Genomic DNA, 44,802 nt, shown 5'->3' on the forward strand with positions numbered 1-44,802 from the left:
CCAGACTGGACCCCCGCCTTCGCGGGGGAACAAAGAAGCGAGCGAGAGACTCCTAGCTCGACCGCCGAGCCGGTCGCTGGCCTCGACGAGAAGGACGTCACGCCCAGCGTCGTGCAGTGTCCTCGCCGCGGCAATACCGGCCGCACCGCCGCCGATGACGACGGTGCGCACGACTTACGCCGCCAGCAGGCGCTTCTCGCCGGCGATCCGCATCATCGCCTTTTGCAGCTTCTCGAACGCACGGACCTCGATCTGTCGGACGCGCTCGCGTGACACGCCGTAGACCTGCGACAATTCCTCGAGCGTCTTGGGGTCGTCCGTAAGACGACGCTCGGTGAGGATATGCTGCTCACGCTCGTTCAGGTCGTCCATTGCCGATACCAGCATCGAATGGCGAACGTCCGCCTCCTGCGCATCGGCGACGATCTTGTCCTGCAATGGCGCATCGTCCTGCAGCCAATCCTGCCACTGGCCCTCGCCGTCCTCGCGCATCGGCACGTTGAGCGACGTATCGCCGCCCATAGCCATGCGGCGGTTCATGCTGACGACGTCGGTTTCGGCGACACCCAGATCGGTCGCGATCTTGGTGACGTGTTCGGGACGCAGATCGCCGTCCTCGAACGCATCGAGACGGCTCTTCATCCGGCGCAGGTTGAAGAACAGCTTCTTCTGCGCGGCGGTGGTGCCCATCTTCACAAGGCTCCACGAGCGCAGGATATATTCCTGGATCGACGCGCGGATCCACCACATCGCATAGGTGGCGAGCCGGAAGCCGCGCTCGGGTTCGAACTTCTTCACGCCCTGCATAAGCCCGATATTGCCTTCGGAGATCAGCTCCGACGTCGGCAGGCCATAGCCGCGATACCCCATCGCGATCTTCGCCACGAGGCGGAGATGCGAGGTCACCAGCTGCGCCGCGGCCTCGGTGTCGCCATGCTCCTGGAAGCGCTTGGCCAGCATGTATTCCTGCTCGGGTTTCAGCAGCGGGAATTTTTTGATCTCGGCGAGATAGCGATTGAGGCCCGCCTCGCTGCCGAGCGCAGGAATCGTCGCTGGAACGTTGGAGCGGGCTGCCATGGTCGTAATCCCTTTCTGCTGACCCCGATTGCCGCACTGCGGCCCCCGGTTGCCGCGTTGCGGCATAGTGTCGATTATCTATACGTGAAGCTGAGTGAACAGTTCCTGCATGTCTGCGGGCATTTCGCTTTCGAATGCCAAAGCGACGCTTTTCACCGGATGGATGAACCCCAGATGCGCCGCGTGCAAGGCTTGCCGGCGGAAACCGAGCGTTTCGAGCAGCGACTTCTGAGCTTGCTTTGTTCTACCATAGACCGGGTCCCCCAACAAGGCGTGGCCGATCGACGCCATGTGCACACGCACCTGATGCGTCCTTCCGGTCTCAAGTCGGCATTCGATCAACGCAGCGCCGCGGAGCGTCTCGATCGTAGAGAAATGCGTTACTGCGCGCTTGCCGCCCTCGACGATCGCGATCTTCTTGCGGTTCTGGGGGCTTCGCGCGAGCGGTGCGTTGACGGTGCCGCTAGGCGGGCGCGGGATGCCGCCGACGATCGCCTTGTAGCGGCGGTCGATGCTGTGGTCGTGGAACTGCTTCGCCAAGCCTTCGTGCGCGCGGTCGGTCTTGGCGGCGATCATCAGCCCCGACGTGTCTTTGTCGATGCGGTGGACGATTCCCGGCCGTGCAACGCCGCCGATGCCCGACAGATTGCCAGCACAGTGGTGAAGCAGCGCGTTGACCAGCGTCCCGTCGAAATTACCCGCGGCGGGGTGGACGACGAGGCCGGCCGGCTTGTCGATCACGATCAGGTCGTCGTCCTCATAGGCGACGACAAGCGGGATATCCTGCGCTTCGTTGTGCAGCGGGGTCGGCGGTGGGATCGCGACCGCGAACACCTGGCCGGTCGCGGTCTTCTTCGCCGAATCGCGCCATTCTCGGCCGTTGAGCGTCACTTGCCCCGCGGCGATGAGCGCCTTCAGCCGCTCGCGCGACATGTCGGGCAGCACTTCGGCGAGCGCACGGTCGAGCCTCCAGCCATCCGTGGCCGGCGTGATCGATGCTTCGACGATGGAAACCCCCCGGTCCATGTCGTAGCGATGTGGCGATGAGCGTGACGATTTCAAGCGAAGTGCTGACACAACTTATCGCCGCAGCGGACGCATCGCCGGATGCCGAGATCTGCGGGCTGTTGTTCGGGGCTACGGGGTCGATCGAAGCGGCGGAGGCGTGCGCGAACGTTGCGGCGAACCCGGCGCGGGCGTTCGAGATCGATCCGAAGGCGTTGTTCGCAGCGCATCGGCGCGGGCGAGGCGGGGCGATGGCGGTGATCGGACACTATCATTCGCACCCGTCTAATTCGCCTATCCCGTCTCCGCGCGATGCGGCGCAGGCGCTGGGGGATGGCGCGATCTGGGTCATCCTTGGCGGGGGTTTGGCACGGGCTTGGCGATCGGTCGAGGTCGGGGAGTTCGTCGAGGAGGCGATCGATCCTATCGGATAGCCGTCCGAGCCTTCCCCCCTCCCTGGAAGGGGGGGCTGGGGATGGGTTGGCCGATTTTATCCACGACGCCGTAAACATGCGGAAACCGACCCACCCCCAACCCCTCCCTTCCAGGAAGGGGGGAAGAAGGATCCTCAACCCTTCCCATCCGAGCAGGGGAAGAAGTCAGAGTCGCTCGCCCGAACCATAAGAAGCGCCAAACTAAAGAGATGTGGCATTGCGCACTCGCCGCACCACCGCCACAAGACGCTCCAGAATTAGGGGAATTTCATGACGGTCAGCCCGGTCGATTTCGCGAGCCTGCTGTGTTCGCGCCTGTGCCACGACCTGCTGTCGCCGGTGGGGGCGCTCAATAACGGGCTGGAGCTGCTCGCCGACGAGACCGATCCGGCGATGCGCGAGCGGGTCATGCAGTTGCTCGCCGATAGCGCGCGTGCGTCCGCCAGCAAGCTGAAGTTCTTCCGACTGGCCTTCGGGGCGGCCGGCGGGTTCGGCGAGCTGGTCGACACGCATGAGGCCCGCAACGCGATCGAGGGGCTGGTCGCGGAGAACAAGCGGATCAATTTCGTCTGGGCGGTCGAGGCCTCGGCGATGCCCAAGTCCGCGGTGAAAGTGCTGCTCAACCTTGTGCTGGTGGCGACCGAATCGCTGGTCCGCGGCGGCACGATGGAGGTCGGCGGCGAGGAGAATGACGGGCAGCTGGAGATCGTCGTGAAAATCGAGGGCGCGCGGATCGTGCTGGACCCCGAAATCCGTCGCACGCTGGTCGAAGGCGAGGGCGCGCATACCGTCACGCCGCGCGCCGCCGCTGCGTACCTGATCAACACGGTCGTGGCGGAGGCGGGCGGCACGGTGATCGTGTCCGAGCCGACCGAGGGGATCATGATCTTCGGCGCGGTCTTCAACGCGCGGTAAGGAGCAAGTTCGATCCTCCCCCGCTATGGGGAGGACTGAGAAGACGGGCTAACGCGCCCTTAACCTCCGCCATGCATGACAGGCCTCGAACGCGGGGCCCGCATGGACGATCTGTTACAGGAATTCATTGCCGAGACGCGCGAAACGCTGGAGGCGATCTCCGGCGAGATCGTCGCGTGGGAAGCCGCACCCGCGGACAGCGGACGCCTCGATGCGATCTTTCGCTTCGTCCATACCGTCAAGGGAAGCTGCGGGTTTCTCGACCTGCCGCGCCTTGCCCGGCTGAGCCACGCGGCTGAGGACGTCCTGGCGGCGGTCCGCGACGGCAAGCGCACCCCCGATACAGCGCTCGTCAACGCGGTGCTCGGCATCGTCGACCGGATCGGCGAGATCGTCGAGGCGATCGACAGCGGCTCGCCGCTCGACGATTCGGGTGAGGATCTGCTGATCGCCGCGCTCGCGCCCGACGCGCAGCCCCGCGCACAGGCACCGACCACCCCGCATAGTCGCGCCGCCAGCCGCAGCGTACGCCTGAACGTCGACCTGCTCGATCACATGATGAGCGGCATGTCCGAGATGGTGCTCGCGCGCAACGAGCTGGCTCGGCGACTGCGCGACTGCGACGTCGACCCGAAGGTCGAGGCGGCGCTCGAACGCCTGTCGCTGACCGTCGCCGACATGCGCGACACCGTCACGCGGACGCGCATGCAGAAGGTCGACGCGCTGTTCTCGGCGCTGCCGCGGATGGTGCGCGATACCAGTGCCGAACTCGGCAAGAGCGTCGATCTCGCGATCGAGGGCGCCGATGTCGAGCTCGACCGCGAGATGATCGAGCTAATGCGCGATCCGCTCGTCCACATCATCCGCAATTCGATCGATCACGGCATCGAAGGACCGGCAGAGCGCCGCGCGCTCGGCAAGCCCAAGAACGGCCGGCTGGTCGTCTCCGCCCGCCAGTCCGGCAATCAGATCCTGATCGAGGTCACCGACGACGGCAAGGGCATCGACGTCGCGCGGATCGTCACAAAGGCCGCGGAAAAGGGGCTCCTCAGCCTCCCCGAACTCGCGGCGATGAGCGAGGCGGCCAAGCTCGACCTGATCTTCGCTCCCGGCTTGTCGAGCCGCGATGCGGTGACCGCGATCTCGGGGCGCGGCGTCGGCATGGATGTGGTGCGCGCCAATATCGAGCAGATCGGCGGCCGGATCGTGCTGACCAACGATCCGGGGCGCGGGCTTCGGATCGTCATTCACGTGCCGCTGACACTGTCGATTCTGTCGACGATCATCGTCGGCGTCGGCACGCAGCGGTTTGCGCTTCCACGCCAGGCGATCGAGGAAATCGTAATGGTCCGCGGCGACGCCGTGCGAATCGACACGATCGGCGACGCGGCCGCCGTCACGGTGCGCGGCCGGCGGATGCCGCTGGTATCGCTCGGCCAGCTGTTCAAGCTGAACGACGACGCGCCGCCGACGCTGGTGATCGTGTCGACGCGCGAGGGGGATTACGCGCTCGGCGTCGATACCGTGCTGGATACCGAGGAACTGGTGGTGAAGCCCGCCTCGCCTGCGGTGATGGCAACCGGCGTCTATGCGGGCAAGACCTTGCCCGACAACGGCCTGCCGATGCTGCTGCTCGATGCGTCGGGGATCGCCGCGGTCGCGGGGTTGCGCTTTACGCCGGTGGCCGCCGCGTCGACCGAAGCCGAAGCGGTCGTTCCGGGCGTCCCCGCTCTGCTGTTCGACGATCTCGACGGTTGCCGTCGTGCGATCGCGCTGGCGGTGATCGACCGAGTCGAGCCGGTGCCGGTGGACGCGATCCGCTGGTCGGGCGGGGCGATGCGGCTGTCGATCGGCGATGCGATCATCCCGCTCCACGCGGTCGCTGCGTTCGGCACGCGCACCGAGGTCGCGGTGCTGCGCCTGACCGACGGCGAAAGCGAGATGGCCTATGCGATCGCTGAGGCGATCGAGATCGTCGCGCTGCCTGCCGAGAAGGCACCTGCACGCGGCACCGGGCCGATCGCCGGCGTGGTCTCGATCTCCGGCGAGCAGATTGAACTGGTCGATCCGCATGCGCTGTTTGCGGGCCAGCCGGTCATGCTCGCATCGCTGCCGGTGTGCCTGTTGCAGGTCGACGGGTCGGGCTGGATGGAGACGTTCCTGAAGCCTGCGCTCGAAGCCTCGGGGTATCGTTGCGTCACCACGCTGGCGGCCGGCGAGACCGCAGCCGTGGCGCTGGCGATGGAGGATACGCCGCTCGGCGAGACGTTGGCGCCGGTAGTGACGCTGCGCCGGACGCGCACTGCCGAGGGTGAGGATGACGCGAGCATCTATCGTTACGACCGGCCGGCGTTGATCGCTGCGCTGGCGGCACGGAGGGCGCTGTGAGCGAACTGTTCCTCGTGGCGCATATCGCAGGACGCGGCGTCGCGATCGCCGCCGCTCAGGTCGATTCAGTGGTTGATATCGGCGAGGTCGTCGCGGTGCCTCGCGCAGATGCGTTCGTGCGCGGTCTCGCGGCGCTGCGCAGTCGCGTGGTGACGGTGATCGACACCGGTACGGCACTCGGCCTGAAGCCGACGCCCGACGCCGTCCGTCGCGCCGTCATCACCGTGGTCGAGGGGCATCATTATGCGATCCTGGTCGATTCGATCGAGGACGTCGCGCCGTTCGCGCGGTTGCCGCTGTCGTCGGGACTGGCGTTGCACCGCGGCTGGGCGACGGCCGGGACCGGCATCGTCGAGCGCGATGGCGAACCACTGCTGATCCTCGATCTCGCCGCAGTTATTCCCGCGACTATACCCGCCGCCTGAAATTTTACGTTGCTTAACCCGGCGCTTACGCTTTCCCGCGTAGACCGGTCTCACGATTTTCCCGGAAGGCTTTCCATGAAGACCTGTCTCGTCGTCGATGATTCAAAGGTGATCCGCAAGGTCGCGCGCCACATCCTGGAGACGCTCGATTTCACCGTCACCGAAGCCTGTGACGGTCGTGAAGCGCTGGCGTCATGCATGGCGTCGATCCCGGACGTGATCCTGCTCGACTGGAACATGCCGGTCATGAGCGGCATGGATTTCCTGCGCGCGCTGCGTGAGGCCGACGTACCGCGCCGCCCCAAGGTGGTGTTCTGCACGACCGAAAACGGCATGGCCTATATCCGCGCGGCGATCGAGGCCGGGGCCGACGAATACGTCATGAAGCCGTTCGACCGCGAAACGCTGGAATCGAAGCTCCAGATCGTCGGCATGGCCTGATCCGGGCAAGACGGTGGCGAACCGACCCCTCTCTGTCCCGCGCCCGGCGGACCGCGACAGCGCGGACACGGCCCGCGTGCTGCTCGTCGACGATTCGGTCGTCGCGCGCGCGGTGATCGCGCGGACGATCGATGCGAGCGATCGGTTCTCCGTGGTCGGTGCGGTCGGCAGCGCGGCGGCCGCACTGGAGTTTCTCGGCCGCACGACGGTCGAGTTCATCCTGCTCGATATCGAGATGCCGGGGATCGACGGGCTGACAGCCTTGCCCGCGCTGGTCGCGGCCGGGAAGGGGGCCAAGGTTCTGATCGTCTCGTCGAGCGCGGACGAGGGCGGCCCGAAGGCCATGCAGGCGCTCGCTCTCGGTGCGGCGGAGACGTTGATCAAGCCCTCCGCCGGCGAGCTTTCCGGGCGGTTCGGCGGCGCGCTGGTCTCCAAGCTCGAAAGGCTGTGCGAGGATTCGATACACGCGCCGCCGGTCGCACTCGTCCGGTCGACCCCGACCACCACAAGGTCTTTCACAGCCTCTCCAGCGGCACCGCGCTCCGTCTCGCCAAGCGAAGATTACGACATCGTCGCGATCGGCGCCTCGACCGGCGGTATCCACGCGATCAGCCAGATGTTCCGTGCGATTCCCGCCGGGTTCCGCCTGCCGATCGTCATCACCCAGCATCTGCCGGCGTCGTTCATGCCCTATTTCGCGGCGCAGATCGCGTTGCTCGCCGGCCGCCCCTGCGAAGTCGCGACCGACCGGCTGCGGATTCGTCCGGGCCGGATCATTGTCGCGCCGGGCGATGCGCATCTCAAATGCGTCAAGCTGCGGGACGGCGGCGCCGCCTTCCGTCTGACGCACGAGCCCGCCGGTAGCGGCTGCATGCCGTCGGTCGACCCGATGCTCGCCTCGATCGCGGACGTGTACGGCGCGCGCGTGCTGGCGATCGTGCTCAGCGGGATGGGCCGCGATGGCGCGGAGGGCGCGCAACGGGTGCACGACGCCGGCGGTTGCGTCGTCGCGCAGGACCGTGACAGCTCGGTGGTCTGGGGCATGCCCGGCGCGGTCGCGTCATCGGGAGTCGCCGACGCGGTACTCCCGCCGTCTGCGATCGGTACGCTGATCGCATCGCGACGTCGACCATGACGCCCAGCTCTTCGGCATGCCCGCCCGCCTCGCAGACCGCGATCAACGTGCTGACCGCGCTGCTCGAGGCGCGCACCGGGCAACAGATCGCGGCCTATCGCTCCTGGCGGCTCGACACCGCACTCAAGCCTTTGCTCCGCGACCGCAATCTCGACACGCTCGACCAACTCGTGACGCAGTTGTTGGAAGGCAATGATCGGCTGATCGGCGACCGGATCGTCGACGCGCTGGTCAACCAGGAAACCTCGTTCTTCCGCGACGCGCAGGTCTTCGAGATGCTCGCCGAGGCCGTCGCAGCGGCCGAAGCTGGGGGGCGTCGCGCCCGTATCTGGTGCGCCGGCTGCTCGACCGGGCAGGAGCCCTTGTCGCTCGCCATGCTGTTCGCCGATCGTCACGAAACGACTGGTGCGCCGGTGCCGGAGATCGTCGCCACCGACGTCTCGGACGCGGCGATCGCGCGCGCGCGCGCCGGCCGCTTCTCGCAATTCGAGATCCAGCGCGGCCTGCCGGTGCGGCGGATGGTGCGCTGGTTCGACACGACCGGCAGCGACTGGATCGCCAAGCCCGACCTGCTCAAGCGCGTCGTCTTTCGCCGCATGAACCTGATGGCCGACCCGGCGCCGGCCGGCCGGTTCGACGTCGTGCTCTGTCGCAACGTGCTGCTCTATTTGTCGGCGACCACCAAGGAGCAGGTGTTCCCCAAGATCGCCGCCGCGCTGAACCCCGGCGGCGTATTCGTCATGGGCGCGGGCGAGACCGTCATCGGCCAGACCCGCCTGTTCGAGCCGAGCAAACGCTTCCGCGGCTTCTACGAAACGCCGCGCTGACGGACGGCCAAGTCGACTAGCCGATCCCCAGGTCCGCCGGGCCGAACGCGTCGGGGAGCAATTCCGATATCGCGTAGGTTCGGATCGCATCGCCCTCCGCCGCACCACAATGCACTGGAAGATCGCGCTTCCCCATCTGCGCGGCTTCGTTGATGACCTGGCGGCAGCGCCCGCACGGGCTCACCGGCGAGCTGCCGGTCGCGCGCCCCTCGGCGTCCATCGCCCCGCCGATCACGCCGATCGCGACGATATCGCGCAGCCGTCCCGCGGCACTTGCGGCAGCGATCGCGACCGTCTCGGCGCACAGCGACAGGCCGTAGCTCGCATTCTCGAAGTTGGCGCCGGTGATGACGCTGCCGTCGTCGAGCAGGACCGCCGCCCCGACCGCGAACCGCGAATAGGGCGCATGGGCATTGCGTGCGGCCTCGCGGGCTGCGGCTACGAGTGCGATTGCGTGTTCAGTCATGATGTCACCACGTCCCAGTTCACCGGTCCCTCGATCCCGTCGATGCGCCGAAAATCGCTTGCCCGCCACATCCGCCACGGCCGCGCGGTATAGTCGGGTTTGATCACGTTCGACACCGCCCATAACGGTCGCGGCACCGCACCGGACAGCGCGTATTGCGTGTCGACGTCCTTGCTGATCCGCAACATCACGGGTTGCGCAGTGTGCGTCTCGACCATCGTCACGAACTGCGAGACATCGGCGATCAGCGTCGCGCGATCCGGTCGCGCGGTGCAGTCGTCGTGAAAGGCGATATCGAGCGCGGTCGGCAGCGCATCGGACGTGCGCGGCACGAACGTGTTGAACGCATTCGCCTGCTCGTCCGCACGCTGGCACAGCGAATAGACATGGACCGCGCCGCGTCGCAGGCCGGCCTCGGGCAACGCGGCCCAATTGGCCTCGAACCCAGGATCGCGGCGGTCGGTGCCGGACGTGGCGACGATATAGGCGAAGTCGGCGCCGCTCGCGCGGACGGTGCCCCATTCGACCGGGCCGGCATTTTCGCTCAGGTCGATGCCCTGCAACGGATAGCGTTTCACGTCGGGATGCCAGCCGGTCGCGGCGGTCCAGCCGCAGATGCCGACAAAGCCGGCCGCGGCCAGCGCGCCGGCGAATTTCAGAAGTCCGTAAGCCATGTGTCTTCTAGTTGCGGATGTGGAGGACGCAGATCAGCGTGAACAGCCGCCGCGCGGTGTCGAAATCGACCTCGATCTTGCCGTCGAGGCGTTCTTTCAGCAGCTCTGCCGCCTCGTTGTGGATGCCGCGGCGCGCCATGTCCACCGTCTCGATCTGCGCTGGCGAAGATTGCCGGATCGCTTGGTAATAGCTGTCGCAAATCGCGAAATAATCGCGGATCGGCCGGCGAAAGCGCCCGAGCGCGAGCACCAGCGTCTCCAGATGCGTGTCGTCCTCGCGGTGGATATGGATGCCGAGGCGTCCTTCCTCCGACTGGAGCTTGATCCGGTAGGGGCCGGCATAGCCATCGGCATAGGCACGCTGCGGGGCGAAGTGATTGCCCTCGATCAGGTCGAAGATCGCGATCCGCCGCTCCTGCTCGACGTCGGGCGAGCGCCAGCCGAGACTGGTCTCGTCGAGTTGCACATCGATGATCCGCGGGTCGGCCATACCGGTTCGATAGCGGGGGTCGTATCGCCTGTCACTTGGTCTGAGCGTCGCAGAAGCCAAGAGCACAACGCGCTCCCCTCCCTGAAAGGGAGGGGCAGGGGGTGGGTAGGCCAGCTTTCGCCGCAACCGTTCCACGATCCGGAACCCGACCCACCCCCAACCCCCTCCCTTTCAGGGAGGGGGGAAGCAGAGGGGAGAGGAACGGACGACTTATCCCCATCATTCCACCGCACGCTGCTTGGACGCGCGCGCGTCCATCGCGTAGGTGCAGGCAATGGCAACTCTCGCATTCCCCGTCTCCGCTGTGGCCGAGCCGCAGCAGCTTCCCCGCAACGTCGAGGCGGAAGCCGCGATGCTCGGTGCGATGATGATCGACAACCGGCTCGCGGACGATCTCGTCGACAAGCTCGAACCGGGACACTTCTTCGAACCCGTCCACGGCCGGATCTTCGCGGCGATCAAGACGCTGCGCGGCAACGACATGCTGGTGACGCCAGTGACGCTGCGGCCGATGTTCGATGCCGACGAAGGCATGCGCGAACTTGGCGGGCCCGCGTATCTCGCCGGACTCACGGGCAGCGGCGCCGGCCTGATCGGCGCGCGCCAGTTCGCGCAGCAAATCTACGACCTCGCCATGCTCCGCGCGCTCGTATCTGTCGGACGGACGCTGGTTGACCGTGCGATGGATACCTCGGAAGAGGTCAATCCGCGCGCGCAGATCGAACTCGCCGAGGAGGAGCTGTTCAAGGTCGCGGCGGATGGGGGCTCCGAGAACACGGTGAAGTCGTTCGCGCAGGCGACCACCGCGGCGGTCAAGATGGCCGAGCGCGCGCTGAACTCGGGCGGCAACCTGTCGGGCGTCACCACCGGCATCGATTCGATCAACGCGAAGATCGGCGGCATGCATCACAGCGATCTCATGATCCTCGCCGGGCGTCCGGGCATGGGCAAGACCTCGCTCGCGACCAACATCGCGTTCAACGCTGCGCGGCGCTGGATGCGCGACATGGCCGACGGCATCGCGCCCAAGGATTCGGTCGGTGCGAAGGTCGCGTTCTTCTCGCTGGAAATGTCCGCGGATCAGCTCGCGACGCGTATTCTCGCCGAGCAGTCGCAGATCAGCTCCGAATCGCTCCGCATGGGTAAGATCAGCCGCACAGAGTTCGCGCAGCTCGCGGCCGCGGCGGCCGAGCTGGAGAATTTGCCGTTGTTCATCGACGATACCGGCGGTCTGTCGATCGGCGCGCTGCATACGCGCGTGCGCCGGTTGCAGCGTCGGCACAACAACGAGATCGGGCTGGTGGTGGTCGATTACCTCCAGCTGCTGTCGGGATCGGGCAAGAGCAAGGACGGCAACCGAGTCCAGGAAATCTCCGAGATTTCGCGCGGGCTGAAGACCTTGGCGAAGGACCTCAACGTGCCCGTACTCGCGCTGTCGCAGCTGTCGCGTGCAGTGGAATCGCGCGAGGACAAGACGCCGATGCTGTCGGATCTTCGCGAGTCCGGCTCGATCGAGCAGGACGCCGACATGGTCTGGTTCGTGTACCGCGAGGACTATTACGTCGCGTCGAAGGAGCCCAAGCGGCCGGCGGAAGGCGACAGCGCGAAGATCTTCGAGGATCACGCGTCGTGGGCGGCGGAGATGGAGCGGGTGTACGGTCTGGCGGAATTGATCATCGCCAAACAGCGCCACGGCGCGACCGGCAAGGTTCGGATGAAGTTCGATCCGACGATCACGAAGTTCTCGGATCTAGCGGAGTATTGATCCTACGAGGTCCCTCTCCCCTCCGGGGAGAGGGAAGGGGCCCGCGGCGCTTGCCGTGGGAAGGGAGAGGGGAGTGAGGCTCGGGACGTCGCATCCCAACTCCCCTCTCCCTTCCGTCGCCAAGTGGCTCCTCCCTCCCTCTCCCCGTAGGGGCGAGGGAAAGGGGTCAAATCATCGGGTCGTAGTCAGTCGGCGCGTGGATGCCACATTCGACCTTGTCGAAACTGCGCCACCGACCAGCGCGCGGGTCTTCGCCGGGGGCGACTTTGGTCGTGCACGGCGCACAGCCGATCGAGAGATAGCCCTGAGCCTCCAACGGATGCCGCGGCAACTCGTGCTCGGCGAAATACGCGTCGAGCTTCGACTTGTCCCAATCTGCCAGCGGGTTGATCTTCAACCGCCCCTCGTCCTCCTCGAACCGGGGGAGAGCGGTACGAGTCCCCGACTGGAACCCCTTCCGCCCCGAAATCCAAGCATCGAACGGCGCCAACGCCCGCCGCAACGGCTCGACTTTGCGCAGATCGCAGCAGCCGTCGGGATCGTAGGACCAACGCAGGCCCGTCTTGTCCTTGATCGCTAGCAATCGCGGATCGGGACGGAACACCCGGAGATCGGTAAAGCCCAGTCTCTCCGCCAGTTCGTCACGATACGCCAAGGTCTCGCCGAACATCTTCTGCGTATTCGTAAACACCACCGGCACGTCGACATCGACCTGCGCGACCATGTGCAGCAGCACTGCCGACTCCGCGCCAAACGACGACACCGCCGCGATCCGCCCACGCAACTCGCCGACCAGCAGTTCGAACAGCATCTCCTGTGCGGAGACGCCTTCGAACCGCTCCTGCATCGCCATCGCATCGGCGCGCGTGAACGCCGGCGTGACGTCGATCATGTCGAGCTTGCGCGCGGGCTCACCCATGGCGCAGCTTCCACACCGGCACCGCGCCGTCCGCCGCCTTCTGGTACGGCGTGTCGTAGCGCTCCAGGCTCGCGCGCAGCACGTCGATGTCGATCGGCGCCTGGGGTGCGAAGCTGTCGAACCCGCAGCGCCGCATCAGCGGAATCTGATCGACCAGCACGTCGCCCTGCGCGCGCAGTTCGCCGGTATAGCCCGCCTCGCGCAGGATCCGCGCGGACGAATAGCCACGTCCGTCGCGATAGCCGGGAAAGCTCACCTCGATCAGCGCAAGCTGGTCGATCTGCGGCAACAGCGCGCGTGCGTCGTCGCCCGCTTCCAGGCGCACGGCCGCGGCGTTGCTCTGGCCGATGAACGAATCAAGCGTCACCGCGGGCTCGTCATGTGGCTCGTCATCGCGGAAGCGGAGTAGCGTCTGGTCTGGATACTCAACCATAGATCGCTTCCTTGAACGTCTCGAAGCCGACGCGGCGGTAGGTGTCGAGGAAGCGCTCGCCGGGATCGCGGACCTGAAGATACCGGTCGGTGACGCGCTCGATCGCGTCGACCACGCCGTCCTCGGAGAAACCGGGCCCGGTGATCTTCGCGAGGCTCACATCCTCAGCGCCCGAGCCGCCGAGCGAGAGCTGGTAATTCTCGGTGCCCTTCTTGTCGACGCCGAGAATGCCGATGTGGCCCGCGTGATGATGCCCGCAGGCGTTGATGCAGCCGCTGATCTTGAGCTTCAGTTCGCCCAGGTCGCGCTGGCGATCGAGGCTGCCGAAGCGGGTCGCGATCTTCTGTGCGAGCGGGATCGAGCGCGCATTGGCGAGGCTGCAATAATCGAGGCCGGGGCAGGCAATGATATCGCTGATCAGGTCGAGATTGGCCTCAGCGAGCCCGGCGTCGTTCAGCGCCAACCACACCGCTTGCAGGTCGGCAATGCGAACATGCGGCAAGACGATGTTCTGCGCATGCGTGACGCGCAGTTCGTCGAAGCTGTAGCGCGTGCCGAGATCGGCCATCACGTCGATCTGGTCCGCCGACGCGTCGCCCGGGATGCCGCCGATTGGCTTCAGGCTGATGTTGACGATCGCGTAGCCCGGCTGCTTGTGGGCTTTAACGTTCTGATCGAGCCAGACCGCGAAGTCGGGATCGCTGCGGTCGATGTCGGTCGAGGCGTTCGGATCGAAGTCGGGCGCGCCGAAGTGGCTCGTAATACGCTCCAGTTCGGCCCGCGGAGGATCGAGGCCGAGGCCCTTCACCGCGGCGAATTCCTCCTCGACCTGGCGGCGATATTCGTCGGGGCCGATCTCGTGCAGCAGGATCTTGATCCGCGCCTTGTAGATGTTGTCGCGCCGGCCGTAGCGATTGTAGACGCGCAGGCACGCCTCGAGGTAGCTCATCAGGTCGTCGGCGGGGACGAAATCGCGGATTTCGTGGCTGATCATCGGCGTGCGGCCCATGCCGCCGCCGACGAAGATCTTCGCGCCAAGTTCGCCGTCGCGGACGTGCAGCTCGATGCCGATATCGTGCAGCCGCATCGCCGCGCGATCCTCGTCCGCCGCGATCACGCAGATCTTGAATTTCCGCGGGAGGTACGTGAATTCCGGGTGGAACGTCGACCATTGGCGAATCAGCTCGGCCCAGGGGCGCGGGTCGGCGACCTCGTCCGCTGCGGCGCCGGCGAACTGGTCGGAGCTGATGTTGCGGATGCAGTTGCCGCTGGTCTGGATGGCGTGCATCTCGACCGTCGCCAACTCCTGGAGGATGTCCGGGGTCTGGTCGAGCTGGATCCAGTTGAACTGGATGTTCTGCCGCGTGGTAAAGTGCCCGTAGCCGCGGTCATACTTGCGCGCGATATGCCCGAGCATCCGCATCTGCCGGCCGTCGAGCGTCCCGTACGGCACCGCGACGCGTAGCATGTACGCATGCAGCTGGAGATACAGGCCGTTCATCAGCCGGAGCGGTTTGAACTGGTCCTCGGTCAGCTCGCCCGAGAGGCGGCGGCGGACCTGATCGCGGAATTCGTCGACGCGCTGGTCGACGATCGCCTGGTCATATTCGTCATATTTATACATATCAGATTACCCAGCTGCCGGCGTTCGGGTCGGCGGGTTTGAGAGTCAGGTCGGGCCGCATCGTCGGGCCGAGCGCGCGGATGCGGTCCTTGATGTGGGCGGGACGGGGGCCTTCGTCGGTTTGCGTCGCCTCGATCAAATAGGGCACGTTGACCCGGCGTGCGCCTTCCTCAGCCTGGAGGATGGATTCACCCGCAACGCCGACGTCGACCGCGTCCTCGATATGGCGCGACCAGCCGTTGCCGGTCCACCAGACGACGTCGCCGGTGGGAAGGTCGTTTCCGGTCAACAGCTTCATGCGGCGGCGTCCTCTGCTACGCGGGCCCAGCGGGCGAGTTTGTCTTCGGCGTCGGACAGTTCGACGACCTCGCCGACGACGATGATCGCGGGGCTTTTCACCGCCTCACGCGCCACCATGGCGCCGAGATCGGCGAGTAGCGTCCGGATCGCTCGGCTGCCCTGCAACGTGCCGCGTTCGAGCACGGCGACGGGCATGTCGGGCGCGACGCCGTCGGCCATCAGCTTGTCGGCAATGTCGGTCGCGGTGGCGATGCCCATGTAGATCACAAGCGTGCGGCCTTGGCCGGCGAGCCCCGACCAGTCCTGCTCGGTCAAACCCTTGCACTGGCCCGCGACGAAGCTGACTGCGCTCGAATGATCGCGGTGCGTCAGCGGCAGCATCGCTTCCGCCGCGCAACCGAGTGCGGCCGAGACGCCAGGGATCACTTCGACGGGGAGACCCGCAGCGCGAACCGCCTCGACCTCCTCGCCGCCGCGGCCGAACACGAACGGATCGCCACCCTTGAGCCGGATGACGATGGCGCCGGTCTTCACGTGCGCAATGATCAGCGCGTTGATTGCCTCCTGCGGCAGCGTGTGACGCGCGCGCTGCTTGGCGACCGAGATACGCTGCGCGGAGGGTGGCGCGATATCGAGCACGCGCGGATCGATCAGCCCGTCATGCACGACGACGTCAGCGGTCTTCAGCGCCTCAACCGCGCGGACGGTCAGGAGACCGGGATCGCCCGGGCCCGCCCCGACGAGGATGACGCGCCCGCGGGCGGTGGGGTCTAGGAGACTTGCCATGCGACCGGAGATGGGCGGATGGGCGCCGTGCTGCAACCGAATGATGCTTTGGCAGCAGGTAGGATTGCTTTTGCGGTGCGCGAGGTCAGCCGACCAACCCAACGATCCTCCCCCGCCAGGGGGAGGTGGCGCGCAGCGACGGAGGGGGAGGACACGGAGCATAGGTCGTCGCTTACCTCCCCCTCCGTCTGGCAAGTGCCAGCCACCTCCCCCTGGCGTGGGAGGATCAGATCGGAGGCGATCAGCCGTCGGCCAGACCGATCCCGATGCTCGCGCGCGCGCTCTCGGATTCACTGCTGACTACCGGGTAGGCGCAGTAATCGGCGGCATAATAAGCACTCGGCCGGTGGTTGCCCGACCAGCCGATGCCGCCGAACGGTGCGCCCGACGAAGCACCATTTGTCGGCTTGTTCCAGTTGACGATGCCCGCCCGGATGTTCGCCCAGAAGCGGTCGTACAGCGCAGGCGTCTGGCTGATCAACGACGCGGACAGGCCGTATCGCGTGGCGTTCGCCTCTGCGATCGCGGCGTCGAAATCGTCGACGCGGACGACCTGGAGGATCGGGCCGAACAGTTCGACATCGGGACGGTCGGCGACATCGGTGACGTCGATCAGCGCGGGCTTGAGGAACGGCAGGTCCGCGACCGGACGTTCGAGATGACGGATCGGGCGACCGCCGCGCGTGAGCAGTTCGAGGAAGCTCTCGGTCAGTTGTTCCGCGGCTTCGTTGTCGATCACCGGTCCCATGAACGGCGCGGGGTTGGCATGCGGTTCGCCGACGATGATCCGCCCGACCATTTTGTCGAGCGTGGCGATCAGCGGGTCGTAGAGCTTGGTGTCGACGATCAGCCGACGTGCGGCCGTGCAGCGCTGGCCGGCGGTGGTGAAGGCGGACTGGATGATCAGGACGGCGGCGGTGTGCAGATCGGGCGCGTCCCATACGACGATCGGGTTGTTGCCGCCCATCTCCAGCGCAAGGATCTTTTCGGGTTTTTCGGCAAATGCCCGGTTGAGCGCGAGGCCGGTGCTGGCCGAGCCGGTGAATAGCAGGCCGCCGATATCGGGATGCGCGGCGAGGGCCTTGCCTTCGTTCGGGCCGCCGATGACGAGGCGGATGCACTCGGCCGGCACGCCCGCGGCGCGGAAGCATTCGACGAGGAACGCGCCGACGGCAGGGGTCTTTTCCGACGGCTTGAAGACGACGGCGTTGCCGGCGATCAGCGCCGGGACGATGTGGCCGTTGGGCAGGTGTGCCGGGAAATTATACGGCCCGAGCACCGCGAGCACGCCGTGCGGCTTGTGGCGGACGGCGATCCGCGAGCCCATCGTCGCTTCCAGGCGGCGCTGCGCGGTGCGATCGGCATAGGCGCTGACCGAGATGTCGACCTTGGCGATGACCGTCTCGACCTCGCCGCGCGCTTCCCAGATCGGCTTGCCGGTCTCGCGCGCGATCAGGTCGGTGAAGGCGTCGTTGCGCTGGCGGACGATGTTGGCAAAGCGCCGCATCGTCTCGATCCGGAAGGCGAGCGGTTTCGATGCCCAGCTCGACCAGCCGGCGCGGGCGCAGGCGACTTCGGCATCGACGTCGCCGATCGGATGGCGCCAGAGGACCGCACCGGTGGCGGGCTCGTAGGAGATGATCTCGTCGGACATGCGTCACTCTTGCCTTGATTCGCGGCGGGTTTCCACTGGGGGATGTGCCGCGCTGCTTCCCCCCTTCCCTGGAAGGGAGGGGGCGGGGGTGGGGCGGGTTCCATGGGTTCAGACGTTTGCGGCTCAAACCGGCCGACCCACCCCCAGCCCCTCCCTTCCAGGGAGGGGAGCATTTATTCGGCTAGCGCTTCGCCCATTTCGCGGATCGTGGCGATCTTGGCGTTGAGCAGCGACCATTCGTCGTGCTCGGCGATCGCCGCCCAGATTGCTTCCACTTCGTCGATCAGCATGCTGCACGGTTCGCCCGACCAATAGGGATGCGAGCGGTCTTTTCGCGGTTCGTACGACGCGAGTGCCGCGCGGACCTGGTCCCATTGCGCGTCGTACGTGTCCGGCAGGTTTCCGCCGAACACATCGAAGAAGAACCGGTCGATGCCGACGCCCGAGGTGCGCAGGGCGCGTTCGGTGGCCTGGACGAGGTCGCGGTCGGCGTCGGGGTCGCGCGGACGGACGCCGAGCCGCCAGAGGATCGCCTGCGTGACTTCGGGTTGATAGCGCGGGCCGAACTGGTCGAGCGCGGCGACGAGCGGGTCGCTGTCGGCGATCTGGCGAAGCGCGACCGCGAGTTGCATCACGTCCCAGTGGATCGCCTCGGGCTGGCGGCCGAACGCATACAGCCCCTGATGGTCGAAATAGGCGGCGGTGAAGGCCGGATCCCAGGTCGGCGCGAACCGCCACGGGCCGTAATCGAAGCTATCGCCGGTGACGTTGATGTTGTCGGAATTGAGGACGCCGTGGACGAACCCTGCCGCCATGTAGCGCGCCGCGAGCCGCGCGGTGCGACCGACGACGAGGTCGAGCAGGCGGACCGGGTCGTCGCTGTCCTCTTCGTACAGGTTGCGCAGCGTATAGCCGACGAGCTTGCGCAAGCCCGCCTCGTTGCGCTCGTAGGCGAGGCGCTGGAAGCTGCCGATGCGGACATGGCTGTGATTGAGCCGGACCAGGACGGCGGAACGGGTCGGACTGGGCTCGTCGCCGCGCTGGAGTTCCTCGCCGGTCTCGATCAGCGACAGCGTGCGCGAGGTGGGGACGTTCAGCGCCTCGAGCATTTCGGTGGCGAGGATTTCGCGGACACCGCCCTTCAGCGTTAGGCGGCCGTCGCCGGCGCGGCTCCACGGGGTCTGGCCCGAGCCCTTGGTGCCGAGGTCCATCAGGCGGCCACGATCGTCGCGCATCTGCGCGAAGGTAAAGCCGCGGCCGTCACCGAGATCGGGATTGTAGTTGCGGAACTGATGGCCGTGATAGCGTAGCGCGAAGGGCTGGGGGAGCGTGCCGGGCAAAGGCTCGAACCGGCCGAAATGGCGGGTCCATTCGTCATCGGTCAGCGTGTCGACGCCGATCTGCGCGGCGGCGCGGTCGTTGCGGAAGCGGAGCCGGGTCTCGGGGAAGTTGGCGGGGGCGACGGGATCGAAGAAGCCGTCCCCCAGCGTTAGCAGTTCGGCTTCGGGGCGATACACTTGCGGGCGGGTGGGCATGCGGCGATATGGTGGCCGCTACCCGAAGGACGCAACCATGGCCGCTTACGAAAACCTCTATTGGTGGTCCAACGACGGGCTGAGACTACACGCGAGGGACTATCCAGGGGGCAAGGAAGGTCAGCCGCCGATCCTCTGCATGCCCGGCCTGACGCGAAACGCGCGCGATTTCGACGCGCTGGCGGCGCGGCTCGCGGGGCGGTGGCGGCTGATCGCGGTGGATTTCCGCGGGCGCGGCGAGAGCGCGTACGCGAAGGATCCGATGTCGTACGTGCCCTTGACGTATGTGCAGGACGTCGAGGCGTTGCTGACCGAGCTGGGTATCGACCGGTATATCGCGTTCGGGACGTCGCTCGGTGGGATCGTGACGATGCTGATGGCGGGGCCTTCGCGCGGCCGGATGATGGCGGCGCTGCTCAACGATGTAGGGCCGGAGATCGATGCGCAGGGGCTGTCGCGGATTCGCGGCTATGTCGGCAAGGCGAGCGTCTTCCCGACCTGGATGCACGCCGCGCGGTGCGTCTCCGAGAACAACGCCGACGTCTATCCCGATTGGCAGATTGAGGATTGGCTGGCGATGGCGAAGCGGCTGTACCGCCTGAACAGTTCTGGGCGGATCGTGCTCGATTACGACCTGAAGATCGCCGAGCCGTTCCGCGTGCCGGGCAACGAGGCGGGGCCGGATATGTGGCAGGCGCTGGGCTCGCTTCGCGACGTACCGACCTTGATCGTGCGCGGTGGGCGATCGGACTTGTTGTCGGCGGCGACGGCGGAACGGATGGCGGCGTCGCTCGATCGCGCCGAGCTCGTGACCGTGCCGGGCGTCGGTCATGCGCCGACGCTGAGCGAGCCGATGCTGCACGATTCGATCGACGGGTTGCTGGCGCGCGCGCTTGAGGGGGCCGCGATCCGCGCTTAGGGGAGAGCGGGGCCGCATACCGCTGGCCGATAATCTGCTGATAATCCGGGATACTTGATGACCGAACTCTCCGACGCCCACACGACCGTCCGCCCGCTGAAGGGCCGCCGGGCCATCATTACCGGGGGCACCACGGGGATCGGCCGGGCGATCGCAGTGCTGCTCGCTGCGGAAGGGGCGAAGGTCTTCATCTGCGGCCGCGACGAGCGCTATCTTCAGGACGCGCTCGCGCGCATTCGCGAAGTCGGCGAGGGCGACGGGATGATCACCGAGCTTGCCGATCCCGACAAGGTCCGTGCGTTCTTCGATGCGGGCGAGGCGTATCTCGGCGGCTTCGACATCACCGTCGTCAACGCGGCGGTTGCGGCCGGCGGCCTGACGCAGATGAGCGAGGACGAGCTTCGTTACGCGATCGCGGTCGACTTCACCGCCTATCTGCTCAGCGCGCATCACGCTGCGCACCGCATGAAGCCGATCAGCGACATCGTCATCATCGGCTCGCTCAGCGCGCATATCCTCGGGCCGAGCTCGACGGTGTATGCCGGGGTGAAGTCCGGGATCGCCGGCTTCTCGGAGGCATTGCGACGCGAACTGGGGCCCAAGGGGATCAAGGTCTCGCTGGTCGAGCCAGGCAAGGTCGGGTCGAACATGCAGTATCCGGACGTTCCCGACGACAAGCAGCGCCAGATGATCGAGGCGGAGCAGATGCTGCGCGCAGAGGATATCGCGGTCGGTGTGGAGTTCGTGCTGACGCAGCCGACCCGGACGGTGATCCAGCAGATCGTCATCGTGCCCCGGGCGCTGGAGGGGGAGTAGGCTTCTCTTCGTTGTTCTCCCGCGTAGGCGGGAGCCCAGGGTTACACAGGATTGCGTTTGTGATCCTGGGCCCCCGCCTTCGCGGGGGAACACAATGGATTGCGCATCAAAGGAGAATAGCATGTTCGACCAGCTCGTCTTCACCCCCGCCGATATCGATCTGTCGCGCTCGCCGCTGGCGGGGAAGGTCGGCGCCGAGACCTATGTGCTCGGCGCATTCAATCCGGGGATGACCCGGCTGGCGAACGGCAATCTGCTGCTGATGGTGCGCGTCGCCGAGGCGCTGAAAAAGCCGATCAAGGACGGCAACGTCCACGCGATCCGCTGGGAGGACGGCGCGTATGTGCTCGACGCGTGGCCGTTGCAGATGGTGGATACCAAGGACCCGCGCAAATTCCTGATCCCTGGGGGCGGGTGGAAGGTGATGGCGCTGACGTCGTTGTCGTGGTTGCTGCCGGTCGAGCTGGATGCCGAGGGGCGCTCGGTGGTTGCGGTGCATTACGACAAGGCGATCGCGCCGCGGACGTCGTACCAATGCTACGGCGTCGAGGATGCGCGCATCTCAAAGGTCGGCGACCGCTATCTGATGACCACCTGCTCGGTCAGCCCGGAGCGGCATTCGACCACGTTGTACACGTCCGCCGATGCGCTCGACTGGCAGCTCGAGGGGATCGTTCTCGATCACCAGAACAAGGACATGCTGATCTTCGAAGGGCTGATCGACGGGCAATATTGGGCGCAGACGCGGCCGCTCGGCGACCTGTATTTTGCCTATCCGCCGAACAGCGAATGGCGGGCCGGGCCGTCAATCAACCTGTCGCGTTCGCCTGATGCGCTGCACTGGAAGCCGCACGACAAGCCCGGTATCCGCCCGCACGCCGCCACCGTCTCGACCGCGCGGATGGGTGGCGGCGCACCGCCGATCCTGACCGATCGCGGCTGGCTGACGCTGTGGCACGGGGTCGAGCCGTCGGGCGTGGTCGGCATCTACCGCACCTATTGGTCGATCCTCGACAAGGACGACCCGTCGATCACGGTCGCGACCGAGCACACCGCGCTGCTGGAACCGAACCCCGCGCTGACCGAGCCGCTGAAAGACCGGATGTACCTCGACAACGTCGTCTTCACGACCGGCATCGCGGATGCCGGGGACTTCTACGTCGTCGCGAGCGGCGAGGCGGATCTGGCGTGCCGGATCACGCATATCGCGAAGGACATGTTCAGCCGGTGATCGGTCCTGCCGCCAGACCCGGCAGGTCCAGCTCGTGTTCGGACACGATCCGGATCGCACCACCGAGGCGGCGATACTGCTCGGCTCGGCGGAACGCGCCGCTGTTGCGGACGGAATAGGCGTACGGCGCGCGTCCGGCTATCACCAGCGCGGTCGTGGTGTTGCCGACGGCCGAGACGATCCGGCCACCCAGCGCGGCGATCCGGCAGGCCAGGGCACCATCCCGGGGTTCGCCAAGGATCGCGATCCGCTCGCCGCTGAGCGGTCCGGACGGCGCAGGGCGCGGGGCGGGCCCGGGCTTGCGCGGCGGGGCGAGCCATTCGTCGAGCGCGATACCGGTATGGTCGATCGCCTTGACGATCACCCAGCCGGCCGCGCGCGCATCGCTCAGCGCGTCGTGATGCTTGTGCGCGATCCCCAGATATCGGGCGAGCAGCCCGAGCCGGTGGCTCTCCAGATCGGGCCAGGCGCGCTTGGCGACGCGTACGCTGTCGAGCCAGACCGTCTCGATCGCAGGGCGATCATGGACCCTGCATGCAGCCGCCAGCGCGCCCTTGTCGAAATAGGAATGCGCCACCGTCGTTCGACCGGAAAGATGGCCGTGGACGATGCCGTGGACGTCGGCGAAGCTCGGCTGGCCGACGACGTGGTGCTCGGCGATGCCGTGGATGCGGGTGTTGAACAGGTGGAATTCGTCGCGCGGATCGAGCAGCGTCTCGTATTCGAAGATCTCGCGCCCGTCGCGAAACCCGACGATGCCGATCTGGCAGATGCTGCTGACCCGCGAACAGGCGGTCTCGACGTCGATCACGACGAAATCCGGGGGCAGGGTGTCGGCGGGGTCGGATCGCGTCACGGTCGAGATGTCGAGCATCGCGCCTCCATGCACGCATGTGCGCGGCGGATAAACATCTTTGGAAGAAGCCGGAATTGGGCCGGAGCCTGAAAAGCCGGTCGGCGCGGCGCGAGGCGAATTGCGCCCTTGCCGGTTCTCAGCGGCCGGGTCCCTCCGCGCAGCGCCGCCCGGTCATTCCACGGCGCACCAGAACCGTACCGTCGACGACGGGTCTGCCCGATGCAGATTGGTGGTGAGCAATCCGAGCGTCATGGCGCAATTCTGCCGGTTGAAATCCCCGGATCGTATGGAGTTGAAGCTGGCGAAGTGGACCCTCGGCGCGCTGTCGTTCGAGGAGCGATAGAGCCGGTAGGTCGCTCCGGCCATCGGCGTGCAGCCGCCCGATATAACGCCCAGTATAACGATCGTGGCAAGCGCCGTCAGTGCCGTAATGCCGTGCAATGCATGTGTGATCGCGATGTCCCCTAGAGGTCCAAATGGGTCGCCCGAAGACTTCAGGCAAGCGGCAAGGTTGCGTAGCCGACTATCGGATCTCGCAATAATTCAGGCATTCGTCTTTTTATTGGGGAAAGACATGATCTTGCTGTTTTCAGTGCAATATTCAGGTGCCGTATAAATTGCGCGGATTTCGTCCCGTTTAGGATCAAACCGGATCCCGACGGCCCCGAACACCCGAAAGGACGATCGATCCGAGTGGTTCGATCAGCCAAAGTCCTGCCGTGCTGCGCCCGACTGGTCCGGCCACCCGGCGCTAGCCGGCATGCGCGGATCTGCCATCTTTCTCGAAAAGGCTCGAGAAACGGGGATCAACGCGTGAACAAGAACCCCACGCAGAACAGGAACGTCGCACCTTCCAGCAGCCCTACAAATACGTTCCCGGCGGCGCGCAATAGATTGATGCTCAGCGCCTGTGCGAACCACCGCGTTTCTACGATCCAGAAATTCACGATGCTCGATCCGACGAGCCAATGGCCCACCATCCGCGTCACTTCGTGTTGGTCGAACCCAAAGCTGCTACCGACACTCAGGCCGAGTGCAAAAACAGCTGCCGGATAACATTGCTCGTAGAAAGGCTGCTGTAGAGAAGTGCGATCGAGCTTGATCTTGCGCCTGCGCACCATCCGCGCTGCCAGGAAGAGTGGGAAACCAGCGAAAACGACGACGCGAAGGACCAGGGCACTCGCATTGTCGTTGACCAGGTCGGCGAGGTCGTGATGATTGGCGATAATTTCGTCGGTCTGGCCCAGCGCCGTGGAGACCGTGTGCGCCAACAACAGCGTCAGAGCCAGAAACAGGGGCGGACTGAGCACCGACGCATATCGTTCATCGTCGGGGAGCGCCATTTCGCGCTCGATCTGCTTCATCGTACCGACCGGTCGCAACAGCGCCTGCCAAAGCGTAAGGGGGAAGAAGATCACCCAGCTCATGACCTCGTAGAGGAGTTCATCGAGCGAATTTAGCCACTTCATAAAGTCCATATCGCATGATGTGCGATGTAGAATTTGATCGCAACGGTTTGCTATTCGTTATCGTCGGGTTTCCGAGGCTCGCCCACGGCGGAACCCGCGGCAGCAATAAGTGATTGAGAAGCGTCGACAGTGATGGACGCCGTCATCCCGCTTCCATAAACTCGTCGCATTGATGAACAGGTAGTTTCGAACGAACGGGAGAGTCGCCATGCGTTATCGAGCACACGTGTCGAAGATCACGACCGCAGTTCTTTTAGGAGCAGCACTTCCGGCGGTTGCCGATGCGCAATCTACGGGGCTCGAGGACATGGTAGGCGCCCGTGCCGGCCAAGCTGAGATGGAGTTGCAGCGGCGCGGCTACGTCAACATCCGCGGTGAGCAGGGTGATGATCGCGCCTATACCTATTGGTGGAACGCCGATCGCCGCCAGTGCGTCAGCATCGCCACGATGGACGGCCGCTACAATTCCATCCAACCGACCACGTCCCCCGATTGCAGGAAGCCCGCGAACCTTCGCCCCAACCCCAACTACGGTGGACCGCCTGCGTCCCGGCCGCGCCCCGACTATGAACCCGATCCGGCATATGGACGCGCGCCAGCGGGGTCCGGTGGCGGTCAGGCCAACTCTCCGTCGGGGGGGGGCCGGTCGTCGATGGAAGGAACGTGGAACTGGGGCTCGTCTGTTTCGGGGACGGGTCGAAGACCGGTTTCGCCAGTGGTACGACATGGAATTGGAACCGTGAACGTGATCGGTATGAGTCCGGCAATTACACCGAAACCAGAAGGGAGGTCTTCGATGCCTCGCTCACGATCCAGACGTGGGCGGGGGGTGGACGTATCCGGCTACCCAAATCGCTGATCCCGCCGATCAATTCTCGTGGCGATCAGGGATGGTGGGACCTGCGCGACGTATCCGTCAGCCCCGATACGATCCGCGCCAGTTACCGCCTGAACGGGTTGAACAAGCCGAAGCTGACGATCGACCGGTGCAGCGGCCGCATCACGGTCGAGGGTATGAGCAACTATGGTTTTCGCGGCACATGCGACACGATCGGGCACGAACCGCGGCGATTCTAGGGTAAAGCAGCGTCGACGCGATGCCGACGCATAGTGGGCGATGGCTAAGGCCTAAGCGCTTGAACGATTGTTATCGGGAGTTCTGATTCCTCAACCTGAGCATCCGTGTGTGGGCGCGTTTTCCGATCGGGGATCGAGTTTCGGGAATGTCAGGGTTGGTGAGGAAAGCGGACGGGCGGCTTTCGGGGCAATGCGCTGGAAAGCGGACGTCGGGGATTACCGACTTGTGAGCAGCCGCTTTCTAGACAGCGCGTCCGGGGCCTTGGCCGCTTCGATCCTGATACGGCGATGCAGCACCCCCACCAACAACGGACCGCCAACTAGAAGAAGCCCGACCAGCACATCTATGAAATCCGGCGACCAGCCAGCCAGCAGAGCCGCTCCATAGATCAGCGCGAAGAACGCGAACCATGTGAATGCTGCGACATCGACAAGGAGCAGCGGCGTCCTGCTTTGATAGTGCTGGTGTGCAAAACGCCAAAACGCCGCTTTCATGCTACCCCCATCTCAATTTTGGGCCAATCGTAACGTCGGCTTTCGGGAAACGCCACCTGCGCTGCGAGCGGCAACAATTAGACGAAATCGGGATGGCCGGAATGGGAGGAAAGCGGACCGTCCGCTTTGGAGGCCACACCCCAAGAAACCGACCACTGAACGGGTATCTCAAATGCATCAATATTTTGCATCGCTGGCGCCCTCGGTTTCCTGCTCTCTTTGCGCTGAGGCGAAATTCGTGATTTTTGCATCAGCAGTCATACCGGGTCAGACCATTGCATAGAGCGCTTGGGTCTCGCATCATCAAGCGATGATCGAACTGTTCCTGCTCGCTATCGCTCCTGTCCTTGGGAATGCGTCACCAAACTCGGCACTGCAGAGGACGCCTACAACCGACGATGGTCTACCTCGCCTGCAATGCGATACGAACTACACCAACCTTTTGGGGAAACGTGTTAATTTACCACTCAAGATTACATTCGGGCCAATGGCTAGGGGAGTCGTCCCCTTGAGCCCGAGCGGTCTCGTATTGTATGGTAACGCAACATTTGCATTTAGTGGAACTGCTCCAATTGAAGTAACGCAAATTGTTCCCTCGACAGGTGAGGCCGCGACCGATAGCAATCTACAGTCTCTTTTCAAATTTAATGGAGGAATCTTTTCTGCCACCACTACAATGCAGAACCTTGACGCTAAGATAGCTTTGATCGAAATCAATTTCACTGAGCGACTTGTGCCATCCGGCCGGTATCAGAATTGGACCGCGCATTGCCGTCAGGTAAGTGGATTTTACTCGAAAAGCCCGCATTAACGATGTGGAACCGACCTACCGATTGCCATCTGCGTTCTTGATGCAAAACTTTTGATATTTGCATCAGGGGTGACGGGACCGAAAAAATCGCGCTGGACGAATGGCCGCTTTCGGGAGCCGTAGTTCGCAACCCGTGCGTCCGCAATTGGGCGACACCGGACCCATGAGCGGGACTCGAACCCGCCAAACGCCACGATCGCTCGCTGCGCACGCTCCGACAGCGTCAGGGCCGCAACCACTTACCGAATTAACGGATGTCCGCAAACGGGAAGCGTAACGGTACCCGGGAACGGCAAGGATTGGGCGTTAGCCGACATAGGAGAGGTCTTTGCGAGCTTGCGCTTTGGCATGTTCGCGGCTGTGCGAAGGCCGCCGAACAATGGCGGAAAGGCTGGTGCCCCCGGCGAGATTTGAACACGCGGCCTACGGTTTAGGAAACCGTCGCTCTATCCGGCTGAGCTACGGGGGCATCGTCGGCGCATTACGCCGGTCGGGGGGGACGATCAAGCTCGGGTGAGTGTGGAAAGCTCGGGGCTTGTGTCCGGTCGGTCGGCATGGCGCCGGACCCTTGGTATAAACTTCGTGCCGTCGAACGGCTGACCGCGATCTACGCGCAATCAGGATCGCGATCGAGATGCGATCAAACTCGCGGTCGTGTCGCCATCAGATTCGCGGTCGGAATGCGATCAAGGGCGACGGGTATCGCTGTCGATGCCCCGTCGCCGCTTGCCGTGCAGTGCAGGCGGTTAGGCCTTGACGTGCTGCGAGATGTACTTGTTCATCTCGAACATCGTGCACTTGTCACGCCCGAAGACCTTCTTCAGCTTCTCGTCAGCCAGAATCTCGCGCTTGTTCTCGGGGTTCTGGAGGTTGTTGGCCTTGATGTAGACCCACACCTTGCTGATCACTTCGCTGCGCGGCAGCTTGTCGTTGCCGACGATCTCGCCGAGCTCGGGAGAGGGCTGGACGGGGGCGTGGATGCCGCCGGTCTTGGGAGCTGTAGCCATAAGCATTCCTTCCTGTTGCGCGCGTGCGTTAGGCACTGCGCGCGTGGTCACGCCTTGGTGAGCGCGTCCGCCTTGTGCGCTGCCTTGCCGCCCTTGTCACTCCTTACGATGAACTGCGGCTCCTCCTTGGAGGCCTTGACGGTGTGGCCCTTGATCTTCGTGTCGGTCGTCTGCTTCTTCTCGACCGTGCCGTGCGCCTCGCCGCCGTGCGATTTCCAGGTGACCTCGTCGCCCTTCTTCGGATCTTTCATCGCGCCATCTCCTTGAATTGAAAGGATCAAGCGCGGGAAAGCGGCATTGGTTGCATCGGCGGCGGGTTGCGGAGGCGAGGCGCGGGGGGCATCAGGGCGGCAATCAAGGAGACCGACCGATGAAGACCCGCGCCGCTGTCGCATTCGAGGCAAAAAAACCGCTCGAGATCGTCGAACTCGACCTCGAAGGGCCGAAATTCGGCGAAGTGCTCGTCGAAATCATGGCGACGGGCATCTGTCATACCGACGCGTACACGCTCGACGGGCTTGATTCGGAAGGCTTGTTTCCGAGCGTACTGGGCCATGAGGGCGCCGGGATCGTGCGCGAGATCGGTGCGGGCGTGACCAGCGTCGCGGTCGGCGATCACGTCATCCCGCTCTACACCCCCGAATGCCGCCAGTGTAAGTCGTGCCTCAGCCAGAAGACCAACCTGTGCACCGCGATCCGCGCGACGCAAGGGAAAGGTCTGATGCCCGACGGCACGACGCGGTTCAGCTACAAGGGGCAGCCGATCTTCCATTACATGGGCTGCTCGACCTTCTCGAACTTCACGGTGCTGCCGGAGATCGCGGTTGCGAAGATCCGCGAGGACGCGCCGTTCGATACGTCGTGCTATGTCGGCTGCGGCGTGACGACCGGCGTCGGCGCGGTGGTGCACACGGCGAAGGTCCAGCCGGGCGATACCGTCGTCGTGTTCGGGCTCGGCGGGATTGGGTTGAACGTGATCCAGGGCGCACGGCTGGCCGGCGCGGGGATGATCGTCGGCGTCGACATCAATCCGGACCGGGAGGAATGGGGACGTCGCTTCGGCATGACGCACTTCGCCAATCCCAAGGATGTGGGTGACATCGTCCAGCACATCGTCGCCCTGACCGATGGCGGTGCGGACTATACGTTCGACGCGACCGGCAACACGACCGTTATGCGGCAGGCGCTGGAGGCGTGCCATCGCGGTTGGGGGACCTCGATCGTGATCGGCGTGGCCGAGGCGGGCAAGGAGATTTCGACGCGACCGTTCCAGCTCGTCACCGGACGTAACTGGCGCGGGACCGCGTTCGGCGGCGCGCGGGGGCGGACCGATACGCCGAAGATCGTCGACTGGTACATGAACGGGATGATCGAGATCGACCCGATGATCACGCACCGTCTGACGCTCGACGAGATCAACAAGGGCTTCGACCTGATGCACGCCGGCGAGAGCATCCGCTCCGTCGTGATCTACTGAGGGGCGGGGCCATGTTTACGCATATCATGCTCGGCGCCGATGACATCGCTGCCTCGAAGACGTTCTACGACGCGGCGCTGGGTGCGCTTGGCGTTCCCGAGGGCGTCATCGATGAATGGGGGCGGGTGGTCTACGCGCATGACGGCGGGCGCTTTCTGCTGACCAAGCCGATCGACGGGCAGCTGGCGAGCCACGGCAACGGGAGCACGATGGGGTTTGCGGCTGCCTCTACGGAGGCCGCCGATGCCTGGCACGCTGCGGGCCTCGCGAACGGCGGGACGGCCTGTGAGGATCCGCCGGGCGTCCGGGAAGCGACCGGCGGGCGGAAGCTGTACCTCGCATATCTGCGCGATCCGTCGGGGAACAAGATCTGCGCGCTGCACCGGGTCGCGTGATGGAGACCGTTTCCACCAGCAAGGCGTATGGCGGCATTCAGGGCGTGTACCGTCACGCCTCGACCGCGACCGGCACCGACATGACCTTCGCGGTCTATGTGCCGCCACATGACGAAGGCGCGCGGTTGCCGGTGCTGTGGTTCCTGTCGGGGCTGACCTGCACGCACGCGAACGTCATGGACAAGGGCGAGTATCGGCGCACGTGTGCAGAGCTCGGCGTGATCCTGGTTGCGCCGGATACCTCGCCGCGGGGCGACGACGTGCCGGACGACGACGCGTATGACTTCGGCAAGGGCGCTGGCTTTTATGTGGACGCGACCCAGGAGCCCTGGGCGAAGAACTTCCGGATGCGGTCCTATGTCGAGGACGAACTGCCCGCACTGATCGCAGCGCAGTTTCCGATGGCGGACATGGCGCGGCAGGGGATCTTCGGACACTCGATGGGGGGCCATGGCGCGCTGACGATCGCGTTGCGCAACCCGGATCGGTTCAGGAGCGTGTCGGCGTTCGCGCCGATCGTGTCACCGCTACACTGTGCGTGGGGGGAGAAGGCGCTTGGCGGGTATCTCGGGTCGGACCGTATGGCGTGGCGCGCATATGACGCGTGTGCGCTGATCGAGGATGGCGCGCGGGTGGCCGAGATCCTGGTCGATCAGGGAGATGCGGATGGTTTCCTGGTCGAGCAGTTGAAGCCGGAGTTGCTGGTGGCGGCGTGCGAGGCGGCGGGGATAGACCTCACGCTGCGGATGCAACCGGGATACGACCACAGCTACAATTTCATCTCGACGTTCATGGCGGACCATGTCGCGTGGCATGCGGAGCGGTTGGGGCGCTAACCGCGGTTTTGGTGGTTCAAGGCTGTCGGTGTGCGGGCCGTGCCCTCACCATTGCCGCCTTCGGCGTCTCTCCCTCTCCCGATGGGAGAGGGAAGGAGCCCGCGGCGGCTTCGCCTTGGGAAGGGTGAGGCAAGGGAGTATCGGTCGTCACGGTGTGGTTTGGGCCAACGCCGTCCCAAAGATCGTCATCCTGACGAAAGTCAGGACCCAGGGTTACGTACGCCGCACCGATTGGCTCTGGGTTCTGACTTTCGTCAGGATGACGGCTGCGGCATAGGTCAGTCGTATCGACGTCCGATCTACCAATCCTCCCCCGCGAGGGGGAGGTGGCTGGCTCTTGCCAGACGGAGGGGGAGGTAAGGTGTAACCGCCGTTGCGTGTCCTCCCCCTCCGTCGCTTCGCGCCACCTCCCCCTGGCGGGGGAGGATCGTTAGAGCAGCCGAAGCTCTGCGGATGCTGTGCCCCCTCAGAACTTGAACCCGGCCGCGACGCCGTACCGGCGTGGTTCGATCGTGAAGATGTTGGTGAACAGCCCGGCGGACTGGTCGGTCACGTACTGCCCGGTCGTGGCATCGTTGTTGGTCAGATTCTGCACGTACGCGCGGACGTAGAAGCGGTCTTCGCGCGCGTTGAGCTGGACCTGCATGTTGACGACTTCATACCCCTGGATCCGGTCGATCTGGGTGTTGAAGATGCTGCCCGACAGCCCGCCGGTGTAGTTGAGGTCGGCACGCGGCACGAGGCTCATGCCGTTGGCGAAGTCGATCGTGTACTGCGCGCCGACCGACCATTTGTAGGTCGGCGCCTGGGGCAGGCGGTTGCCGCGGATGTTGGTGGTCACGCCGTCGAGCACCGACACGCCGCTCGCCGCGGCGTTGGCCCCCAGCGCGGAGCAGATCCCGAACGCACCGGTTGCCGCGATCGTCGGGATCGCGGTCGGCGCGCGCAGGCCGATCGCGCGATTGACCAGCGCGACATAGCCGTTCGACAATGCCGCATTGCCTGCGACGTTCGGGACGACGACGCAGTTCGACGCGTTGGTGATGTCCTTGATGATCACCGCGTCGGCCCGGCCGCCCGACACGTCGCGCGGGTTCACCAGGAACTTGTCGCTCGACACCTTCGAATGGAGGTAGCTCGCGTTCATGTTGACCACGAACGCCGGCACCGGGCTCATGATCGCCTCCGCCTCGACGCCGTAGATATCGGCGTCGACATTGTCGTTGACCGAGGTCCGCGCGACGATCCTGCTCAGCTGCAAATTCTTGTACTGGTAATAGAATCCGGTGAGGTTCAGCCTGAACTGGCCGCCGCCGAAGGTGTTCTTCGAGCCGATCTCGTACGCGTTGACCTGTTCGGGCAGGAACGTGCTGCTGACGTTGAACATCGGCAGCAGCGGTGGGTTGATCCCGCCCGACTTATACCCGCGCGAGTAGGACGCGTAGAGCAGGTTGTTCTCGGTGATCCGGTAATCGACCACCGCCCGGCCGGTCAGCCGCGAGAAGCTGACCTGCGCATTGGCGAATTCCTGGCGCCCGGGCAGGTTCGGGTCGAAATCGACCGTGCCGTAGTTCAGCCCCTGTTCGATGCCGGTGGCGCCGATCGGCGTCAGCACGTTGAGCGCGAGGTTGCGCGCCTGGTCGGTCTTCTCGTCATGGTTGTAGCGCAGGCCGACGGTCAGCTTCAGCTTGTCGGTAAACTTGAAATACGTTTCGCCGAAGATGCCGTAGGATTTCAGGCGGAACTCGACGTCGCTGTTGCGATAGAACGGCGTGGACAGGAAATAGCCGTTGCCGGCGGGCAGCCCCGCTCCCGCCGCGTTCGCCGAGCCGAGGATGCCCGAGGCATAGTCTAGCCCGAACGCGTTGACGAAATAGTCCGTGTTGGTCGATTTGCTGTCGACATAGATGCCGCCAAGCAGGAAGTTGAACATCCCGTCGAAATTGCTGTCGAGATGCGCTTCGGCGGAAAACTGGCGGCTCTTCTGGCGCGAGCGATCGAAGTCCAGACTCTGCGCATAGCACCCGATCGAGTTGCCGCCATAGATGCCGACATTGTTCGGATCGGCGGCGGACTGGCACACGCCGCCGGCGGGGCCGTTGGGGATCAGCGCCTGCCGTACGCCGCTGAGGAACGCGAACGGCGATCCGGTGCGCGCGAGTGCATTGAGCGTGGCGAGCCCGACATTGTTGGTCAGCGGGTTCTCGACCGCGAGGTTGTAGTCGGCGGTGCTGTCGACGACGTTGCGCGTGTAGCCACCGGTGAAGTTCAGGCTGACCGGGCCGAAATCGTGGAAGATCTTCGCGGTATATTGCTCCTCTTCGGCGAAATAGGTCGGGCTGTAGTCGAGCGATACGGTCCGTACGTCCGATGGGTTGACCACGCCGGCGTAGGTATCCTGGCCGTAGAGGCTCTGCAGCCCGAAGCGTCCCAGCGCGGGGTTGTTGACCGCGAAGAACTCGCTCGAACTGAGCACCGCCGCCAGCGTCGAATTGCCGTTCGCGGTCTCGTTGGCGAGGCGGTCGGGAAGGCAGCCGAGGATGCCGGTCGGATCGCGGTGGCAGAGCTGCTTCTGCAAGCGCGAGCGATCGTCCTTCTCGCGAAAATACGATCCGATCAGGTCGATCCGGGTGTTGCTGGTCGGCGCCCACGACAGCGTGCCGCGCACCGAATACAGATCCCGTCCGTCGATGTCGCGACCGTCGTACAGGTTCTTGGTATAGCCGTCGCGATTGAGATAGGTGCCGGCGACGCGGATGCCGAGCGTTTCGGTGAAGGGCAGATTGATCATCGCCCGCACGCGCTTCGAATCGTAATTGCCATATTCGAACTCGGCGGCGGAATGCACGCCGGTGAGATCGGGCTTGGCGGAGATGAAGTTGACCACGCCCGAGGTCGCGTTGCGGCCGAACAACGTGCCCTGTGGACCGCGGAGAACCTCGATCCGCTCCAGATCGAAGAACTCGCTCTCGAACAGGCGGGTTGTGACCAGCGGCATGTCGTTGACGTGGATGCCGGTCGCGGTGTCGCAGGTCGCGCCGGTGCACAGATCGCCGATCCCGCGGATCGTAAAGCTCGACGTGGTGAAGTTGGTCTTGGTGAAAGTGATGTTGGGCAGCGTCTGTTGGAGCGCGCTCGGGTTGACGATCTGCTGCTTGGCGATGTTGTCAGCGGTAAAAGCGCTCACAGCAATCGGAACAACCTGCAAACGCTGCGATTGGCGTTGTGCGGTAATCACGATATCCTGCGCGCCGTATGGATCGGTCGGCGGCGCGATGGAGGCGTCTTGGGTCGTCTGCGTCGACGTCGTTGGCGTTGAGGGGGCCTCCTGACCGGGCCCATTGGTGGGTGCGGTGTTTTCAGCCGATGTCGTGGTGGCCGTCTGCGCCATTGCCGGCGCAATCGACAGGAGTATCATCGCCGAAGCGGCGAGCAATTCGAACTTAGCCATGGCAGTCCTCTCCCCGATCGTGCCGGTCTTTGCCGATTCACGATTTAGTTTTTCAGGTATGGCGAAGTAACGATTAAAAAAATCAATCGTCAACGCTTTTTCTTGCCCGGAAAACCGGGATTTATGGCAAGTGGCCGAAATGAAACAGTTGCAAAAGAGGACCCATGTTCTGATGTTTGGGTATGCTGATAAAGGGTGTTGCGATGCGGGATGAACTGGACGGGGCCGCAAGGCAGGCGGTTACTGACGATGTGCTGGGTCCCGACGGCAAGCTGATTGTCCCCGAAGACGTAGCGTCGGCGATCCGTACGCTGATCCGTTGGGCGGGCGACGATCCGACGCGTGAGGGGCTGCTCGATACGCCGCGGCGTGTTGCACGTGCGTGGAAGGAATATTGCGCGGGCTATGGCGACGATCCGGCGAAACACCTCGACCGGGTGTTCGAGGAAGTCGGCGGTTATGACGAGATCGTGCTACTGAAGGACATCCCGTTCCAGTCGCATTGCGAGCATCACATGGCACCGATCATCGGCAAGGCGCACATCGCGTATCTGCCGCGCAACCATGTCGTCGGCATTTCGAAGCTCGCACGCGTGCTGCACGGGTTCGCGCGGCGGTTGCAGGTGCAGGAGCGGCTGACCGCGGAAGTGGCCGATTGCATCTGGGACAATCTCAAGCCGCAGGGCGTCGCGGTGGTGATCGAGGCAAGCCATGCGTGCATGACCGCGCGCGGCGTGCGGACGCCGGGCGTGACGATGGTGACGAGCCGGATGATGGGCGTGTTCCGCGACGACGAACGCAGCCGCAAGGAAGTGCTGGCGTTGATGGGACAGCGCGCCTGATGCGGACCGTGCTGGTCACGGGCGGCGCGAAGCGGTTGGGCGCGGCGATCGTGCGGCGACTGGCGGCGGATGGCTACGCGGTGATCGTGCATCAGGGGCATTCGCGGGACGAGGCCGAGGCGCTGGTGGCGGAGATCATTGGCGGCGGCGGTAGTGCCGCGGCGGTGGCAGGCGACCTGAGTGATCTCGGCGCGATCGGCGACCTGTTCGCGGCGGCGCGGGCTGCGATCGGCGGACCGATCGACGGCCTGGTCAACTGCGCTTCGCGGTTCGAGTTCGACCGGCCACCGACGGTGGATCCGGTGCTGTTCGCCGAACTGAGCGCGATCAATTGCGGCGCGCCGGTGTTGCTCTCTTCGGCGCTGGCGTCGCAGGACGACGTGGCGGACGGCGCGGTGGTCAATGTGCTCGATCAAAAAGTGGCCAACCTGAACCCCGACTTCTTCTCGTACAGTTGCGGGAAGATCGCCCTGGAGGGCGCGACGACGATGCTGGCACAGGCGCTCGGCCCGCGGATCGCGGTGAACGCGGTGTCGCCGGGTCTGACCTTGCCGAGCGGCGACCAGACCGAAGCGGAGTTCGCGGCGGTGGCCAGCGACAATCTGCTGCGGCGACCGGTCGGGGCGGAGGCGGTCGCGGATGCGGTCGCGTGGCTGCTGACCGCGAAGGGTGTGACGGGGCAGAATGTATTCGTTGATTGCGGACAACGGTTTCTGACACGCGATGGCGATGTGATGTTCGAGGGACGCAATGGCTGAGTTCACGACGATCCTCGACGGTTTCGAGGTCATGATGCGGCTCGGCATCCATCCGCATGAGGTGGCGCCGCAACGCGTGGTCGTTTCGGTCGAGATGACGGTCGTGTATCCAGGCCCGCTCGGCGAGGATGCGATCGGCGAAGTGCTCGACTATGATTTCGTCCGCACGGGGATCCGCGCGCTGACGGCGGAGCGCCCGTTCGCGTTGCAGGAAACGCTCTGCGAGGCGATTGCCGGGCTGTGCTTGGCGGATGCGCGAGTGAGGCGGGTCAAGGTCCGAACGGTGAAGGCCGATGTCTACCCCGACGCCCGCGTCGGCTGCGAGATCGTCCGCTCTCATTAATGCTCCCCGCATGCGGGGAGGGGGACCAGCGTAGCTGGTGGTGGGGCGTGCCGCGCACGGTACGCGTGGGGAAGCCCCCCTCCACCCCCACGCAAGCGCGTGGCGGTCCCCCTCCCCGTGCCGGGGAGGATTACGTATGGCCACCCTTCAACTTTGGTTACGAAGGCGCCGCAAGTGATGCACTGCTCCCTCTCCCCTCCGGGGAGAGGGCTGGGGTGAGGGGCTGTTCCGGGCGGTGCCCTGCTTGGCGGGCCCCTCACCCCGACCCTCTCCCCGGAGGGGAGAGGAAAAAGGTCAGCTAGGCCCGGTTGGCGGCCGACAACACTGCGCGCACCGAGGCGGTGGCGATGTCGGTGTCCATGCCGACGCCGAACACCGTCTTGCCCCCGGCGGTCCGACATTCGACATACGCCGCCGCCTGCGCGTCCGCACCGTGGCCGATCGCATGTTCGTTATAGTCCACCACGTCGAGCGTCGGCCCGGTCGACTCCGCGATCGCCGCGATCACGCCCGAGATCAGCCCGTTGCCGCGCCCGGAGATCGACCGCTCCTCGCCGTCAATCGCGACGCGGCCGATGAAGACGCGCTGCCCCGAGGCACCGCTCTCCTCGTAATCGCGCAACTCCACGCGGTCGTCTGCCTGCGGCATGTAGGTCCGTTCGAACAGGCCCCAGATGTCCGCCGCATTCAGCTCGCGGCTGGTCTCGTCGGCATAGGCCTGGACGTGACGGCTGAAGTCCGCCTGCAATCGCTTGGGCAGCTTCAGCCCCTTGTCCTGCTCGATCACCCAGGCGACGCCGCCCTTGCCCGACTGCGAGTTGACGCGGATCACCGCTTCGTAGCTGCGGCCCAGATCGGCGGGGTCGATCGGCAGATACGGCACCTCCCACAGCGTCTCGTTCTTCGCCTCCTGCGCCGCGAAGCCCTTCTTGATCGCGTCCTGATGCGATCCGGAAAACGCGGTGAAGACCAGGTCGCCGGCATAGGGCGTGCGCGGGTGGACGGGAATGTTGGTGCAGTAATTGACCGTGTTCACGACCCCGTCGATGTCCGACAGGTCGAGCTTCGGATCGACGCCTTGCGTGTACATGTTGAGCGCGACGGTCACGAGATCGCAATTGCCGGTGCGCTCGCCATTGCCGAGCAGACAGCCCTCGACGCGGTCCGCGCCCGCCATCATGCCGAGCTCGGCTGCGGCGACGCCGGTGCCGCGGTCGTTATGCGTGTGCAGCGAAATCGCCACCGCGTCGCGGTTGCGGATGTGGCGACCGAACCATTCGATCTGGTCGGCATAGATGTTCGGCGTCGCGCACTCGACCGTCGCGGGCAGGTTGAAGATGATCGGATTCTCGGGCGTCGGCATGAGGACGTCCATCACCGCCTCGCAAACCTCGAGGCTGAAATCGAGTTCGGCGGTCGAAAAGGTCTCGGGGCTGTATTCGAACTGCCAGCGGACGTTGGGCTGCTTGGCGGCCTCGTCGCGCAATACCTTGGCGCCATCGATGGCGATCTGCTTCACCTGCGCGCGGTCCATCCCGAACACGATCTTCCGCCACGCCGGCGACACCGCGTTGTAAAGGTGCACGATCGCGGTCTTCGCACCGACGAGGCTGGCAAAGCTCGTCTCGATCAGGTCGCGGCGCGACTGGGTCAACACCTGGATCGAAACGTCGTCGGGGATCCGCCCGGTCTTCACGAGGCCGGAGATGAAGTCGAACTCGGTTGCACCCGCACTCGGGAATCCGACCTCGATCTCCTTCAGCCCGACCTTGCAGAGCAGGTCAAAGAAGCGCGTCTTCTTCTCGGCATCCATCGGGTCGATCAGCGCCTGGTTGCCGTCGCGCAGATCGGTCGAGAGCCAGCGCGGCGGTTTGACGATGGTCTTCGACGGCCATTGGCGGTCGGGCAGGTCGACTTGGGGGAAGGGACGGTATTTGGTCGATGGGTCGCGCAGCATGGCCAGTCTCTCGTGTCGTCGGGAGCGTTCGGGTCAGCCCTTAGGCGCGAGGCGCGGGGCATGGCTACCGCGCAAACGATCGGCGCGCCTAAGGGCGCGTAAGTCGAAGCAGCAGGAGGCGACCATGCGTCATTGATGCCGTCCTATCGCGCGGACACGTGCCGTGTCCAGCGCGATAGGAATTTCGACAGATTATTGCGCCGAGAAGGCCGCGTTGATCGTCAGATCGACCTTGTCCGACACCACCGGGGCATAGGCGCCCAGGTTGAAGTCGCTGCGCTTGATCGAGGTCGTCGCGCGGAAACCGAAGTTGAGTTTCTTGTTCATCGGGTTCGCGCCCGCGCCGATGAAGGTCGCCTGGAGCACGACCGGCTTGGTGACGCCCTTGAGCGTGAGGTCGCCGGTGATCGTCGCCTTGTCGCCGGTCGCGACGACCTTGGTCGAGACGAACTTGGCGGTCGGGTAGGTCGCCGCGTCGAAGAAGTCCTTCGACTTCAGGTGGCCGGCGAACGGCGCGGCGGTGACCGAGAGCTGGTCGATCGCGAAATTGACCTCGACCTTGGTGGCGTTCGGCTTGGCGGGATCGATCGTGATGCTGCCCCCCGACGCGCCGAGCTGCCCTTCGAGCATCGAGAAGCCCATGTGGTTGACCTGCCACGTGACCTGCGTGTGGTTGGGATCGACGGCGTAGGTGCCGGCGGTCACGCGCGCCTTGACGGGCGCGCCGGGGATTGCCGCGGTCTGCGCCATGATGGGGGCTGCGGTGAGGACGAGGATGGTGGCTAGGACTAGGCGCATGCGGGGTCTCCTGTTGATCGCGCGATGCTGGCCGAGGGGAGGGGGCGCGTCAAACGGCGTTATGCCAACGCTGTGTTTCGGATTTGGGTCGGTGGGGGGCGGGCACACGGGGTGAACGGCACCGCCACTCTTGTTCCCCGGCGGACGCGGGGGCCCAGCTAAATCCCGATCACCGCCCGAGACCCTGGACCCCCGCGTTCGCGGGGGACAAGGGAGGGGAGACCGGCCCCCACCTCACAATACCACCCCGGCGAAGGCCGGGGCCCAATTGGAAAGGCTTTAGTAACGGGGCGCCGTCCTCAGTTGGCGACGTCCCCCAATTGGGCCCCGGCCTTCGCCGGGGTGGAGTGGGGGTGTGGGGGCAACCGAAACGCGCACCCCGCGCCAGCCCGTCGGACCCGGCGAAGCCGTGCCCTATGGGCAGGCTCCGTCGTGCCGGCCGGTCGATAAAGCGAAAACTGACGAAGTCAGTTTTTGGCTTTGTCGACCAAAGCATTCTTCCCGATCCACGGCATCATCCCGCGCAGTTCCGACCCGATCTTCTCGATCGGATGCGCCAGCGCCTGCTTCCGCGCTGCCTTCAGTTCCGGCTGCCCCGCACGATTATCGAGGATGAAGTTCTTCACGAACCGGCCCGACTGGATATCGGCCAGCACGCGCTTCATCTCGGCCTTGGTCTCCGACGTGATGATCCGCGGCCCGGTCGTGATGTCGCCATACTCCGCGGTGTTCGAGATCGAGTAGCGCATGTTGGCGATGCCGCCCTCATACAGCAGGTCGACGATCAGCTTGGTCTCGTGGAGGCATTCGAAATACGCCATTTCGGGCGCGTAGCCGGCCTCGACCAGCGTTTCGAACCCGGCCTGGATCAGGTGGGTGATGCCGCCGCACAGCACAGCCTGCTCGCCGAACAGGTCGGTCTCGCATTCCTCGCGGAAGTTGGTCTCGATGATGCCCGAGCGCCCGCCGCCGACGCCGCTGGCATAGGCGAGCGCGATGTCATGCGCGTTACCCGACTTGTCCTGGTCGATCGCGATCAGGCAGGGGACGCCGCCGCCGCGGACATATTCGCTGCGCACGGTGTGGCCGGGGCCCTTGGGCGCGATCATGATGACGTCGAGATCGGCGCGCGGCTCGATCAGGCCGAAATGCACGTTGAGGCCGTGGGCGAACGCAATCGTCGCACCCTGCTTGAGGTTGTCGTGCAGGTCGGCAGCGTAGATCGCCGCCTGATGCTCGTCGGGCGCGAGGATCATGACGATGTCGGCCCAGGCGGCAGCTTCCTTGTTCGACTTGACCGCAAAGCCCGCCTCGATCGCCTTCTTGGCGGTGGCCGAGCCTTCGCGCAGCGCGATCGCGACGTCCTTGACGCCCGAATCGCGGAGGTTCTGTGCGTGCGCATGGCCCTGCGAACCGTAGCCGACGATCGCGATCTTCTTGTCGGTGATGAGGTTCAGGTCGGCGTCGCGATCGTAATACACACGCATAGGATTCTTCCTTCTTTCGTCATTCCGGCGGACGCCGGAACCCAGGGTTCCAGGCGGCGCCGATTGTGGCTCTGGATCCTGACGTTCGTCAGGATGACGCAGTAATTCAGGCCGGCTCTTTGCCGCGGGCGATCGCGACGATGCCGGTTCGGGCGACTTCGATCAGACCGACTTCGCCCATAAGTTCGACGAACTTGTCGATCTTGTCGATGCCGCCGGTGACCTCGAACACGAAGCTCGACGTCGTCGCATCGACCACGCGGGCGCGGTAGACGTCGGCGAGGCGCAAAGCCTCGATCCGGTGGTCGCCGGTGCCGCGGACCTTCACCAGCGCGAGCTCGCGTTCGACGTGCGCGCCCTGTGCGGTGAGGTCGGTGACCTTGTGCACCGGCACCAGCCGGTCGAGCTGCGCGATGATCTGCTCCATCGTCGCGGGCGACGCGCTGGTGACGATCGTGATCCGGCTGACCGACTTGTCTGCAGTGATCTCCGACACCGTCAGGCTCTCGATATTATAGCCGCGCGCGGTGAACAGGCCTGCGATCCGGGCGAGGATGCCCGGTTCGTTGTCGACGATGACGGCGAGCGTGTGCCGCTCGGCCTTTTCCTGGGAAATGTGCATGGTTCAGTCTCCCCCCCGCCCGCTTGCGGGAGGGGGTAGGGGGTGGGCGCGCGGATGGCCGCAGGCGATGCCGGTCGGGATTGAGCGCGAGCCCACCCCCGGCCCCTCCCGCATGCGGGAGGGGGGAAGAAGAAACGCGACCATCACACCAGCGCCTTCGCTTCGTCGTCCATCGTGCCGGACACTTCGTTCGCCTGCAGGATCATGTCGGTATGCGCCGCGCCCGACGGGATCATCGGGAAGCAGTTGGTCAGCTGCGACACGCGGCAATCGACGATCACCGGGCCGTCATAGGCGAGCATCTCGGCGATCCCGCTGTCGAGCTGGTCGCGCGTCTCGATCAGGATGCCCTTCCAGCCATACGCCTCGCCCAGCTTGACGAAATCGGGCAGCGAATCCGAATAGCTCTCGGCATAGCGGCTCTCATAGGTGAGCTCCTGCCACTGGCGGACCATGCCCATATACTGGTTGTTGAGGATGAAGATCTTCACCGGCAACCGGTATTGCGACGCCGTCGCCAACTCTTGGATATTCATCTGGATCGACGCCTCGCCGGCGATGTCGATCACCAGCGCGTTCGGATTGCCGAGCTGCGCACCGATCGCGGCGGGCAGGCCGTACCCCATCGTGCCGAGACCACCGCTGGTCAGCCACTTGTTCGGCTTCTCGAACCCGAAATGCTGGGCGGCCCACATCTGGTGCTGGCCGACCTCGGTCGTGATGATCGGCGACTGTGCCTGCGTCGCGTCGAACAGCGCCCGGATCGCGCGCTGCGGCATGATCTCGTTCGGGTCGTTCTCGGGAAAATCGAGGCACTTCACCGCACGCCAGCCGGCGATCCGACGCTGCCAGTCGGTCGTGTCGGGCTTGGGATGCTGGCGGCTCTTCCAGATCCGCACCATGTCCTCCAGCGCATGGCCGACATCCGCGATGATCCCTAGATCGACGCGCACGGTCTTGTTCACCGACGAGCGATCGATGTCGATATGCACCTTCCGCGAGTTCGGGCTGAACGCATCCAGCCGCCCGGTCACGCGGTCGTCGAAGCGGCTACCCAGCGCGACCACGAGGTCGGCCTGGTTCATCGCCATGTTCGCCTCGTACGTGCCGTGCATCCCGAGCATGCCGAGCCACTGCGGGCCAGACGCGGGATAGGCGCCGAGGCCCATCAGCGTCGACGTCACCGGTGCGCCGGTGATGCGGACGAGTTCGCACAGCAACTGGCTTGCGGCCGGGCCCGAATTGATGATGCCGCCGCCGGTATACAGGATCGGACGTTCGGCCGCGGCGAGCATGTCGACGAGTTGCTCGATCTGCGACTGGTCGGCCTTCACCTGCGGGCGATAGGTCTTGTGCTGGATCGGTCCCGGCTTCTTGTACCGGGCGGTCGCGACCTGCACGTCCTTCGGGATGTCGACGACCACCGGCCCCGGACGCCCCGAGGTGGCGATATGGAACGCCTCGTGGATCACGTCGCCAAGCTTGGCGGGATCCTTCACGAGGTAGTTGTGCTTCGAGCAATGGCGTGTGATGCCGACGGTATCGGCCTCCTGGAACGCGTCGGTGCCGATCAGCGCGGTCGGCACCTGGCCGGTGATCACGACCATCGGGATCGAATCCATCAGCGCGTCGGTGATGCCGGTCACCGCGTTGGTCGCGCCCGGACCGGAGGTGACGAGCACCACGCCGGGCTTGCCGGTCGAGCGCGCATAGCCTTCGGCGGCATGCGTCGCAGCCTGTTCGTGGCGCACCAGAATGTGCTTGATCCGGCCGCTGCGAAACAGCGCATCGTAGATCGGCAGCACGGCACCACCCGGATAGCCGAAGACGACCTCCACGCCGAGATCGCACAGCGCCTCGATCAGGATATCGGCTCCACTCTTCTCGGTCATTTCATATCATCCTTTGCGAGAACGCTGCCTTTAGCGTCTCGTGGAGGGGCCGGCTACCGATATAAAAGATGCGTGTCAAACATCATTTGAGCAATATAGTTTCAAATTGCTGCAGGCGCGTTGGGACATTGAGGGCTTCGGTGCGGGTCCAGGCGGCGGGCGGCTGGTGTCGGAGCCAGGTGTATTGGCGCTTGGCATAGCGCCGCGTGGCGAGCGATCCGGCGGCGATGGCGTCGGGTTTCGAGGTCTCGCCGCGAACGAGCGCGGCGATCTCGGGCACACCGATCGCGCGGCGGATCGGGGCGTCCTGTGGGATGTCGGTGCGCGCGAGCAGCGTGGCGATTTCCTCGCGGCTGGTGTCGGCCATCTTGGCGAAGCGCTGGTCGATGCGCGCGTTGAGCCAGTCGCGGTCGGGGATCAGGATCAGCGTGCGGACGTCGATCGTGTCGCCGATCCCGCCGATCTTCTCGGTCTGCCAGTCGGCAAGCGTGCGGCCGGTGCCGCGAACGACTTCGAGCGCGCGGGCGACGCGGGTGGTGTCGGCTGCGTTGAGTTTCTGGGCAGCCTGCGGGTCGAGTTGCGCGAGCGCGGCGTGTGCTTCGGCGACGGGGAGGGCACGGACTTGCTCGCGAAGGTCTGGGTCGATCGCGGGGACGGGCGCGATGCCGTCGAGCAAGGTGCGGGTATAGAGTCCGGTCCCGCCAACCAGGATCGGCAGCTTCCCCTCCGCGAGCGTGTCGCGGATCGCCAGCGTCGCCTCGGTAGCCCAGCGCGCCGCGGAGTAGCTCGCGTCGGCGGCATCGACATGGCCGAACAGCCGGTGCGGGGCGCTCGCTTCTTCTTCTACCGACGGGCGGGCGGTGAGGATGCGGAGGTCGGCATAGACCTGCGCGGAGTCGGCGTTGATGACGACGCCGTCGTGGCGCGCGGCGATGGCGAGCGCGAGCGCGGACTTGCCGCTCGCGGTCGGCCCTGCGATGAGCGCGACCTTCGGGAGAGTTTCTATGTTCACGGCAACGCTTATAGCCTCGGGCACGCTGACCGCAGGCGATATTTCGACCGCGATGGACCGCCTGCGCGACGCCGGCTGCGCGCCGGGCGTCAGCGGCTGGATCGACGAGGGCGACGCCGCCGACCTGATCTTCGGGATGGCGCCGAACGCGGCTCGGGTCGCGCTCGAGGGGGCATTCGCGGCAACTGACGTCGTCGTGCAGTCAAGCCTGACGCGCACCAAGGCGTTAATCGTCGCCGACATGGATTCCACCATGATCACCGTCGAGTGCATCGACGAACTCGCCGACTACGCCGGCATCAAGCCGCAGATCGCGGAGATCACCGAGCGCGCGATGCGAGGTGAACTCGATTTCGAAGCGGCGCTCGACGCTCGCGTGGCGCTCCTCGAAGGCCTGGCCGAAAGCGACATCGAACGCTGCTTAGCCGAGCGCGTGACGATCATGCCGGGGGCGAAAGCTCTGGTCCGGACGATGCGCGCGCGGGGTGCGGTGGCGGTGCTGGTGTCGGGCGGGTTCACCCGGTTCGCCGAGCCGGTGGCGAAAGCGATCGGCTTCGACCGCGCGATCGCCAACGTGCTGGAGATCGAGGGCGGCGTGCTGACGGGGACTGTGACCAAGCCGATCGTCGGGTCGAACACGAAGCTGACGACGCTGCGGGCGGCAATCGCCGAGCGAGGGATCACCGTCGAGGAGTCGCTCGCGGTCGGTGACGGCGCGAACGATCTGGCGATGATCGAGGCGGCGGGACTTGGGGTGGCGTATCATGCCAAGCCCGTCGTTGCGGCCGCTGCGGCTGCGCGGGTGGATCACGGCGACCTGACTGCGCTCCTCTATGCGCAGGGTATCGCGAAGCAGCATTGGGTGCTGGACTAGAGCCTTCACCCCTCCCTGAAAGGGAGGGGCAGGGGGTGGGTCGGTTTCCGCGTTACCCGAACTGGAGTGACTTGAGCGGGCCGG

Annotated in this window: 47 protein-coding genes and 1 tRNA gene; 21 read left to right on the top strand and 27 right to left on the bottom strand. The window is 65.1% G+C overall.

Translation table 11 applies throughout. The annotated features are described in order from the left end of the window. From H8S47_RS14665 to H8S47_RS14675, 3 genes are all read right to left on the bottom strand, one after another. Positions 1 to 171 (bottom strand): FAD-dependent oxidoreductase (locus H8S47_RS14665; protein WP_187504573.1); only part of this gene is annotated, 171 nt, incomplete at its 3' end. Positions 172 to 174: 3 nt separating this feature from the next. Further along, positions 175 to 1,077, bottom strand: a complete 903-nt coding sequence (gene rpoH, locus H8S47_RS14670) for an RNA polymerase sigma factor RpoH (protein WP_056048373.1) — start codon at positions 1,075 to 1,077, stop codon at positions 175 to 177. Positions 1,078 to 1,155: 78 nt separating this feature from the next. Then, a complete protein-coding gene (locus tag H8S47_RS14675) occupies positions 1,156 to 2,103 on the bottom strand; it encodes an RluA family pseudouridine synthase (RefSeq protein ID WP_187504574.1) in 948 nt (315 codons plus the stop codon). A gap of 17 nt (positions 2,104 to 2,120) precedes the next feature. Here H8S47_RS14675 and H8S47_RS14680 point away from each other — a divergent pair, with 17 nt between their 5' ends. The 7 genes from H8S47_RS14680 to H8S47_RS14710 all read left to right on the top strand — a co-directional run bounded on the left by H8S47_RS14680 (position 2,121) and on the right by H8S47_RS14710 (position 8,647). Then, entirely contained in the window at positions 2,121 to 2,516 is a 396-nt protein-coding gene (locus H8S47_RS14680) for a M67 family metallopeptidase (protein ID WP_187504575.1), read from the top strand. A gap of 270 nt (positions 2,517 to 2,786) precedes the next feature. Continuing rightward, the gene (locus H8S47_RS14685; RefSeq protein WP_187504576.1) at positions 2,787 to 3,431 is read left to right on the top strand and encodes a histidine phosphotransferase family protein; all 645 of its coding nucleotides are present in this window, start codon (positions 2,787 to 2,789) and stop codon (positions 3,429 to 3,431) included. 102 nt (positions 3,432 to 3,533) lie between these two features. Beyond that, a complete protein-coding gene (locus tag H8S47_RS14690) occupies positions 3,534 to 5,819 on the top strand; it encodes a chemotaxis protein CheA (RefSeq protein ID WP_187504577.1) in 2,286 nt (761 codons plus the stop codon). After that, positions 5,816 to 6,244 carry a chemotaxis protein CheW gene (locus tag H8S47_RS14695; RefSeq protein ID WP_187504578.1) on the top strand — a complete coding sequence of 143 codons (429 nt, stop codon included), beginning with the start codon at positions 5,816 to 5,818 and terminating at the stop codon, positions 6,242 to 6,244. The genes H8S47_RS14690 and H8S47_RS14695 overlap by 4 nt, the downstream gene beginning before the upstream one ends. A gap of 75 nt (positions 6,245 to 6,319) precedes the next feature. After that, on the top strand, positions 6,320 to 6,685 hold the full coding sequence (locus tag H8S47_RS14700; RefSeq protein ID WP_187504579.1) for a response regulator: 366 nt from the start codon (positions 6,320 to 6,322) through the stop codon (positions 6,683 to 6,685). A 13-nt stretch (positions 6,686 to 6,698) separates the two neighbouring features. Further along, the gene (gene cheB, locus H8S47_RS14705) at positions 6,699 to 7,820 is read left to right on the top strand and encodes a chemotaxis-specific protein-glutamate methyltransferase CheB (RefSeq protein WP_328805560.1); all 1,122 of its coding nucleotides are present in this window, start codon (positions 6,699 to 6,701) and stop codon (positions 7,818 to 7,820) included. Continuing rightward, on the top strand, positions 7,817 to 8,647 hold the full coding sequence (locus tag H8S47_RS14710) for a CheR family methyltransferase (RefSeq protein ID WP_187504580.1): 831 nt from the start codon (positions 7,817 to 7,819) through the stop codon (positions 8,645 to 8,647). Before cheB ends, H8S47_RS14710 begins: the two co-directional genes overlap by 4 nt. A 16-nt stretch (positions 8,648 to 8,663) precedes the next feature. Here H8S47_RS14710 and H8S47_RS14715 read toward each other — a convergent pair whose 3' ends face one another. Genes H8S47_RS14715 through H8S47_RS14725 form a run of 3 tightly spaced genes read right to left on the bottom strand, consistent with a single transcriptional unit; the run spans position 8,664 to position 10,277 of the window. Continuing rightward, positions 8,664 to 9,113, bottom strand: a complete 450-nt coding sequence (locus H8S47_RS14715) for a cytidine deaminase (protein WP_187504581.1) — start codon at positions 9,111 to 9,113, stop codon at positions 8,664 to 8,666. Continuing rightward, positions 9,110 to 9,787, bottom strand: coding sequence for a glycoside hydrolase family 25 protein (locus H8S47_RS14720; protein ID WP_187504582.1), 678 nt, complete (start codon positions 9,785 to 9,787; stop codon positions 9,110 to 9,112). Before H8S47_RS14720 ends, H8S47_RS14715 begins: the two co-directional genes overlap by 4 nt. 7 nt (positions 9,788 to 9,794) lie before the next feature. Beyond that, positions 9,795 to 10,277, bottom strand: a complete 483-nt coding sequence (locus H8S47_RS14725) for a UPF0262 family protein (RefSeq protein WP_187504583.1) — start codon at positions 10,275 to 10,277, stop codon at positions 9,795 to 9,797. Positions 10,278 to 10,551: 274 nt separating this feature from the next. Between H8S47_RS14725 and H8S47_RS14730 the strand changes: the two genes are divergently transcribed. Continuing rightward, on the top strand, positions 10,552 to 12,042 hold the full coding sequence (locus H8S47_RS14730) for a replicative DNA helicase (protein ID WP_187504584.1): 1,491 nt from the start codon (positions 10,552 to 10,554) through the stop codon (positions 12,040 to 12,042). Between the two features lie 166 nt (positions 12,043 to 12,208). Here H8S47_RS14730 and H8S47_RS14735 read toward each other — a convergent pair whose 3' ends face one another. The 7 genes from H8S47_RS14735 to H8S47_RS14765 form a co-directional block, all read right to left on the bottom strand. Continuing rightward, complete coding sequence (locus tag H8S47_RS14735) at positions 12,209 to 12,961, bottom strand: phosphoadenylyl-sulfate reductase (protein ID WP_187504585.1); 753 nt, start codon at positions 12,959 to 12,961, stop codon at positions 12,209 to 12,211. Beyond that, on the bottom strand, positions 12,954 to 13,394 hold the full coding sequence (locus H8S47_RS14740; RefSeq protein WP_056050673.1) for a DUF934 domain-containing protein: 441 nt from the start codon (positions 13,392 to 13,394) through the stop codon (positions 12,954 to 12,956). Before H8S47_RS14740 ends, H8S47_RS14735 begins: the two co-directional genes overlap by 8 nt. Beyond that, a complete protein-coding gene (locus H8S47_RS14745; RefSeq protein ID WP_187504586.1) occupies positions 13,387 to 15,018 on the bottom strand; it encodes a nitrite/sulfite reductase in 1,632 nt (543 codons plus the stop codon). The genes H8S47_RS14740 and H8S47_RS14745 overlap by 8 nt, the downstream gene beginning before the upstream one ends. Position 15,019: 1 nt before the next feature. Next, entirely contained in the window at positions 15,020 to 15,316 is a 297-nt protein-coding gene (locus tag H8S47_RS14750; RefSeq protein WP_187504587.1) for a DUF2849 domain-containing protein, read from the bottom strand. Next, the gene (gene cobA, locus H8S47_RS14755) at positions 15,313 to 16,104 is read right to left on the bottom strand and encodes a uroporphyrinogen-III C-methyltransferase (RefSeq protein WP_187504588.1); all 792 of its coding nucleotides are present in this window, start codon (positions 16,102 to 16,104) and stop codon (positions 15,313 to 15,315) included. Before cobA ends, H8S47_RS14750 begins: the two co-directional genes overlap by 4 nt. Positions 16,105 to 16,345: 241 nt before the next feature. Beyond that, positions 16,346 to 17,758, bottom strand: a complete 1,413-nt coding sequence (astD, locus tag H8S47_RS14760; RefSeq protein ID WP_187504589.1) for a succinylglutamate-semialdehyde dehydrogenase — start codon at positions 17,756 to 17,758, stop codon at positions 16,346 to 16,348. 173 nt (positions 17,759 to 17,931) lie between these two features. After that, positions 17,932 to 19,293 (bottom strand): protein adenylyltransferase SelO family protein, encoded by a 1,362-nt coding sequence (locus tag H8S47_RS14765; RefSeq protein ID WP_187504590.1) that lies wholly within the window; start codon positions 19,291 to 19,293, stop codon positions 17,932 to 17,934. 37 nt (positions 19,294 to 19,330) lie between these two features. Here H8S47_RS14765 and H8S47_RS14770 point away from each other — a divergent pair, with 37 nt between their 5' ends. From H8S47_RS14770 to H8S47_RS14780, 3 genes are all read left to right on the top strand, one after another. Further along, positions 19,331 to 20,212, top strand: a complete 882-nt coding sequence (locus tag H8S47_RS14770; protein WP_187504591.1) for an alpha/beta fold hydrolase — start codon at positions 19,331 to 19,333, stop codon at positions 20,210 to 20,212. A gap of 57 nt (positions 20,213 to 20,269) precedes the next feature. After that, positions 20,270 to 21,028 carry an SDR family oxidoreductase gene (locus tag H8S47_RS14775; RefSeq protein WP_187504592.1) on the top strand — a complete coding sequence of 253 codons (759 nt, stop codon included), beginning with the start codon at positions 20,270 to 20,272 and terminating at the stop codon, positions 21,026 to 21,028. A gap of 121 nt (positions 21,029 to 21,149) precedes the next feature. After that, positions 21,150 to 22,259 carry a glycoside hydrolase family 130 protein gene (locus tag H8S47_RS14780; protein ID WP_187504593.1) on the top strand — a complete coding sequence of 370 codons (1,110 nt, stop codon included), beginning with the start codon at positions 21,150 to 21,152 and terminating at the stop codon, positions 22,257 to 22,259. Here H8S47_RS14780 and H8S47_RS14785 read toward each other — a convergent pair. From H8S47_RS14785 to H8S47_RS14795, 3 genes are all read right to left on the bottom strand, one after another. Continuing rightward, positions 22,249 to 23,133, bottom strand: a complete 885-nt coding sequence (locus tag H8S47_RS14785; protein ID WP_187504594.1) for an exonuclease domain-containing protein — start codon at positions 23,131 to 23,133, stop codon at positions 22,249 to 22,251. The two genes, H8S47_RS14780 and H8S47_RS14785, sit on opposite strands and share 11 nt — an antisense overlap. A gap of 153 nt (positions 23,134 to 23,286) precedes the next feature. Beyond that, the gene (locus H8S47_RS14790; RefSeq protein ID WP_187504595.1) at positions 23,287 to 23,556 is read right to left on the bottom strand and encodes a hypothetical protein; all 270 of its coding nucleotides are present in this window, start codon (positions 23,554 to 23,556) and stop codon (positions 23,287 to 23,289) included. A gap of 365 nt (positions 23,557 to 23,921) precedes the next feature. Further along, complete coding sequence (locus H8S47_RS14795) at positions 23,922 to 24,593, bottom strand: hypothetical protein (protein WP_187504596.1); 672 nt, start codon at positions 24,591 to 24,593, stop codon at positions 23,922 to 23,924. A gap of 654 nt (positions 24,594 to 25,247) precedes the next feature. Here H8S47_RS14795 and H8S47_RS18910 point away from each other — a divergent pair. Continuing rightward, positions 25,248 to 25,661, top strand: coding sequence for a hypothetical protein (locus H8S47_RS18910; protein WP_235982935.1), 414 nt, complete (start codon positions 25,248 to 25,250; stop codon positions 25,659 to 25,661). A 216-nt stretch (positions 25,662 to 25,877) separates the two neighbouring features. Here the strand turns inward: H8S47_RS18910 and H8S47_RS14805 are convergent, their stop codons facing one another. Further along, positions 25,878 to 26,156, bottom strand: a complete 279-nt coding sequence (locus H8S47_RS14805; protein WP_187504597.1) for a hypothetical protein — start codon at positions 26,154 to 26,156, stop codon at positions 25,878 to 25,880. A 310-nt stretch (positions 26,157 to 26,466) separates the two neighbouring features. On the opposite strand from H8S47_RS14805, the gene H8S47_RS14810 reads away from it, so the two are divergent. Beyond that, the gene (locus H8S47_RS14810; protein WP_187504598.1) at positions 26,467 to 26,967 is read left to right on the top strand and encodes a hypothetical protein; all 501 of its coding nucleotides are present in this window, start codon (positions 26,467 to 26,469) and stop codon (positions 26,965 to 26,967) included. A 392-nt stretch (positions 26,968 to 27,359) separates the two neighbouring features. On the opposite strand, the gene H8S47_RS14815 is transcribed toward H8S47_RS14810, so the two are convergent. From H8S47_RS14815 to H8S47_RS14825, 3 genes are all read right to left on the bottom strand, one after another. Next, positions 27,360 to 27,436 (bottom strand) — tRNA-Arg (locus tag H8S47_RS14815). Positions 27,437 to 27,713: 277 nt separating this feature from the next. Next, positions 27,714 to 27,974: an SWIB/MDM2 domain-containing protein gene (locus H8S47_RS14820; RefSeq protein ID WP_056411383.1), complete on the bottom strand. Its 261-nt coding sequence runs from the start codon at positions 27,972 to 27,974 to the stop codon at positions 27,714 to 27,716. 47 nt (positions 27,975 to 28,021) lie between these two features. Further along, a complete protein-coding gene (locus H8S47_RS14825; RefSeq protein ID WP_056482645.1) occupies positions 28,022 to 28,225 on the bottom strand; it encodes a hypervirulence associated TUDOR domain-containing protein in 204 nt (67 codons plus the stop codon). A 119-nt stretch (positions 28,226 to 28,344) separates the two neighbouring features. Here H8S47_RS14825 and H8S47_RS14830 point away from each other — a divergent pair, with 119 nt between their 5' ends. The 3 genes from H8S47_RS14830 to fghA are packed head-to-tail and all read left to right on the top strand — an operon-like array spanning position 28,345 to position 30,682. Continuing rightward, a complete protein-coding gene (locus tag H8S47_RS14830) occupies positions 28,345 to 29,451 on the top strand; it encodes an S-(hydroxymethyl)glutathione dehydrogenase/class III alcohol dehydrogenase (protein WP_107954987.1) in 1,107 nt (368 codons plus the stop codon). An 11-nt stretch (positions 29,452 to 29,462) separates the two neighbouring features. Beyond that, positions 29,463 to 29,846, top strand: coding sequence for a VOC family protein (locus tag H8S47_RS14835; protein WP_187504599.1), 384 nt, complete (start codon positions 29,463 to 29,465; stop codon positions 29,844 to 29,846). Further along, positions 29,846 to 30,682 carry an S-formylglutathione hydrolase gene (gene fghA / locus H8S47_RS14840; RefSeq protein WP_187504600.1) on the top strand — a complete coding sequence of 279 codons (837 nt, stop codon included), beginning with the start codon at positions 29,846 to 29,848 and terminating at the stop codon, positions 30,680 to 30,682. The genes H8S47_RS14835 and fghA overlap by 1 nt, the downstream gene beginning before the upstream one ends. Positions 30,683 to 31,148: 466 nt before the next feature. Here fghA and H8S47_RS14845 read toward each other — a convergent pair whose 3' ends face one another. Further along, positions 31,149 to 34,073 (bottom strand): TonB-dependent receptor, encoded by a 2,925-nt coding sequence (locus tag H8S47_RS14845; protein ID WP_413243624.1) that lies wholly within the window; start codon positions 34,071 to 34,073, stop codon positions 31,149 to 31,151. Between H8S47_RS14845 and H8S47_RS19150 the strand changes: the two genes are divergently transcribed. The 4 genes from H8S47_RS19150 (at position 34,027) to H8S47_RS14860 (ending at position 36,076) form a co-directional block, all read left to right on the top strand. Beyond that, positions 34,027 to 34,203 (top strand): hypothetical protein, encoded by a 177-nt coding sequence (locus H8S47_RS19150; RefSeq protein ID WP_328805564.1) that lies wholly within the window; start codon positions 34,027 to 34,029, stop codon positions 34,201 to 34,203. The genes H8S47_RS14845 and H8S47_RS19150 overlap by 47 nt on opposite strands. 133 nt (positions 34,204 to 34,336) lie before the next feature. Then, the gene (folE, locus tag H8S47_RS14850; RefSeq protein ID WP_187504602.1) at positions 34,337 to 34,975 is read left to right on the top strand and encodes a GTP cyclohydrolase I FolE; all 639 of its coding nucleotides are present in this window, start codon (positions 34,337 to 34,339) and stop codon (positions 34,973 to 34,975) included. After that, on the top strand, positions 34,975 to 35,733 hold the full coding sequence (locus H8S47_RS14855) for an SDR family NAD(P)-dependent oxidoreductase (protein WP_187504603.1): 759 nt from the start codon (positions 34,975 to 34,977) through the stop codon (positions 35,731 to 35,733). Before folE ends, H8S47_RS14855 begins: the two co-directional genes overlap by 1 nt. Continuing rightward, entirely contained in the window at positions 35,726 to 36,076 is a 351-nt protein-coding gene (locus H8S47_RS14860; RefSeq protein ID WP_187504604.1) for a dihydroneopterin aldolase, read from the top strand. The genes H8S47_RS14855 and H8S47_RS14860 overlap by 8 nt, the downstream gene beginning before the upstream one ends. 298 nt (positions 36,077 to 36,374) lie before the next feature. Here the strand turns inward: H8S47_RS14860 and leuA are convergent, their stop codons facing one another. From leuA to miaA, 6 genes are all read right to left on the bottom strand, one after another. Then, positions 36,375 to 38,033, bottom strand: coding sequence for a 2-isopropylmalate synthase (gene leuA / locus H8S47_RS14865; protein ID WP_187504605.1), 1,659 nt, complete (start codon positions 38,031 to 38,033; stop codon positions 36,375 to 36,377). A gap of 192 nt (positions 38,034 to 38,225) precedes the next feature. Continuing rightward, positions 38,226 to 38,831: a YceI family protein gene (locus H8S47_RS14870; RefSeq protein WP_187504606.1), complete on the bottom strand. Its 606-nt coding sequence runs from the start codon at positions 38,829 to 38,831 to the stop codon at positions 38,226 to 38,228. Positions 38,832 to 39,298: 467 nt separating this feature from the next. Beyond that, positions 39,299 to 40,318, bottom strand: a complete 1,020-nt coding sequence (ilvC, locus tag H8S47_RS14875) for a ketol-acid reductoisomerase (protein ID WP_120299962.1) — start codon at positions 40,316 to 40,318, stop codon at positions 39,299 to 39,301. Between the two features lie 106 nt (positions 40,319 to 40,424). Then, the gene (ilvN, locus tag H8S47_RS14880) at positions 40,425 to 40,940 is read right to left on the bottom strand and encodes an acetolactate synthase small subunit (RefSeq protein WP_056048113.1); all 516 of its coding nucleotides are present in this window, start codon (positions 40,938 to 40,940) and stop codon (positions 40,425 to 40,427) included. 143 nt (positions 40,941 to 41,083) lie between these two features. Beyond that, positions 41,084 to 42,832, bottom strand: coding sequence for an acetolactate synthase 3 large subunit (locus tag H8S47_RS14885; protein WP_187504607.1), 1,749 nt, complete (start codon positions 42,830 to 42,832; stop codon positions 41,084 to 41,086). Between the two features lie 82 nt (positions 42,833 to 42,914). Beyond that, positions 42,915 to 43,844 carry a tRNA (adenosine(37)-N6)-dimethylallyltransferase MiaA gene (gene miaA / locus H8S47_RS14890; protein ID WP_187504608.1) on the bottom strand — a complete coding sequence of 310 codons (930 nt, stop codon included), beginning with the start codon at positions 43,842 to 43,844 and terminating at the stop codon, positions 42,915 to 42,917. Between miaA and serB the strand changes: the two genes are divergently transcribed. Beyond that, positions 43,837 to 44,718, top strand: coding sequence for a phosphoserine phosphatase SerB (serB, locus tag H8S47_RS14895; RefSeq protein ID WP_187504609.1), 882 nt, complete (start codon positions 43,837 to 43,839; stop codon positions 44,716 to 44,718). The two genes, miaA and serB, sit on opposite strands and share 8 nt — an antisense overlap. The last annotated feature ends 84 nt before the right edge of the window (positions 44,719 to 44,802 follow it).

It is taken from the genome of Sphingomonas albertensis, from assembly GCF_014358075.1.
Lineage (GTDB): Bacteria > Pseudomonadota > Alphaproteobacteria > Sphingomonadales > Sphingomonadaceae > Sphingomonas > Sphingomonas albertensis.

Coding starts and splice junctions, on each gene's coding strand:
- rpoH (WP_056048373.1), bottom strand. CDS start 1,077: ATGGCAGCCCGCTCCAACGTTCCAGCGACGATTCCTGCGCTCGGCAGC.
- H8S47_RS14675 (WP_187504574.1), bottom strand. CDS start 2,103: ATGGACCGGGGGGTTTCCATCGTCGAAGCATCGATCACGCCGGCCACG.
- H8S47_RS14680 (WP_187504575.1), top strand. CDS start 2,121: ATGAGCGTGACGATTTCAAGCGAAGTGCTGACACAACTTATCGCCGCA.
- H8S47_RS14685 (WP_187504576.1), top strand. CDS start 2,787: ATGACGGTCAGCCCGGTCGATTTCGCGAGCCTGCTGTGTTCGCGCCTG.
- H8S47_RS14690 (WP_187504577.1), top strand. CDS start 3,534: ATGGACGATCTGTTACAGGAATTCATTGCCGAGACGCGCGAAACGCTG.
- H8S47_RS14700 (WP_187504579.1), top strand. CDS start 6,320: ATGAAGACCTGTCTCGTCGTCGATGATTCAAAGGTGATCCGCAAGGTC.
- H8S47_RS14710 (WP_187504580.1), top strand. CDS start 7,817: ATGACGCCCAGCTCTTCGGCATGCCCGCCCGCCTCGCAGACCGCGATC.
- H8S47_RS14715 (WP_187504581.1), bottom strand. CDS start 9,113: ATGACTGAACACGCAATCGCACTCGTAGCCGCAGCCCGCGAGGCCGCA.
- H8S47_RS14720 (WP_187504582.1), bottom strand. CDS start 9,787: ATGGCTTACGGACTTCTGAAATTCGCCGGCGCGCTGGCCGCGGCCGGC.
- H8S47_RS14725 (WP_187504583.1), bottom strand. CDS start 10,277: ATGGCCGACCCGCGGATCATCGATGTGCAACTCGACGAGACCAGTCTC.
- H8S47_RS14730 (WP_187504584.1), top strand. CDS start 10,552: ATGGCAACTCTCGCATTCCCCGTCTCCGCTGTGGCCGAGCCGCAGCAG.
- H8S47_RS14735 (WP_187504585.1), bottom strand. CDS start 12,961: ATGGGTGAGCCCGCGCGCAAGCTCGACATGATCGACGTCACGCCGGCG.
- H8S47_RS14740 (WP_056050673.1), bottom strand. CDS start 13,394: ATGGTTGAGTATCCAGACCAGACGCTACTCCGCTTCCGCGATGACGAG.
- H8S47_RS14745 (WP_187504586.1), bottom strand. CDS start 15,018: ATGTATAAATATGACGAATATGACCAGGCGATCGTCGACCAGCGCGTC.
- H8S47_RS14750 (WP_187504587.1), bottom strand. CDS start 15,316: ATGAAGCTGTTGACCGGAAACGACCTTCCCACCGGCGACGTCGTCTGG.
- cobA (WP_187504588.1), bottom strand. CDS start 16,104: ATGGCAAGTCTCCTAGACCCCACCGCCCGCGGGCGCGTCATCCTCGTC.
- astD (WP_187504589.1), bottom strand. CDS start 17,758: ATGTCCGACGAGATCATCTCCTACGAGCCCGCCACCGGTGCGGTCCTC.
- H8S47_RS14765 (WP_187504590.1), bottom strand. CDS start 19,293: ATGCCCACCCGCCCGCAAGTGTATCGCCCCGAAGCCGAACTGCTAACG.
- H8S47_RS14770 (WP_187504591.1), top strand. CDS start 19,331: ATGGCCGCTTACGAAAACCTCTATTGGTGGTCCAACGACGGGCTGAGA.
- H8S47_RS14775 (WP_187504592.1), top strand. CDS start 20,270: ATGACCGAACTCTCCGACGCCCACACGACCGTCCGCCCGCTGAAGGGC.
- H8S47_RS14780 (WP_187504593.1), top strand. CDS start 21,150: ATGTTCGACCAGCTCGTCTTCACCCCCGCCGATATCGATCTGTCGCGC.
- H8S47_RS14785 (WP_187504594.1), bottom strand. CDS start 23,133: ATGCTCGACATCTCGACCGTGACGCGATCCGACCCCGCCGACACCCTG.
- H8S47_RS14795 (WP_187504596.1), bottom strand. CDS start 24,593: ATGGACTTTATGAAGTGGCTAAATTCGCTCGATGAACTCCTCTACGAG.
- H8S47_RS14805 (WP_187504597.1), bottom strand. CDS start 26,156: ATGAAAGCGGCGTTTTGGCGTTTTGCACACCAGCACTATCAAAGCAGG.
- H8S47_RS14810 (WP_187504598.1), top strand. CDS start 26,467: ATGATCGAACTGTTCCTGCTCGCTATCGCTCCTGTCCTTGGGAATGCG.
- H8S47_RS14820 (WP_056411383.1), bottom strand. CDS start 27,974: ATGGCTACAGCTCCCAAGACCGGCGGCATCCACGCCCCCGTCCAGCCC.
- H8S47_RS14825 (WP_056482645.1), bottom strand. CDS start 28,225: ATGAAAGATCCGAAGAAGGGCGACGAGGTCACCTGGAAATCGCACGGC.
- H8S47_RS14830 (WP_107954987.1), top strand. CDS start 28,345: ATGAAGACCCGCGCCGCTGTCGCATTCGAGGCAAAAAAACCGCTCGAG.
- H8S47_RS14835 (WP_187504599.1), top strand. CDS start 29,463: ATGTTTACGCATATCATGCTCGGCGCCGATGACATCGCTGCCTCGAAG.
- fghA (WP_187504600.1), top strand. CDS start 29,846: ATGGAGACCGTTTCCACCAGCAAGGCGTATGGCGGCATTCAGGGCGTG.
- H8S47_RS14845 (WP_413243624.1), bottom strand. CDS start 34,073: ATGGCGCAGACGGCCACCACGACATCGGCTGAAAACACCGCACCCACC.
- folE (WP_187504602.1), top strand. CDS start 34,337: ATGCGGGATGAACTGGACGGGGCCGCAAGGCAGGCGGTTACTGACGAT.
- H8S47_RS14855 (WP_187504603.1), top strand. CDS start 34,975: ATGCGGACCGTGCTGGTCACGGGCGGCGCGAAGCGGTTGGGCGCGGCG.
- H8S47_RS14860 (WP_187504604.1), top strand. CDS start 35,726: ATGGCTGAGTTCACGACGATCCTCGACGGTTTCGAGGTCATGATGCGG.
- leuA (WP_187504605.1), bottom strand. CDS start 38,033: ATGCTGCGCGACCCATCGACCAAATACCGTCCCTTCCCCCAAGTCGAC.
- H8S47_RS14870 (WP_187504606.1), bottom strand. CDS start 38,831: ATGCGCCTAGTCCTAGCCACCATCCTCGTCCTCACCGCAGCCCCCATC.
- ilvC (WP_120299962.1), bottom strand. CDS start 40,318: ATGCGTGTGTATTACGATCGCGACGCCGACCTGAACCTCATCACCGAC.
- ilvN (WP_056048113.1), bottom strand. CDS start 40,940: ATGCACATTTCCCAGGAAAAGGCCGAGCGGCACACGCTCGCCGTCATC.
- H8S47_RS14885 (WP_187504607.1), bottom strand. CDS start 42,832: ATGACCGAGAAGAGTGGAGCCGATATCCTGATCGAGGCGCTGTGCGAT.
- serB (WP_187504609.1), top strand. CDS start 43,837: ATGTTCACGGCAACGCTTATAGCCTCGGGCACGCTGACCGCAGGCGAT.